Origin of the sequence: Thiomicrospira pelophila DSM 1534, from assembly GCF_000711195.1 — a bacterium.
GTDB classification, from domain to species: Bacteria; Pseudomonadota; Gammaproteobacteria; order Thiomicrospirales; family Thiomicrospiraceae; genus Thiomicrospira; species Thiomicrospira pelophila.
This window is the reverse complement of the sequence record NZ_JOMR01000001.1, coordinates 2011921-2069193: the sequence shown is the minus strand read 5'-3', so window position 1 is coordinate 2069193 and position 57273 is coordinate 2011921. Positions and strand designations below refer to the sequence as shown.

Sequence of the window (57273 nt, the reverse complement as noted above, 5' to 3'; positions counted from 1 at the left end):
GCGACCATTTGACTAATAAAGCACTTCATTTCCATGAGCTGGTCCATGTTGTCCAGTGGCGTTTGCTGGGTGCTGAAGACTTCATTGAACGCTACTTAGGTGAGCTGGATGCTTATGGTTATGATGAGGCTCTTTTGGAGAAGATGGCTTACGGGTTGCAGGCTGATTATGAAGAGAGAAAGGTTTTTAATGTTGAAAATATAGTTAAAGGAAATCTTTAATTTATGGGGTGGGCATGAATATCTTCTCATACGTTCTTAAAAATGACTCTGGATTTGCGCCTAATCCGTTTTGTGGATTTCTCACTCTTGCAACTTGTAAACCCGTGGTTCGAAGAGTAGCAAGGCCGGGTGATATATTGGTTGGCACAGGCTCAGTAAAATCAGTTGGTGCTGGGAGGCTTGTTTATGCTGGTGTTATTAGTGAGGTGGTATCCTTAGAGGAATATGGCTGTGTGCCAAGGTTTAATTGTAAGCAACCTAGCGAAGCGAATGGTGAATATGGCATTCATGGCGATAGCATATATTTTTTTGACGGTAATGATTGGGTTCAGAGTGAGAATCCACATCATTCAAGTCAGGATTTAGAATCTGACATCGGTGGACAGAATGTATTAATTTGTGAACGTTTTTGGTATTTTGGCTCTGGTGCAATTGAGATACCTCAAGGCTTACAAACTATAGTAAAAAAAGGCCCGGGGCATAAGCGAATAAGGGACGAATCGGTGGTGAGTGAGTTCCTAGATTGGGTTTCTTCATGCAAAATTGGTATTCATGGCCTACCCGAAATCGATTATAGGTGTGGTCAGTCTATAAAGGGGTGCTCGGTGTGCTAAAAAGGTTGAATAAAATTTCATCGAGGAAATGGTGCTAATTCAGAGGAAAGCTCAGTGCATTGTTAGCACGTTAAGTCTGAGGTTAGTTTAGGTTGCAAAAAACAGCTACAAATATGGACATGTGCAATATATTGTTTATATCGTGATAAGGTAATCAAAAAGAAGGTGCTTATGCAAGTTGTAAGTTATACAGACGCAAGAAAGAGTCTAAAAAGCGTATTGGATTCTGTTGTAGATAATGTGGATTTCACCATTATTACACGCCGGGATGCTGATAACGTGGTAGTAATGTCTCAAGACTATTTTGATAGTTTAATGGAAACGGTGCATCTATTGAGATCATCGGCTAATGTAGCGCACCTGAAACAATCTATTACACAGTATTGTGCAGGGAAGGTTGTGCAAAAAGGTTTGATTGATGAAGGTTGAAGTCCTATCTTGGACTAAGTGTGCTTGGGGTGATTATCCTTATGGCAAAATCAAAGAAAAAACTCTTAAACGAATCAACAAACTCATTACAGACGCAATGCGCTCACTATTGCTAAATATGCCCGATAACTAAGTCCTTAATTGCTTGCTTCTCCAAAGCCAAATCCGCTACATCTATTTAGACGGTTGTTCTCTTTTTAGACTCTTGAGTTGCGAGGCATCCATGTGTAGTGGTAAAGTGAAATTGGCCACTACACAAATCGTAGCGGTCGTGCATGTAGAAGTAAATACGGGCAATGATACCTTTTACCTCGTCACGAGGTTCGACTACTCGCTGTTTAAAGTTTACTTTAAAATTACAGCTTCCATTTGGCGAAAAATAGGATCGTTGGCAATACAGTTTTTTCGGCCACCTTCTTGCCAGCATTGGCGTTGATGACCAAGTGAGTGAGCTGGTACAACATGTTCCCACTCAATTCGTTTTCCTCGGTTTTCTTGTGCCCTAACTTGGTAATCGCAAGAGCCGAAGTCGATTTTGCCACCAGAGCGTCCAACCCATTTCCAATTGCATCCACAATAGAATTCTTGGTTATTTAAATTCTGATCGTAGTACACATATTTTTTTAGTTCATATTTGGCTTGTGAGAAACTTTGTGGAGCCGCCAGTACGCTAATATTTGAGAGTAATAATGCTATGACAACGGCACTTAAATAGTGTTTAAGGTTCATAAAATTAGTGTTATCGTGTAAATTAGCTGGGTTGATTGTCGTATATGTGGGTTTGAATTGCTATAGACGTGTCGCAAAAAATATTGATTGTTGATGATGGCGCTATATTTTTAAATACGCTTAAATGGAGTCTTACGAGAAGTATAGCTTCGATGTTAAGGTGGTATAAAGTCCTTTGGATGCACTTAGCGTTTTGAATTACGAGTCATTAGAACTTTTTTATTAGGTGGTAGATAAACAGATTTTAAATGCAAGGTAGGTGTTTATGTATTTTCCAATGTTAAGATGGAAAAAAGGTGAAGAAATTGCGATGTCTAAAGCTCCACAAGATTGGAGCAGTCGGGTTTCCCCTATTTGGATGTTTGAGGAAAGAAAAGATTATTTGTCTGAATATACTGGAATTAAGAATGTATGGTCAGGCAAATTCATTTTTGATGTCTCAAGTGATGATATAGCAGATGTTAATGTTGAGCTAACACAGGTTTTAATGGATCCCTTAGCCTCTGTTGCAGTTTCATTAAATCAATTGCCTCTTATGACTCCCTCGTTAATTCAAAGTTTTTCTAAGAAACCGGTGCTCAAGATCGGAGTAGAAAATTTTGATACTGCAATCAATTCAACCTTTCATAGCGATCAAGTTAATAAAATAAGACAAAGTACACTAAGAAACATAACTCTAATTTTAGATTTTTACGAAGTAAAAGAGCAATATATCGATTCTGCGTTAGAAATAGCTAAGTTTTGTAAGCTTTATGCATTGGACAATGTGTCATCAATTATTCTTTCATCAGGTTTTTTCCCCAAGTTGTTGGATGGAATTCTTGGACGGTATGAAGTAAAAAGGAAAGATAGAGAGTTTTATGACGAAATGGTGCGTTTAGCTCCCTTTCCTTTTTTATACAGTGACTATGCAACTATTCATCCATGGTGGCGGCAATCAGATACAATGCGTTCCGGTCACACAAATCTTAAGTATGCACATGATGATTATTGGTTGGTTCTTAGGGATCAAGGTAAAGGGGGGGATGTATCTCATGCATTAGCTAGTCTATTGGTTGCATCCCCTGAATATCGTAGTGAAAATTTTTCGTGGGCAGATAAAGTGTGGCATGATAGGTCGTTGACCCCACCGTTAACGGGCCCTGGGAATTCTTCTATGCATGTGTCGGAATTTATACATCATCATATTGCCCAAGTCCTAGCGTTTAGGTGAGGTTGATTAATGGCGTTCTGACTTGGTAGCCAGCGCCACTTTCTTTTGGCAAGTTCTTGTCTGATTTTTACTCTAAGCTCAATTTCTGAAAGATGTTCAACTAGCAGCTCTCTGAGGTGGGAGTGGTTGAGTTTAGAGACGCCTAAATGGGTGGAGTTTTTTAGAATATTTTTGGCTTCATCAACATGAAGCAAGTCGACTAATCCTTGGATTTTTCTTTTGGGATTGTTCTTGGCTTTTTGTATATTTTTAACCTGCCCAGATTGTGTTATCTCAATAATTCCCCACCACTTCGGAACCATATGTATTACTTTATTTATATGTTTTGTGGCGCAAACTAAATGTATTTTTTCAAAGGTTTCCTGATATTGGTTACCTTGGTCGAGTAGCCGCTTAAGGGTGTCATTAGGTCCTTTGATTTCAAAGCATTCCAGATAACTTCCTATTAGAACAATATCAGCTCTTACTTGACCGGTTCGTAATGGGACTTCTTCATAAATATCGGTTTCCCCAATAGATTTCCTACGAGTAAGGTGTTTGAAAAGGAGTTGTCTGATTTCTGGATCGTTCATAAAAACCATTTTAATTGCTTTTTGTATAAAAAGATAGTATATTTTATGCAATTATGCATTAAAAAATAATTTTATGAGTATAGAAAAACTACAAGAAAAAATATTGCAGGCTTTCAAAGAGCAGGGGCTTAAGAATACACTTTCTATAGCTGAAAAGCATGGTATGGTGCAGAGTACAGTATATAGAAACTTAAAAATGACGCAGGTATCTATAACGCCAAGCTTAAAAAAATTATGCAATTATGCAAAAGTTGAGTTGCCTGAGCATAGTGGCGTTAACCCACGATCTAGTAAAATTATTATGGATGCAATACAAGAAGTCTGGGATGGTTCAGATGCACATGCAAAAAAAATTCGTCGTTTATTGCTTGTTGCCCACTCGTGTAAAATGTACCTTAAATAGTCATGGAGCATTATTTTGACAGTACAAATCCCTACTAAAACAGCTATTTATAAGGCCGCAAAAGCAGAGGGCCTATCGAAGGCGCTCATTAAAAGCATGCTGCCTAGATGGTGGGACGATTCCTTACTGGAAACTTCGTCAGGATTTGCTCAATTTGTATTTTTTCTCAAAAGTAGGTTTGGACTTAAATTTGTGCACTCTGAGTTAAGTGCTGTCGAATTTCATCATACAAAATTGCAAAGAGAGTTTAAGGTTCGCACGGGTGTTGATGAAAGCCGGCTTGTTGCGGCATCCCTTCAATTGGGTGCTTATGCCCGGACCTTGGTAAAAGCTTATGATTACAATGTACGACCTCAAAATATTGATTACTTGAGGGAGAAGCTTTTCGAGAATATAAGTTTAACACTTGAAGGTACTCTTGAACTTTGTAGAGATGCAAACCTCCCAGTGCTATTTGTATCAACGATTGCTTCAGGTGCTCCTCGGCCTGCTGGAGCTGTTTTTAAATTTGGAGAACGTTTTGCAATTGTTTTATCACACAGGCATAAAATTCCCTCAATCCAGCTTTTTATTTTGTTGCATGAAATTGGACATGCTTTGCTCGGGCATATGTATGAAAAGGAGTCGATTACAGATTTTTCAATATTAAGGCTTGCAGAAACACTAAGAGATGAGGCAGATGCACAAGAAGATGAAGCGGATTTATTTGCTTTAAGAGCTTTAAGGGGCCATATTCCTTTGGATAAGATAATTTCATCAATGCCTGTGCCAAAATCTTCGGCCGAACTTGCGGTATTCGCACAAAAGGTTTCGAAAGAGTATGGTATTTCAGCTGGGCATGTGGTTTTATCCTATGGTAAAGAATACGCTGACTGGCGGGTTGCGCAGACGGCTATTAAATTTTTAGAGTCACCTAATGCTTTGGAAATTCTTGAGCAGCATAATCAAGTCCAATTAGACTTATTAAGACTCAAGCAAGATGATGAAGATTTGTTGAGCCGGGTTCTGTAGCCATGAAGCGAATTTATATCGATAACGATATTGGGTTGAAGTTAGCGCATTATGGAGTGCTACGTGGCTTAGTGGAATATTCATTAGAAAGAGGCTTTGAATTATATTGTCTACAGTCATTGAAATATATTGCACAAAGATATGTAGATAGTCGGAGTGACATTCTAGATAAGAAAGCTTTCACGGAACAGATAAATTATTTGATAGGGATCTCCAGAGAGCCTCAAATAGGGTTAGAAACAATTCAAGTATTGCAAGAGATTGAGCATTCAGATATTGATGAAGGAGAGCTCACCTTGATTGGCAGTGCAATAGATAACAACGGTTGTATTGCTACCGGTGATAAGCGTGCTATAACAGCGACACATAGTTTTGTAAAAACACATCCAGGAGTGTTGTCTGGGTTAGGGTTTCTGACTTTGGAGCAGGTCATAAATATGGCTCTAGAGCTGTTTGGTAACGATGCTTTTGATACAATAAAAAGATATTGTACTGTCGATGGAGCAATAAACCTATGTTTTAGATCAGGATGTAAAAATGAGGCTCAAACGGGGCTTGTTAGTTTTGTAAACTCAATCAAAAGCGACTGCATTCAATTTACATTCTGTAATACTGAAGATGGTAGCTTAGATTAGTTTTGTATCCCTCACCTTTCCAAGTGTTGTTTTTTTGTACCCTCATAGATAGCTTCAACTTGAAATGTTGGACATTTTCAATAAAATTAACGCAAATTGACTTCAGTATTCACAATACTGCACTTGTATCCGGCAAATAAATAATATGCTTGGAAAGCTTTATTTCGCAATTGTTTACACTAATCTTCTCCCGAATTTTCTTTAGCTCACTCGGTAGTTTCACCTGGTGGAGGTAAGCCAGTGCAAGTTCAATGTAATCTTCTCGCGAAAATGTTTCTGAACGCAATAACTCTATTAGCTTTTGCTTGCTGCGTTCAACAGATTCATCAGATCTTTCTAAAGCTAATTTATAAACTTTGTCATCAAGGCTGGGCAAATCAAGTTGGTGGTGTTTTCTTAAGTACGTAATGAATCCCCATAGACTTGCTCGTTGTCCAGAGTGAAGCCATAAGTACTGCCGGATGAGTTCAGTGTCCGGTTCATTTTTATTTTGGTAATCACCTAACTCTAGAAAGTTAACGGCGGTACCAAATCCCAATCTCGCAGTATGCGCAGTGTTTTTGCCAGATACATATTTTTTAATGATCTGTTCGTGATAACTGTCCATGTACTTGAATAAAGGACTGATCTTAGGTATGCGATCATATGCGCGATCAACACAGTCCAAGTTTCCTATCTCTAACTTTCTAGTGTGATCAAGAGGGATAAGTTCCATTTCATCTAAAAAGTAAGTAACCGTTAAATGCTTTCTTGTCTTGGCTACAGTTAAGTGGCTCGCATACTCGTCATAACTTGGAAGGCTGTTGTGTTTCTCAAACCACTGGCTCAGAAAAACGAAGATATCAAAGCTAGAAATAACCTTTCTTGATGCAATGCCAGAGTCACGCGTTTTTTCCATCCATAGTCCGTAGTCGTTATAGATTTTCGCAATCTCCGGGTGCAACGCTTTTGATGATAAATTGAGTCGCTTTCTTAAGCTCTTGTTGCAGCTACATGAGCTACAAGTATTTTTCAAAAAGCCGCCAGGCAGTATCTTTCCACAAACATTGCAGGCTTTATCTGGCTTAGTGGAACAGGATTTGCAGAAAGGTTTCTTATCAAGAGTGTAGAAAAACGGTGGCCGAGTAAAGTGGCAATGAGAGCATTTAACCCCGATTTGTTTATTGAGGCACTTGTCGCAAATGGGTTCATTTATATTGTAGGGTAATCTGCGCGATACACTCCTAGTTGTCGCACCACAACAACTGCATGCAGTTGCTGGTCGAAAATGAATTGAGCACGAATTACATACTGGCCCATTGTCGGTGATTTTTCCGATACTATACTTTTGCTTGCCACATCGTATGCAGGGCTTCCCCCTTGTCTCACAGGATTTGCAAACCGCAATTGAGTCATATTTATAAATGCGTTTAATTTCACCACAAACAGAGCACTCACGCTTTTTGAATAAATAGGCGTAACATGTACCGCAGTACTTCTTGTTTCGATGTACTCGATGGTAAGTACTGGCTTCTCTACCGCACAGGCCACATTCTGACATCATAAATACCTTTGCAGGTCTTCCCACATCTTTAGAACATCTGATTTCGACCTAGGCTTGATTATCCTTTCTGTACTAATCCTAGTGGATGAGGAGCTGTTCTCGTTGGTGGTTAGTTGATAGGCAATAACTTTTAAAGTGTCGTTGGTAAGGGGGCTTTTGCGAAATAAGGCGTTTTGTGTAACTCCAGTTTCAATAAATAACTCGATAAGTTCATCAATGCCTAACTTCATTAAACTGTTTAAACTTATGAATAAGGAGCTCGTCGACTCTGGTGATAGTTGTTCAATACCATGGCCGCTTAATCTAGCATCCATACAAATAGGGAGACCTAATTCTTCCCTAAATTTTTTGATTGTGTCTGTGCGCCTTGTCGCATATTGAAAAAGTCCCAATATGAGATGAACCGTTTCAAACAGTTCAGCTGGAGTTTTAGTATCCCAGGGCAAGGAATCATCTTCATTAATCGCATGAGAAAGGATTTCTTGAGCGGATAAGGCCTCATCTGAAGTCTGAATTGTATTTGCCGTTCTTAAATCAAATTGGCATCTCAGACAAATGCAAATATCCGTTTGATCTTGAGATGCTTTATGGGGACTGATAGGTAATCCACATTTTGGGCATTGATTAATAAGTAGCAGCTTATGCTTAGGGCAGGAATGATTCCAAGCCAAACGCCAAGACTTTCGAAAATAAGGTGTACCATCTTTTAAGCACTCCGGGCAAAATCTCATCCCGACGCTGCGCTCTCGGTTACGTGAACCTTGTGGAATAACCCATAGCCAGTTCGTATTGGGGTGAAGTTCCCGGGTAGTGAGTTGCTGAACGGTTGGGTAGAGAGTCGCATTTCGTAACCGTTCAAGGTTAAAAGGACCAAAAGAGATGCGTTGAAGTTTTTCGTCATCACAGTGCCTATCAAAGTCGGCGATCCAGGCTCTCCACTTCCCCCAAAAGTACCATGTCCAAGTCATCGGATCAGAGCCATTTTCAAGCGAGGTTCTAATTAACCATGAGCTCAGCAGCTCATCTGGCTCAATCGGTATTTGAATGGGCCAGTATGGTGTTTTCATAGATCGATATACCGAATGTTTCGTTGCCCTTTAGTCGGCTTGATATCTTTATGACTCATGATTATTGCATGTGTAATTTTTTCTTCACCTGTCTCAATGGCGCTTTTAGCGCAGGCGACTAAAAGCTTGTTTAAGTCCCCGAGATTTCCACTAGATATTTGATATAGTGTGGTCGCTAGCTCCTTAGACTTTAAGTCTGATTCATACTTTATTGGCAACAACTTTTCATAGCTGGCTAATAGCTTTAAAAAATTTGTATCTAAGTCCCATTTAGGAAGTTCAGCGACATCAAATCGGCTTGCATGCTGAGGGTCGGTGTGAAGAACCTGAACCGCATCTTTAGTGCCAACTCCAACGATGCTCAAGCCTAGTTCATTGCTTAGGTTTTTTAATGCAATCATAGATTCTCGTTGGCCGGCCGGGCCTCCTGATAAAAAGTTGTGAAGCTCATCTATTATCAGCATTCTGGTTTGAAACCGTTGCATCAAGTGAATAGCTTGTTGTCGGAGCTTCGCTTTAGGGTCTGTCGGCCTAAATGGTGCAAAAAAGTGATCTAAAATTGCAATGAAAAGAGACTTCTCGTCACTTGAGGTGGGCGCAGCAATATTGATGACCGGTTTTTTAACGACCTTAAATGATGAGTCAGGCTCTTCGATTACCTCAGTATAGTGGCGCTTTACAAATTCCAGAATAATTGTGGTTTTACCCATGTTTGGATCACCAACAATCAACAGACTTTGTGGCCTAACTTTTTTGGGTCGAGCTAGTAAATCTTCAAGAAGATTGAGAATCTTTTGGGCTCTGTCATAACCAATCCAGTGGTCTTCCTCAATAAAGAAAAGACGTTCTTTATCAGGAAGGTCAACAACTGGACGAATGCGTTCAAGTAAGTGGGGGTAATTCTGTTCAATTGTGTCAGTAGTCATCTGATGTCCTCAAAGCTTTCTATATCCTGGCTCCACAAATCATCATCAAATGATGGATTAGCTCTACTTGTCTCAGGTGATGGCGCCAATGTCTGTGTAACGGCGGTTTTCTCATGCAGTTTTTTCTGAGTGCTTATCCGTCGTGTCTTCTTGGTTCTTTTGCGAGCCTCATCGGCTTGTTGGCGCAACTCATAGATAGCATCATAAATGGCTATTTGGTTGGACGGTTTTTTATTCTGAGTATTCAGATACTCTTGAACTGCACGATATTCCCAAAGGCTGATGGGCGGGATTTCTTGTCGGCCGGTAGGTATTTTGAAATACTTTTTAAGTTTAGGTTCATAGAACCAGATATATGAAATATCCCTTGGGTCGCGCTTAAATATAAATTTACGAGGTGTTTTACCATCGTCCCCTTTAGAACCAATCCAGATTCGGAGTACATCGCTGTAATAATAAAGAGAGTCTATTGAAATACCGTTTCGTTGAATGGTGCGTTCGAACTCAGGTAGAAAATCAATTATTAAAGTATCTTCATCACTAGGCTTATCTCTAAGGCCAACTCCGGGCTCAGCTAGAGTGCCCCAGATTCCATCTTCCCATTTTTGAAGAGGTGACATACGCAGCTCAGAATGTTTTTGGTGGTGGTAGACTTTAGTAATCCAGGTCACAATCCATTTTTCAAGTTCAGCAAATGTGAGAGATGACTCTTTGTCTGAATCATACGATCCACGCTGACTGACATTTGAAAATGTGGCACCAGGTAAAGTGTGAATCTCTTTGTTTAGAGAACCAATTAAACGCTCAATATGTCCGCCAAACTGTTTACCACCAATTGGGCGGTACTCCCAGTTAATTCCATACTTAAGACACGCTCTTTGTAAGTCGGTCGTTCGGAAGTCTGCACCGTTATCTGTGTGTATAGAGTCCATCATCCCCCAGACATCCCAAGTGGCATCAATATCTAGGTCTATAAGCTTTTTGTTTTTAGGCAAAATCGACATGGTGGTACACATAGCTACCGATGTGGTGCTGGGTGCGTCAAGACTTAAGTAGTAACCCGTTATGACTCGGCTGAAAACATCAACAGCGAGTGTTATCCAAGGACGTCCTATGGGTTCGCGGTGCTCTTCATCTACTAAAATGATATCGAGCTTGGTGTGGTCGATTTGCACGTAAGCAAGAGGATAATCTGCGCCCGGGAATTCTTTTACCGCTGGTGAGAGCTTGTCTTTAATTAAATCTTTCTGACCCCGGTTCCGCATACGCTTATATAGCGATATGTCGTTAATTCGGTTTCGAATGGTGTTTGGGTGCGGGGCATCTATTCCCTTTCTTTGGCAAGTTGCCATGATGTACTGAACAACTTTAGAAATGGTTGGCTTTTGAGTGGTTAAATAGAAATTGTTGATTCCCTCCTCAATAATATCTTCGAGTGTTTTAGGAAGTCGAGACTTGTTTGGCTTCCAACCACGTTTATCTGGAATGAGGGCACTGATTGAATTAGACTCTCGATATGCTCTTAGCCAGTTGTAGATAGTGGTGTAGTGAACCCCGTGTTCATTAGCGATGGATTCTATTTCAGATCTGGATGATTTTTTAACTAACGGTTCTATGATTTCGAAACGGTTATAAGCAATCTGCCAATGTTCATCCGGTATGTCGGAGTCATCCTTTGAAAGCTTTGCTTCTAGTGCGGGATTGTCTACAGGTGACAGTTCATCAATGTTGAGAAGTTTTGCACGATTATTATCGAGGTTTTGACCGACAGCCTCTGAAAAACTGATCACATCCGTGATTATGTACTGCTGTTTGCCTTTCTGAACAATTGACCCTTTTTTAATTGTTACGCGCCTTCGATCCAAGGTTACACCGACTGTCATAACTAAATACCTCCATAATAAGTCGCTTCCGGGTTATTTACCCAGATCACTGTATTGTTAGATAACGGTTGATTCATCTCGCAAGAAATTTTCTTTTTGGCGATTAAGTTCCAAGTATGCTGAATACCAATCAATAGGTTTGTTTCGGACTTGAAGAGATAGGCCGCTAACTCGTTGACCTTGCAATGGCCGATTTTCTCCAGCGTATCAACTAACTGGTCAAGGATATCCTGATTGTACTGTCCTTTATTAAACCGCTTTAGGTAGTTAAGGTTCTCAAGATATTGGTCGTGAATACGCTTTTCATCATAGATATGGAACAGCCAACCTTGCTCTTTTGCGTAAGCTAGGCCAGCCTTAAATTTAGTTCTAAGATCAGGCCAATTTTCTTTGAGCTTTTTGTGGGGTTTGATTTCAGCAAGAATTGGCTTAGGTGTGCTCTCAGGATGGTAAAATCCACGAGAAGAAAAAATGATTAACATGTCGGGTGTATAGGTGCTTTTATTGCCTTTTTCCGTGGTATATGGAATCTCAACGGGTTGTGTAACTACGTCAAGGACAGCATCGTTAAACTCAAGCTTTCGTAGGAAATGCTTTTCAAGCTGTGATTCGAACCAAATAATCTTTTCATTTCGAAAAGGGTAGTTGCCGGATATACTGCCGTAAACTGTTAGATGTTTTCTTACTGGTTGTATGTTGTGCATTGGCTTTTATAAACCCCTGTGATTTGTTAGAGCTTATTTCTGTATGATCGAAGCTTGGTAGAACTTAATCATGTCTTTTTGTAGAGCTTAATTTTGTAAATTTAATGCTAAGGTGTTGATTGATGGTAAGAAGTGTAGCATTTATTTCTAGAAATGACAGCGGTCAAAATCCGAAACCCGGCGCGTTATCGCTTGCCCATTATGGGCTCATTTTTTTCGATGAAATGCCCGAGTTTAATCGTGATGTGTTGGAAGCCTTACGCGAACCCTTAGAAACCAAACAAGTGCATATCGCACGCGTCAAACAACACATCACTTTTCCGTGTGATACCTTATTTATTGGTGCATTCAACCCAAGCCCGAGTGGTTTTTTTGCCGACGATCCAAGGTGTAAAGACACGCCAGATCAAATCGCGCGTTATCAACGCAAAATCTCCGGCCCGATATTGGATCGTATAGATCTGCATCTGCAAGTGCCCGCTGTCGAAGTCGATCAGCTTACCGCCGCACCAGACGAAAATGCTGAAACCAGTGCCCAAGTACGTGTTCGTGTGTCGCAAGTTCGCGCGCGTCAAATCCAACGCCAGGGTTGTTTAAATGCCGAGCTTTCGGTGTCGCAACTTGAGCAACAGGTTGCTTTAAGCGATGAGGCGCAAGCTTTTTTAAAACAAGGCATAGAGCGTTTAGGGTTGTCCGCACGCAGTTATCATAAAATTTTACGCATCGCTCGCACCTTAGCGGATATGGCCTCGTCCGAATCGGTAGAAAACCAACATTTAGCCGAAGCCTTGGGCTATCGAAGCCTCGAACGTCAAGGGTTAGCTTAGTGTTTGAATCCTTATTTATTAGTGCGTTTATTGTTGGCTTACTCGGCGGGGTACATTGTTTAGGAATGTGTGGCGGCGTGGTGGGTACTTTAACTTTTAGCTTATCGCCGAAACACCAAGTTAGTCAGTGGCGCATGTTACCTTATCAACTCGCCTATAACCTCGGGCGCATCAGCAGCTATATGATCGCAGGAGCATTGATTGGGTTGTTTGCCGCTTCGCTTAGTAGCCTCGTGCCGTTTTTACCCTTTCAACAAGCCTTACAAGTTTTTGCGGGTCTGTTTATGATCGCCTTGGGTTTATATTTGGCTGGTTGGTGGCACGGTGTGATTGTGATTGAACGTGTTGGCGGTGCATTATGGCAACGCTTGCAACCCTATACCCAAAAACTAACGCCCGTAAAAACGCTACCGCAGGCCTGGTTGTATGGATTGGTTTGGGGATGGTTGCCGTGCGGTTTGGTTTATAGCGTGCTCATTATGGCGTTCAGCGCGGCGTCTATGACTCAAGGGGCTTTGGTGATGCTGGCGTTTGGCCTCGGCACCTTGCCCAACTTAATGTTAATGGGCGTGTTTGCGTTTTATTTCACCCGTCTGGCGCGCACACTTTGGGTGAAACGTTTAGCGGGTCTATCGGTGATGTTAATGGGCGGCTGGCAAATTTATTTAGGCTTGAGTTTAAATATTGCACCTTAAAAAAGGAAAACAGATGAAACATTGGATATTGCTTAGTTTATTCAGTTTGTTATTACTCGGTTGCAGTGATAATCAACCTACTGAAGTCGGTGGGCCGGGAGACTCGCGTTTACCGATTCATGTTGTACTTTCCGAACATGAAACCCACGGTCACACCATCGCGCGGCATGTCGGTAAAACCGACGCTTATTTAATGGAACGGTTACAAAAAAATAAGCGCCTCAAAACGGTTTCGACTTTTAGTTCTCTAACGATGGCTGAAGCCTCGGTCAACGCGGTATTAAATCTAAAGCGCGCTGAAGTCGCGGATTGGTGGCATGGGGATTTGGCCCGCCAAGCCTTTTTTGCCCGCGTGCCGACGCATGGCTCCTATATGACGCGCGCGATGCTAGAGCAACAAGGCGAGCGGGTACAAAGTCAGCCAGTGCCTCAACAAGCCGTGGTGCGCGTGGTGTTGGCTCGCAAAGCGGATGGCTTTTACGTGCTGACGGCGTTTCCGCAACCGGATAATTAAGCATGGATTGGCAACAACAAGACGAGTTTTTACAACGCTGGCCAGGGTTACACAGTTTGCTCGCGGCCTATATTGCAATTGAAGAAGATAGCGAAGAGGCTGGAGTTCAGGCGTTTAAACACGAAAATCCGCATCAAACCCAAGCAACACTGCAAGCGCTAAACGAGTTGCTCGAAACCCACCACCAGGCCTGGTGGTTACTGGCTGCTAATCTGGCATCGCAACAACCGGCCGACCACCAGGCCTGGTTGCAAGGTTTAGTTAAGCAACTACAGGAGGACGAATGAGTTTGTACGAAATGCTCTTAATTGTGCCCGCTATTTTGGTCGTAATCGCATTGGGAATGGTTGTGTTAGCCTTTGTGCAATATACGCCCGGCGAAATTTTCCGAACGGTTGGCTTATGGTTTAAAGCTAACGCGCTGGCCTTGGGTTTATATGCGGGTGCGTTAGTGTTGTTGGCCGTCTTCTTGGTGTAATGGATAAACCATCCGGTTTTATTTAAGGTTATTAAAAAGGGTTTCTTACATGCTTAATTTAGACGAAGCACTCAATATGGACTTTAGTCAAAAAGTGGTTGTGCAAACTGAAAGCATGGATTGGCTAGGTAGCCGGGCTGATAACGTATTGCGCAAACCCTTAGAAAGAGAATTTGCTGAATCGGGAAGAGCCACCAGCATCGTACAGTTTTTGTCTGGTTCTCATTTTCCTGCGCATCAACATGGCTTGGGTGAAGAAATATTTGTGTTAGAAGGCATTTTCTCGGATGAAAATGGCGATTATCCGGCTGGCACCTATTTACGCAACCCGCCTGGATCAATCCACTCTCCGCACTCCAAAGAAGGCTGTGTTATTTTTGTGAAATTAGAACAGTTTTCGCCAGAAGATACGGAAAAAGTGGTGTTTGATACGAATCAAGCCATCATGCAACCTGGTATTGGTAATTTAGAGGTCTTAAGTTTACATAGCTTTCAAACTGAACATACGGCACTCGTATATTGGCCACCCGGCGAACAATTCCAACCGCATCGTCATTGGGGTGGTGAAGAAATTTTGGTGATTAAAGGCGAGTTTATTGATGAGCATGGTCGCTACCCAAAAGGCACATGGATACGGAGTCCACACTTAAGTTTACATAACCCATATGTAGAAGAAGAAACCTTAATTTATGTTAAGACCGGACACCTGTAGAAGTAAAAGACTATGCTCATTTTTGACCAGTATTGTGATTGTGATGTTAAGCGGCTAGTTCAAGCCGCTTAACATCGAATCAAAGGCGGTCGGATCTAGGCCAAGTCCGGCGCAAACAAATTGCTAATGATCTCGAAACCACGGACATTTATTAGTGAACCTGGCCTGTTGGTTAGTGTTAGTTACTGTTTAATTGTGCGCGAAATGGTGTAATCTTTACCTTGCTTGACCTTGTCGTAATAGCCAAACACTTCCATGAAATTACGTTTCATATAATCCCGTAATCCATTAATGGTCACCACCACCAGTTGGCCGCCAGGAGCCATCTGTTCGTGGATATCGTGTAACATAATGCTCATCATTTCTTTGCCCACTTTGGCTGGCATGTTAGATACCACGGTGGTGAACTGGATATTTTTAGGCACGTTGCTTAAACCGTTCGACAAATAAGCTTTGGCGTTACTTAAACAATTTAGGTCGGCATTTTTGTTGGCGTATTCCACGGCCATAAAATCTTTATCGACCATATGCACTTCGCCTTGCGGTGCATTAGCCGCAATCGCCAAGCCTAATGGACCATAGCCACAGCCCAGATCTAACACAACTTCATTCGGTTGGATTTTAAGATGACGTAGCAACAGCTCGGTGCCAGCATCAATTTCGCGCGGGCTAAAAATGCCCCAAGTGCTTCGAAAGGTCAGGTTGTGACCGAATAAGTTGGTGTTAAATTCGAGATCTTGTTTTAGCTGGTCAATGCTGGCCATTTTTTTATTTTCCACTGTGTTTTGATTTATCATATTGTACCCTTTTCATTTGAGTGACACGCGCAAACATGCACAGCCTAAACCCTCGACAATTAGAAGCCGTTTTGCACATCGACACGCCGTTATTGGTGTTGGCGGGCGCGGGTAGTGGCAAGACGCGTGTTATCACCGAGAAAATTGCTCATCTGGTGCGCAAGCACGACTACAAGCCGCACAATATTTATGCCGTCACCTTTACTAATAAGGCCGCGCGTGAGATGAAAGAGCGTGTGTCCAAGTTAATGGTGGATGAGCCAATAAAAGGTCTTAACGTCTCCACCTTTCATAACTTGGGTCTGAATATCATTCGCCAGGAATACAAGGCACTGAACTACAAAGCCAATTTCTCGATTATGGATTCGACCGATACCGGTCAGATTTTGAAAGAGCTGATGCGCAAAAACGATCTTGATCCAGAAGAGTTGGATGGTGTGCAGTGGACCATTTCGGGCTGGAAAAACCAACATATCGCACCCCAAACCGCGCTAGAATTGGCCGAAAATCCATTGGAGCAAGCGCGTGCTCGGCTTTATGGTGCCTATCAAAAACAGTTGCACGCTTATAACGCAGTGGATTTTGATGATTTGATTGGCTTGCCGGTGCGTTTGTTTAACGAAAACCCAGAAATCTTAACCAAGTGGCAAAACAAAGTGCGCTATTTGTTGGTGGATGAGTATCAAGACACCAATGCGGCGCAGTATCAATTGGTCACCCAGTTGGTTGGTTTAGGTGGCAAACTCACGGTGGTAGGCGACGACGACCAATCCATCTATGCTTGGCGTGGCGCACAGCCCGAAAACCTCGCCTTATTACAACAAGACTTTCCTGGTTTGCATTTGGTCAAACTCGAGCAAAATTACCGCTCCAGTCAGCGCATTTTGAACAGCGCCAACCAATTGATTGCCAATAACCCACACGTATTCGACAAGCTTTTGTGGAGTGAGATGGGGTTAGGCGATCCAATCCGCGTGATTGGATGCGCCAACGAAAACCAAGAGGCCGAACGCGTGGTGTCGGAGATTATTGTGCATAAGTTTAAATATCGCACTAAAAACCGCGACTATGCGATTTTATATCGCGGCAACCACCAGGCTCGCTTAATTGAACGTGCGTTACGTGAACAAAACTTGCCTTATATTTTGTCGGGCGGCCAATCGTTTTTTGAACGTGCGGAAATTAAAGATGTGATGTCTTATCTTAAATTAATTGTTAATCCAGATGACGACGCGGCGTTTTTACGCATTATCAATACACCGCGCCGCGAAATTGGCGCGGGCACGTTAGAGAAGCTTGCCACCTACGCCACCAATCGGGGCATTAGCTTATTCGACGCCAGCCAAGAGTTTGGCCTCACCCAAATCTTGAAAGAAAAATCGCTCAAACGCGTGCAGTATTTTGGCGCGTTATTATTGGAGTGGGTGAAAGAGGCCGAGAATGTCGAAGGCAAAGATTTAATTCCGTTTGTTCGCAGTGTGCTGGATAAAATTGAATACGACAACTGGTTAATGGAAACCGCCAGCAGTGTCAAAACCGCCGAACGTCGTATCGAAAACGTGCGTGACTTGATTCTCTGGATTGAACGTATAGTCACTAAAGCGCATGAAGAAGATGGCGAAGAGCTCAAGCTCGCCAAAGTCGTATCGCACATGACGCTGATGGATATTTTGGAGCGCAACGAAGAAGAAGCCGATCACGATATGATCAGCTTAATGACCTTGCACGCCTCAAAAGGTTTGGAATTTCCGCATGTGTTTTTGATTGGGGTGGAAGAAGAAATGCTGCCGCACAAACAAAACCTCGAATCACCAGGCTTGGAAGAAGAACGCCGTTTAGCCTATGTTGGTATTACACGCGCCCAACGCAGTTTAACCATTACCTATGCACAAAAACGCCGCAAATACGGTGAAGACACGCCCTGTGAAGCCAGTCGATTCCTGCACGAACTTCCCGAAGACGCCTTGCACTGGGAAGGCAAACCCGGCGTTGAACTCAGCCAAGAAGAAGTCAAAGACCACGGCAATGCTCACATGGCGAATATTCGCGCGATGTTAGCGTCAAAACTGGATGATTAAACCTTTTTCACAAACTCGGTTTTAAGGCTCATTTGGCCGATGCCGTCGATTTTGCAGTCGATGTCGTGGTCGCCGTCTTTTAGACGAATGTTTTTCACTTTGGTGCCGACTTTCACCACCAGCGATGAGCCTTTCACTTTTAAATCTTTAATCACCGTGACCGTGTCGCCGTCTTGCAGAATTGTGCCATTCGCATCTTTGTACACTTTTTCGTCCGACTCTTGCGTGGCGTGTTTTGACCATTCATGCGCACACTCAGGGCAAATATACATTTCGCCATCTTCGTAGGTATATTCGGAGCCGCATTTTGGGCAATTCGGTAATTCACTCATCGTCTAACCTTTAATCTAACCGTCAAAACCCGTTATTATAGTGGGTCAACTGTAAACGAGGGAAAAACATGCAACAGACCCAACAGCAAATATTACGTCATCATGGTGGTGATGGTGAACACGCGCGTCAAATGATTAGTCAAACTTATGCCGAACGTCATGATGAAGCCTTTTGGCAGTTTTGGCAGCAACAGATGCAGGGTGTGATTAAGCCGAGTGATACCTTAATGGACTTGGGCGCGGGAACGGGTTTGTTTGTGCAAGACTTGGCGCAGCGTTATCCCGATTCGAAGGTGATTGGCATTGAGGCTGCGCCTTATATGTTAGAGGCGTTGGTGGGTTTACCGGCGAATGCGCGTATTGAGTTAGATGATTTAAATGCACCAGGCCTGGTGGTGGCTGAGAATTCGGTGGCCGCAATTATGACCAACTTAGTGGTGCATGAAGTGATTCAGCCGGTGTTGATGTTTCAAGCGGCGTATCGTTGGTTAAAACCGGGCGGTCGTTTTTGTGTGATTGACTTGGTTCGTCAGCCATTAGAGGATTACTTAACCCACCGTTATCCGCAAGCCGAAATCTCCCAAGGCCAGCTTAAACGCGAAGACCTGGAAGATGCGTTTGAGCATTTTTTAGAACATAATCGTTATCACGCCGCCGACATTATTTATATGCTCGAAGCGGTTGGTTTTAATTTAGTCGATCAAGCACCACTTAAAAATGGTCGCATGGTACGTTTGGTGGTGGAAAAACCCGCGCAGGTGGGCGCATGATTCCAGCGTTTCAATTTGCAAAAATGCCTGCCATACAATTTGGTTGGGGAATCACCGACCAAAAACTCGCTGACGCATTATTGGCGCAAACACAGCGATCGTTCATGTTAATCAGTAGCGGTTATGCCGACCAACACTTTGTTGAACCACGTTTAACCAGGTTGTTTGAGCAGCGAAGCGTGCATCGTGTAGTTGTACAAGGCGAACCCTCTGCGGACATGATTGATAACCTAGTTAAGCAAGCGCCAGAAGACATTGAACTGGTGGTGGGTTTTGGCGGTGGCAGCGTGTTGGATGCGGCCAAAGCCGTGGCTGGTTTATTGCCAGAGCGTTTTTCGGTGGTGGATTATTTAGAGGGCGTGGGCTGTGATCGAAAGCTTGAAACCGATCCGCTGCCGTTTATTGCGATACCGACCACCGCCGGAACCGGCTCCGAAACTACAAAAAACGCCGTTATTTCACGCTTAGGCGAGTTTAAAAAATCCTTTCGAGATGATCGTCTGGTCGCCCATCAGGCCTGGTTGGACCCGGCTTTTTTAACGCATTGTCCGCCGAATGTGCTTTACGCCACGGCGATGGACGCGTTTACGCAATTGCTTGAGTCTTATACCACCCTGAAAGCCAACCCCATCACGGATGCGTTGGCCTGGCAGGGTATGGAGTTGTTTAACGGTGCATTCGATTTAATTCAATCAAGCGAGGACTCGGAGCGCCAAGAAGGTTATGGGCGTTTAATGTTAGCGGCGAGCTTGTCAGGCATGACGTTAGCTAATGCGGGGTTGGGCGCGGTGCACGGTTTAGCCGGACCGATTGGTGCATTTTTTAAAGCACCGCATGGTTTGGTGTGTGCCAAATTGCTCGCACCCATTACGCGCGCAAATATTGAAGCGTTGTTGTCGAGTGATGCGGAGCACGCGCCGCAAACGCTCGCTAAATATACTGAAGTGTCGCAGTTATTACTGGGTTATGCTGACCTACCAGGCATGGTGATGGCATTGGAAAACATAGTCGACACTCATCTTCCGCAAGGTTTGGCCGAATTTGGTTTGCGTGCAGATAACGTGCAGCCAATTCTCGATCATTGTCGCAGCGGCAGCATGTTGGGTAATCCACTGGTGTTATCCGACCAAGCGTTAAAACAGGCGATGCTAGAAGCACTTTAATTTCGCGAATCACAAAGCACTCGACCTGGTTGTTAAAAATCAGGCTTGGGGATACAATCAATATAAATTTTATACAAATGGTTACCTTGATTAGTAAAGGGATAAATATGAAGTCAACGTTATTTTCGATGGCCGCGCTCGTGTTGAGCTTAACGTTTGTGCTACCGCAGCCGGCGGAAGCCAAGCGTTTTGGTGGCGGTGGCAGTTTTGGAAAACAAAAATCCATGACTATGCAACAGCGTCAAGCGCCTGCACAGAAGCAGCAAGCGGCGCAAACCCCACGTCAAGGCGCTAAAGCCGGTCAAGCGGCGACGGGTTCTGCTAAATGGTTAGGACCTTTGGCGGGTTTAGCTGCAGGCGGTTTTCTGGCTTGGATGATTTTCGGTGAAGGCTTTGAAGGGTTCCAGTTTTTCGACATTTTGTTGGTGGCGTTATTAATTATGGGTTTGATGATGTTTTTGCGCGCTCGTCAACGTCAGCAACAAACGTTGGCTTACGAACAAGGCTCAGAGCCTCAAACCCGTCAGTCGCAGCCGCCGATTTATGAGCGTGCAAATAGTGCGCCGTCGGCGAATACAGACCGCAATGCGGAACCGCTTGTGCCGGTCATTGGCTCGGGTTTAAGCGATTACGCACAACATGGTGTGGATGCACCGGCTTGGTTTGATCAGGCCAGTTTTGTAGAGGGTGCGAAACAGCATTTTATGGCGATTCAAGCGGCTTGGGATCGCGCTGATGCGACTGAAATTAAAAGCTATTGTACTCCCGAGTTATTTGCAGAATTACAAGGCTTAATGCAGCAAGTTCAAGCTGGCGAAAACCATACTGCGGTCGATACCCTTTATACAGAGGTATTGGATCAATCTTTGGAAGATGAGTATTTTGTCGTGAGCTTAGGGTTTAGTGGCTTTATTAAAGAGTCTCATGATGAGCCTGCTCACGCCTTTAATGAAATTTGGCATATTCGCCGTTTAGCCAAAGGCGAAGGCGATTGGCAAATTGCAGGGATTCAACAGCCGTTTTAAACACGCGGGATTTAGATAATAAAAAATAAATAAAACAGTCAAGAATAGAGGAAAACCTCAACTGACTTTTCTGAGGATACAAATATGATGCAATTAAAAAAAGTGTTAGCGGTCACGTTAGTGTTGGGTGCACTGGGCTTAACTGGCTGCGAAAAAGAACCCGCCAAAATCGTGAGTGCTCAATTGTTAACTGATATAGACCGAGGTTCAGGTAACTTTTCGCGTGTGCTGGAAATTTGTTTGGATCACCCGGTGGCCATTAAGTCGCCTTATTATCATACGATGCAGCTCGTTACCAATGACGGCTATGAGTTAAAAGGCAGCAGCTGGTTGCGTCATGCTGCGTCAGACCCTAACAACAACTGTCAGTTGCGTAATGTCTATTTGTATCTTGGCAAAGATGATCCGCCCGGTTCTCGTCAGTTAATCGACCAGTTTGTGCGCCCAGGCAATATTAAAGAGCTGAAGCTGGAATTGTTTGCCGAAGAGCCGCAAACCGGACGTGAAAAACCCATGTCATCGAAAACCTTCCGCAATATATAAGTTTAATTTTACGTCTAATAGCACCAGGCCTGGTGCTAATTGAAGTAACCAGGCCTGGTGATTAATTTAAGAGAATCCCTTGTCCCACTATTCAACCCTGCCTTACGCTTATGGCGTACCCAATGCTCAAGCCCGTATTAAATCCGAACCGGCTGACTTTCAAGTCGAAGAAACCATTGCTTATTCGCTCAGTGGTGAAGGCGAACATTTATGGTTATGGGTTGAAAAACAAGGCGAAAACACCGATTGGGCCGCGCAACACTTAGCCAAATGGGCGGGCATTCGATTGCGCGATATTGGCTACGCCGGGTTAAAAGACCGTCACGGTATTACGCGCCAATGGTTCAGTCTATATCTGCCTGGGCGCGAAAATCCGGATTTTGCCGCATTTCAATTTGATTCCATGCGCATCCTCAAACACACGCGTCACCAACGCAAGCTGCAAACGGGCGGCTTAAGTGGTAATCGGTTTATTCTCACTTTGCGAGACGTGAGCGGTGATCAAGCCGAAATCGAACAACGTCTAGAGCAAATTCAAACCCAAGGTGTGCCCAACTATTTTGGTGAGCAACGTTTTGGTCGAAACGAACATAATCTCGTCATGGCGCAGCGTTTTTTTGACGGCGAACTCACGCGTTTAAAACCGGCGCAACGCAGCCTCTATATCTCATCCGCGCGTTCGTTTATTTTTAACGAAATTTTAGCCGAGCGCGTACGCCAACAAGCTTGGAACCAGGCCTGGCCGGGCGATGTATTTCAGTTGGAAGGCTCGGATAAATGGTTTGTGGACGATGCGTCGAACGAATTAATCGAGCGTGTAAATGAACTTGATATTCACCCTACCGGCGCACTGGTGGGGGCAGGGGAATTAGCCACACAGCAGGCCGCACTCAAGCTCGAAACCCAAGTGCTCACCAAGTACCAGGCCTGGTACCAAGCCCTTGCGGATTTAGGTTTAAAACAAGAGCGCCGCGCTTTGCGGGTTTTGCCCAAAAAACTGAACTGGCAATGGGTCGATAATCAAACATTACAAGTCGATTTTAGCTTGGCACCGGGGCGCTACGCCACGGTGGTGATTCGAGAATTGTTCACTATTCTCACACTATAAAAAAGGTTTAATAAACTTTTGAATATATTGCTATATAATGCATCCATTATATAAAGATAAGTATTTTTACAGTTACCGACTTAACAAATAAGAGCAAAGAGGTGCCTATGTCGATTAAAAACAGAATTCTCAGCCTAGTAGTGGGGTTGTTAGCTTTTTCGGTGCTTGCTATAAGCATTGGGCTTAATGAAATGCGTGCATTTAATAATGATCTACATGCGCTGTATGACGATCGAATCGTACCTTTGCAGGATTTAAAAGGGATTGCAGATTCTTACGCAGTCAATATTGTGGATACCAACCACAAATTAAGAAATGGCAATATCAGTTGGCAAGAAGCTGAAAAAAATATTGTGAGCGCTCAAAAGGATATTAAACAGCTTTGGGATGGCTATATGGCCACAACCTTAACTGAACAAGAAGCTAAGCTCGCACAAACGGCTCAAAGTTTAATGCAGCCAGCTGACCGTGCAGTTGAAACCTTGCTTGGTTTTGTAAAAGCACGTGATATGCAGGCCTTAACTCAGTTTAGTATTAACGAACTTTATCCAGTTATCGATCCAATCTCAGAAGCTATTACCGATTTAGTGAATTTACAGTTAAAAGTTGCGGGTGAGTTAAATGAATCGGCACAATCCAACTATGAATCCACCATGATGATCGCGATTGTTGGCTCGATTCTAATATTCATACTGGCTATATTATTTTCACGCGTGACCTTATTGGCTGTAACACGACCATTAAATGAGTTAGTAAGAGTGTCTCGCCATGTGCAACAAAAAGGCGACTTTAGTGCGCGTGTTAAAGTATCCAAAATGGATGAGGTGGGCATTGCGGCTTCGGCCTTTAATGAACTACTTGAAAACATGGCTAAAGCCATTACAGATGCGAATCGTGTGGTAGGAGCCATTGCTCAATCAGACTTTAGTCAACGTGTAAATGCCCAATATGTTGGCGATCTAGATAAGTTAAAACAAGGCGTTAATGCCTCGGCTGATCAAGTTGACTTTATGATGAAAGAGTTAGCAAAAGTCATGCAAGCCATGTATAACGGTCAGTTTGATGCCAAGATGGATGAGCGTGTACCGCGCGCCTTTAGCGAACAGGTAGAAAGTGCATTAAGCAGTATTAATCAAGTGATCGTTGAGATTAATAATGTGATGCATTATATGAACCAAGGTAAATTCCAACACCGTGTTAACACTGAAGCACGAGGAGAGTTGGCTACACTTAAACAAAATATTAATAGCTCAATGAGCGCCTTACAGGCTGCGATTGAAGATATTACACGTGTGGTTGTGGCACAATCTGAAGGCGATTTAACTCAGAATATCACCAATGAATATCATGGTGATTTACGTATGTTGACCGAAGCCGTGAACACCTCAGCAGCAAAATTAACCGATGTGGTTTCTAAAGCGATTGAGGCATCTGATATCGTCCATTCTGCGGCGGACGAAGTTTCCAAGGGGGCGCTTGATTTAAGTCAGCGAGTACAAGAGCAAGCTGCGGCGTTAGAGGAAACATCGGCTACTATGGATGAGATGAATTCAGCCGTCCAAAATAATACAGAAAATGCCAAACAAGCGACCCATGTGGCCGAAAACGTGCAAAAGCAAGCGAACCAAGGTTCGCAAGTGATGCAACAAACCATTGAAGCGATGAACTCGATTCAAGAGTCGAGTCATAAGATTTCCGAGATCGTCACCTTAATTGATGGCATTGCCTTCCAAACTAACTTACTTGCCTTAAACGCGGCGGTTGAAGCGGCGCGTGCCGGTGATCATGGTCGTGGCTTTGCGGTAGTCGCTGGTGAAGTACGTGCGTTAGCGCAGAAATCGGCCGAAGCGGCTAAAGACATTTCAGCCTTAATCGGTGAAAGTGTGTCACGTATCGATCAGGGGACCAAGCTGGCCTCCGAATCAGGGGAAATGTTAAACGCCATTACTGGCTCGGTAGAAGAAGTAACGCAAATGATCTCACAAATTGCCCGCGCTTCAGCCGAGCAAGCTGAAGGTGTGAATCAAGTGCATCAGGCGATTGCTGATATTGATCAGGTTACTCAGCAAAATGCCGCTTTGGTTGAAGAAACCTCTGCCGCCTCAGAAAGCATGAGTGAACAAGCGGCTAACTTAAGTCAAGATATGGCGTTCTTTAATACAGGACATGCCAACAAAAGAATCACGTCAACTTCAAAGCCTAAAGCATTAACACAACAGTCGGAAACACCTAAAGCATTGGCTAAGCCAGCTGACAAACCTGGCAAATCAAAATCTACTAGTTCAAAGGATCAAAAATCGGCTAGAATGGAACAAAATGATGAATGGAGTGAATTCTAATGAGCGAATCACAAGCCGCAGCGGCGGAGCAAGCCACTCAAGATATCGAGCGTGAGATTGGCTTAAAAGGTGGGGATCAAGATCAGTTCCTAACTTTTATTTTAGGCGATGAAACCTACGGCATTGATATTTTACGCGTGCAAGAAATTCGTGGTTGGGAAAGTCCGACTCAATTGCCCAATATGCCTGGGTATGTCAAAGGCGTCATTAATATGCGTGGTGCGGTGGTACCGATTATTGACATGCGCGAACGTTTTAATATTAGCAAGCCAACATATGATGAAAGTACGGTGGTGATCGTGATACACGTCAATCACCGCGCAGAAGGTTCGGAAATGGAAGTGCAAAAAACCATCGGCTTGGTGGTAGATGGCGTATCCGATGTACACGATGTCAATATTGATCAGCTTCAGCACTCGCCGTCGTTTGGTGATAATAAAGCCGTCAGCGAAGAGTATGTGCGCGGTTTGGCGACCTTAGAAGAGATTATGGTGATTATCCTGAACATCGACTTACTTGCCAATCAAGGTATTTTCAACGAAGTGAAGCACTTTAAAAGACATTAAAAACGTAAATTCAAGACATACTTTTCCACCATAAAAACCGGCTTTTGCCGGTTTTTTTATCTCTCCAAAAACAACTCTAAAGACTAATTGCATAAATAATATAATCTGATCTTTATAATTGAGTAAAATCAATTGCGGATCACTATGAACATTTTATGCTTATTTCAGGGTGGCTATTCGGATACATTTGTTTCGATAAGTAATTAATAATCCCAAGTATCTCTTCAATCGTTTTTTATGGAGTCACCATGTCAATTCGTTTACGTTTAATCATAATGTCACTAATCTCATTTTTATCTCTCGCCATACTGGCGGGTCTGGGCTATATGGGTAATGATCGTTTAAAGAATACGGTCATTTATAATGATGGCCTATCTGAATTACGAGCGTTAGTGAATCTTGACAGCTCATTATTGAATATCCATAACCAATATTTATTGACATTGCAACATGACCCAAAAGACCCGGAAATCGTAAGTATGCATGATCATGAGCAAACCATGCATTTTGAACAAATGTTGGCTTATCGAGACAAGATAGAAAAGCAGCTCAAAGAGTTTTATGCACATCATCAAGCACACTATGTTGCGGAAGAAATGAAACGTTTTCAAACTAGTTTAGATACTTATCTATCCAGTGTTGAAACCGGTATTGAGCTATTTCGAAGTGGTCAATATAACCAAGCTAACTTGCATTTACTGACTAAGATGAATCCTCAGGTTCGCGAGGCTCTAATTTTAAATCAGCAAGCCCGTTCACAAACCATGACGCTTGCTAGACAAGCGCAGTTAGAAGCAGAAGATTTTGCTAATAGTCAGAGTAATTTAATGTTGCTGCTAGGCGTATTATTTTTGGCATTAATCGGCCTTATATCTTGGTTCACTACTCAGTCAATCAGAAAGGGCATTATCCAAACCGTAAACTCCGTCACGGATATTGCGCAATCCATGAAGTTTGACACTAAAGTTAAGCCAACCAAAGATGAACTCAATCAAATTTCTACCGCATTAAATGGCATGTTGAAAAGTGTTTACAACAGTATTTTGGAAGCCAATTCGGTTGTAGGTGCGATGGCAAATGGGCAATTCGATAAGCGTATTCAGGCCGATTTGAAGGGTGATTTAGCTGAACTGAAGCAAGGCGTAAATGGTTCGGTTGAAAGTGTAGAGTTTATGATGTCTGAGCTGTCTAAAATTATGCAGGCTCTGCATGAAGGTCGGTTTGATGCCAAGATGGATGAACGTGTACCGAAGGCATTCAGTCAGCAAGTCGAAGCCGCTTTGGGAAGTCTTGATAATGTTATTGATGAAGTGAATGAGATTATGAATTCGATGGCACAAGGTGCGTTTTCGCAACGAGTGAAAGTGGTTGCAAAGGGTCAGTTGGACACCCTTAAAAACAACGTGAATCAGTCAATGGACGAATTAGAGGCGGCGGTCGCCGATATTACGAAAGTTGTTATTGCTCAGTCTGAGGGCGATTTAACTCAAACTATAAAAGCAGAGTATCAAGGTCAGTTGGATGTTTTAAAACAAGCGATTAACAAATCCACTCAAAATCTAGATGAGATTGTGTCGATTGCGGTTGAAACCGCCGAGTCGGTTAGCCATGCTTCGCTAGAGGTCGCGCAAGGTTCGATGGATTTAAGTGATCGTGTGCAAAGACAGGCCGCTGCAATCGAACAAAGTTCGGCGACTATGGAGGAGTTTAGTGCTGCGGTGCAAAACAATGCGCAAAATTCCCAGGAAGCGACTGAGCTTGAGCGAGTGGTTGAGACTAAGGCAAAGCAGGCGTCTAAGGTTATGGCATCTACGATTGAAGCCATGAATGCGATTCAACAATCCAGCCATAAAATTTCGGAAATTGTAACCTTGATTGATGGTATTGCTTTTCAAACCAACTTACTAGCACTCAACGCAGCGGTAGAAGCCGCGCGAGCGGGCGAACACGGACGTGGCTTTGCTGTTGTAGCGGGTGAGGTGCGAGCGTTAGCGCAAAAATCAGCCGATGCCGCCAAGGATATTACTGGCTTAATTAACGAAAGTGTGGATCGCATAAATCAAGGCACCAAGTTAGCCTCGGAATCAGGCGAGGTCATCAATGAAATCGCGGTATCAATCGAACGCGCCACCGAAATGAGTGTTGAAATTTCAAATGCCTCCTCCGAGCAGTCAGAAGGAGTGTTGCAATTGCAAAAAGCGATTTCTGAAATTGATGAAGGAACACAACAAAACGCAGCTTTGGTTGAGCAAACCTCGGCCGCGGCAGAAAGTATGCGAGAGCAATCTCATGTATTAAGTGAACGCATGGCGTTTTTTAAGACCACCCAAACCACAAAGACAAATCAAGCACCGTCCTTACCACCAAAGCGTAAAGACAAGTCTGAAACCAAGTCTTCGTTAGCGGCTCAAGCATCAACAGAGAAAACAAAAGAATCGACCAGCAAGGATGAATGGGCCGAGTTTTAACTTAACCACCAGGCCTGGTGCCTGGGGTTAATAGAGGTGCGTTAATATAAACGCGTTCTATTTCTTTTTAGAAGCGGCTTTTTTGGCCGCTTTTTTCTTATGGGGCTTTTTCTTAGCGCCGGCTTTAACCTTACTTGCGGTTAAGCGTGCTTCCAAACCTGCAATTTTACTCACTGGAATTTTAGATTGCAGGTGGTATTGAATGCGCTCTAAAGACTTTAGCTCATGACCTTCTACTAAGCTAATCGCTACACCCACATTTTGAGCACGTCCGGTGCGACCTATGCGGTGAATATAAAGGTCACCACGCAACGGCAAATCATAGTTAATAACGTGGGTGATATTTAATAAATCCAATCCACGAGCGGCCACATCCGTGGCGACCAGGACTTTGATTTTGCCTTCCTTGAACTTGCTCACTTTTTCTAAACGCTTGGCTTGAATAAAATCCCCGTGTAATACTTGGGCATTGATCTCTTGGGTTTGAAGCCATTCGGTTAAGCTGATCGCACGCTCTTTTTTATTGCAGAACACAATCGCACTTTGGCAACTTGGATCTTCCACTATGGCTTGCAGCAGCTTTTCTTTATGGGCGCGATCATCCGCAAAATATACCCATTGTTGAACTTGCGTGGATTGTTGGTTAGCCGCATCCACTTGCACAATCGTCGGCTCGTCCAATAACCGATCGGCAAAGTTTTGAATATTATGCCCGGCGAGGGTCGCAGAAAATAACGCCGCCTGAAAATCGCCTGGTAACGCATCTAATAACGCATACACATCTGGGCCTAAGCCCATATCTAACATACGATCCGCTTCATCGATAATGACCATCTCTAGATCGTGCAGTTCGATTTCTTCTTGGTTAAGCAGGTTTAATAAACGACCAGGTGTGGCGATCAGAATTTCAAAAGAACGACCTAAATTGTCAATTTGTTTGTTTTGCGCAAAGCCACCGCTAATAAGCATTGAGCGAATATGCATGCTTTGGCTTAACTGACGTACCACGGTGCGGATTTGTAAAGCCAATTCGCGCGTTGGGGCGAGCATTAAAATACGTGGCCACCGGCTTTGTTTAGGATTATCAATTAGATGTTGTAACGCTGGCAATACGAACGCCGCCGTTTTACCGGTGCCGGTGGCCGCGCCCGCTAAGACATCCTTGCCTTGCATCATCAGTGGAATCGCCGCTTGCTGGATCGGGGTGGGGCGATGAAAGTGGAGAGACTCCAATGTTTCTAATAAACAAGGGTCTAGATCTAAATCGGCAAAAGTCATGAGGGGTTACTCTTTAATAATTCGGTAACAAGGGATGTATTGTGAGGTGTCGAGCTTCATGCGTTTTTGTTCGACTAGGAAGCTTAGCAACTCATCCAAGGCTTGCATAATATCTGGGTCGCCATGCAGTTCAAATGGCCCATGTTCGGCAATCGCTTTTAAGCCGCTGGCTTTAACGTTACCTGCAACTATGCCAGAAAATGCACGGCGTAACTGCGCCGCCAATTCGTGAATCGGCTGGTTTTTACTTAAGTTTAGCTGGCTCATAGCCTCATGGGTCGGTTCAAAAGGTTGTTGCAGTGATGGGTCAATATGCAGTAACCAATTAAAATAGTAGGCATCGCTGGTGTCTTTACGGTCTTGATGTACGATATTCATGCCTTCATGCATAATGTCAGCTACTTTTTCAGGATTGTTAATCACAATTTGCAAACGGGCCAAGGCCATTTCACCCAAGGTAGCTTTAATGAAATGTTGGATCTTGTCAAAATAAAGTCGGCTGTGCTCATCCCCCGTTAAAATTAATGGGAAAGGCAAATCGGAATTTTGTGGATGCAATAACAAACTCAAAATGTACAGCAGCTCTTCTAGCGTCCCCGGCCCGCCTGGGAAAATAATAATGCCGTGACCTAAACGCACAAAAGCTTCCAAACGTTTTTCAATATCCGGCAAAATTACCAACTCGTTTACCACCGCATTAGGCGCTTCAGCCGCGATAATGCCCGGCTCGGAGATACCTATGTAGCGGCGATTATCGTAACGCTGGTTATGGTGGCCAACCCCGGCACCTTTCATGGGCGCTTTCATCACACCTGGGCCACAACCGGTACAAATATTGATTTTATATAAACCTAAGGTATAGCCAACGTGCTTGGCATATTCATATTCGTGACGAGGAATAGCATGACCACCCCAGCACACCACTATATTGGGGCGTTCATTTGGGCGTAAGGCCCCCGCATTACGCAGAATATGAAACACGGCGTTGGTAATGCCAAACGAATCATTCAGGTTAAATAAGTCTGACTCCAGCACGTCGTTGCGTGCGTAAAGCAGATCACGCACCACCGCGAACAAGTGTTCTTTTAAACCTTCAATCAATTCACCATTAACAAATGCGCGCGCGGGTGGATGGTTTAAAATAAGCTCTAAGCCGCGCCCACGAATGGTCACCTTGATATTAAAGTTCGGATTTAGCTCTAACAATTTTAAACCGCTGTCTAAATCGCTGCCGGTATTTAACACCGCAAGCGCACATAAGCGTAAGGTTTCGTTTAAACCTTTATCGCCGGTGTCGCAAAGCTGTTCGGCCTCTTGGTGAGATAAAACTTGTAGGGTGCCATTGGGGCGAATCGAAATCTGATCCATGTTTGAGGTCATAATGAACGTACTTTTTGTGTATCTTTATATGAATCAGCTTATTATGCGGCTTAAGCCGCTTGCGAGCAACTTAAAATAATTCGGCCAATGCATTGAAAAACCAAGCTCTACGCCTTATATACAGCTTAATAAATAACGCAATCTGATGAGATGGAAGCGAAAATGGAATATAAAGATTATTATCAAATTTTAGGTATAGAGCGTGGCGCGAGCGAAGCGGATATTAAAAAAGCCTATCGTAAGTTAGCGGGAAAATATCATCCTGACAAACCCACCGGTGACGAAGCCAAGTTTAAAGATTTAAGCGAAGCCTACGAGGTTTTAAGCGATAAAGAAAAACGGGCGATGTACGATCAATTTGGTTCAAACTACCAAAACGGTCAACACTTTGATCCACCACCCGGATTTGAAGGCATGTTTGGCGGTGGACAAGCCGGCGGATTTAGTGACTTTTTTGAATCCTTATTTCGCGGCCAAGGTGGTTTTGGCGGTGGCGGTTTCGGTGGTGGCTTTGGTGGTCAACGGTACCAACAAAAAGGCGACGACCAGGTGGTTAAAATTCTCGTGAGTTTAGAAGATGCGGTAAATGGCAACGAACGCACCTTAAACTTACAAGTGCCGCAGGCCGATGCGCGTGGGCAAGTGGTGACCCGTCAGAAACAAATCAAAGTCAAAATTCCGGCGGGCATCAAACAAGGCCAGCGTATTCGTCTGAGTGGTCAAGGCGGTGCTGGGTTTGGTGGCGGGCCGAATGGCGATTTGTATTTAGAAATCGACCTGCAATCGCATCCACTTTATAAGGTGAAAGACGACGATGTGTTACTGGATTTACCCCTCACCCCTTGGGAAGCGGCCTTGGGCACCAAGGTGCAAGTACCGACTCTAAAAGGCAAGGTCAACTTATCAATTCCGGCCGGCACTCAGTCGGGTAGCAAGTTGCGTATAAAAGGGCGCGGTTTAGGCAAAACCCCGGGAGATCAATATGTCGTCGTGCAAATCTATACGCCAGCGGCACAAACCGAAGACGCGAAAGCCTTCTATCAACAAATGGCGGAAAAAATGCCATTTAACCCAAGAACGCATTTTTAAATAAAAAGACCATTCCAATCAACCACCATGCCTGGTGGGTTGTAAAAGTCACTTGTTATTCTGAGTGAAGCGAAGAATTTTTATCAAAAAATTAATGAATTTAGGCATAAAAAAACCCCGCGTTTGACGGCGGGGTTTTAGGTTTTAATCTTAACTGTCTAGGACAGCGTTAGATTAGAACTTGTGGCTTAGAGCAACAGTAATTGCTGTTGTAGCCGCGTTACCAATAGCTGTGTCGGCATTTTTACCAGAGCGCGCACCTTCTGCAAGCATCGCGTATTCTGCTGCTAAGGTAGTTTTCTTACCAAGTGCATAGTTAACACCAACACCGATGTTCATTGCAGAATCGTCGCCGTTTGCATCTGCTACATCATAGGTAATCATGGCAATTTTAGCTTTAGGCTGTAATGCACCCATTTTATATGCCGCACCTAAAGTCATAGAGTTACCAACGTCTTTTTCTGCGTTATACATGAAAGAGGCTAAAAGACCTGCTTCATTGTACTGAACAGTTGCACGAGTTACTGCATAATCACCACCCAAGGCTGTCGTTTGACCAGCTGCAGCAAAGATGCCAGACTTCTTAGATCCGTAAGTCACGTTCATTGATGTGCCGTTTGTTAAGGCTTGATCATCACCAGCACTAGCAAGGTTATCTTGACCAGATGCTGCAACTGCAAATTTAATGCCACCAAAATCTGGAGACATATAAGCAAGAACTTCGTCTAGACGATCTTCACCTTCAAAACCACCGTTGAAAGTTGAGCGGTTGTTACCAGTGTAAGCAGCATTAGCGAATGCATCAGAAGGTTGGATCATACGTAAAGGCGTGTCATGGCGACCCATAACAACCGTACCGAAACCACCTGCAACACCAACATACGAATTACGTGAAGCCATGTTGCTACCACTTACAGTTGGGTCAACAGTAAATTCAAACTTATAAACGGCTTTTAGACCGTTACCTAGGTCTTCAGAGCCTTTAACACCAACACGTGAGTTACGGCTATCCATGTTTTGGCCGCTTGTGCCACCATCTACAGATGCGATATCGATGCCAACGTTAGCTTGACCGTATACGGTTGGAGCTTCAGCCATAGCAACAGGGGCTGCAACGGCAGATGCGATAGCGATAGCTAGAATATTCTTTTTCATGCTGTCTTCCTAATTAGTTAGTTATTGAGTTTTAGTTTTAAAACTGTCCGCTTTAGAGCGAACTTGGAAGCTACTCTACTGTATAAATTTTAGAGCGTGCAACTATGTGTGATTTAAAAACCACAAAAACCAATGTTGTTGTTTTTTTACAACATCGGCTTTGGACGGGCCTTAAACGCATGTGATGTTTTTTAAAGCAAAATAGCGGTGGGTTTAGCTTGATGGGGTTGGTGGATAATATGTTGATTTGGTAGGAGGTTTTTTAAGTCGGTTAGGTTATCTAGGTCGCTGTCGGCTTGAATATCGTTGAGCAGGATCGCGGCGAGTTTGAGGCCGCGTTGTTGAATCGCCTCGACCGTTAAAAGGGCATGGTTAATGCAGCCTAGTCGATTGCCGACTACTAAGATGATGGGAAGTTGGAGTTGCGCGGCTAAATCCGCATTTAAGGCGTTATCACACAAGGGCGATAAAAACCCGCCTGCGCCTTCGACCAATAAAAACTGAGAAGCGGGGGCTTGGCAGGTTTGTTTTAGATCTTCTAGACCAATCGTTTGATTGGCTTGGCGAATCGCGCGGGCCGGTGAAATAGGGGCTTCAAATTGATAAGGGCAAATGGTTTGTAGCGAATCATGGGTTTGGCTGGCTTGTTGAAGGCGGTAGGCGTCTACACTGAGCAATGAGCCGTCCGGTTGTTTAATACAACCGGAGGCAATCGGTTTGCGGGGCGCGACCGTGTGACCTTGCTGAATCAGTCCCATCGCTATACAGCAGGCGATGTGGCTTTTGCCAATTTCGGTGTCGGTGCCGGTAATAAAATAACCACCAGGCCTGGTTGTATTAGACATAACTTGCTAGTTGGGTTTGTTAATTTTCAGTTAAGCGCGCTTTGGCTTCTTGGTATTTTTCGAGGGTTTTATTCACCACTTCAGTGGGCAGTTCTGGGCCGGGGGCGGTTTTATTCCAATCTAGGGTTTCTAGATAATCCCGAATATATTGTTTGTCGAAACTAGGCGGATTTTGGCCTGGCGAGTAACTAGAAGCCGGCCAGAAACGTGAGCTGTCAGGCGTGAGGGCTTCGTCGATTAAATAAATGTTTCCATTATGATCTTCGCCAAATTCAAATTTGGTGTCGGCAATAATAATGCCACGCTCAAGCGCAAACTCAGCGGCTTGTTTATAAAGTTGTAAACTAAAGTCGCGCACTTGGTTGGCTTTGGTTTCGCCAATCAGTTGACTCATCTCGTCGAAGCTAATGTTAACGTCGTGATCGCCCACTTCGGCTTTGCTTGATGGCGTAAAGATGGGCTCAGGTAGTTGTTGGGCTTGCACCAGGCCTGGTGGTAAGGCGATGCCGCACACACTTTGGTGTTGTTTGTATTCTTGCCAGCCGGAACCGACTAAATAGCCGCGCACGATCGCTTCGACCGGCAGGGGTTTGAATTTGCGCACAATCACCCCGCGCCCATCGAGCTGTTGGAGTTCGTCGGGTGTTAGGTAATCGGCCAGCATTAAGTCGTTGGCGATATGGTTGGGGAGAATGTTTTGGGTGCGTTTGAACCAAAACTGGGCGGTTTCGCTCAGAATGCGTCCTTTGCCCGGAATGGGTGTGGGTAAAATCACATCAAACGCGGAGACGCGGTCAGTGGTGACAATGAGTAGATGCTCAGTGTCTAGGTCGTAAATATCGCGCACTTTCCCACGGTTAAGCAGTTTTAAACTGGTCAGGTTGGATTCATACAACGCATTCATGACAAGTTCTCCGATTCATCTTCAATCTTTTTGGTTTTATTTTCGATCTTTTTAGGCATGGCGGCCCATCTTGGGCCGACGCGGTCTTCGGATGGGAATTTGAGCGAGCCAAAACGCAATACTAAGATAGAGGCCGCAACCAGTACAATGGTTAAGCCCACAGCGAGCATTTCATATTCGGTGAGATCTTTCATTTCTAGAATTAAGTAACGCGCCATCGCAATAATCGCAATATATAAAGGTAAGCGGATCGGTAATTTACCCGAGTCGAGGTAAATAGCTACCATGGCTAAGACTTCTAAGTAAAGAAATAATAAGAGCAAGTCGCCAAGTGTTACCTGGCCTTGGGTGATCATGAACTTCACTTCGGTGTAACCCGCAAAAATGGTGGCGAGGGCGATGATCGTTAGGCCGATGATTTCAAAAATACCGATACCACGGCGGATAATGCTGGTGGTACGTGTGTGTTGAATTTCCATTTTGAACCTCTTAAGTTTATGGGGCTTTTGGCCGCATTATATTGTTTTTGGCAAAGCTTGAGGTGAAATTTATTCGGATGCTGGTAAAATGCTTCGAATTCAATTTTATTAAAGATGAGGAAATGTTATGGCTAAGCAAGCAAATTGGATCGCACCGTCTATTTTATCAGCGGATTTTGCACAGTTGGGCAAAGATGTAAAAGATGTATTGGCTGCGGGTGCGGACGTGGTGCACTTTGATGTAATGGATAACCACTATGTGCCGAACTTAACGATTGGCCCGTTGGTGTGTGAATCGTTAAAGAAGTTTATGGTGCGCGAAGATATTAAAGCCCCGATTGATGTGCATTTAATGGTGAAGCCGGTCGATCGTTTGATTGGCGATTTCGCCAGCGCGGGCGCAGACATTATTACCTTCCACCCAGAAGCGTCTGAGCATATCGACCGTACATTGCAATTAATCAAAGCAGAAGGTTGTAAAGCAGGCCTGGTGTTTAACCCGGGTACGCCTTTAAGTTATTTGGATCATGTGATGGATAAGATTGACATGATTTTGATTATGTCGGTTAACCCTGGTTTTGGTGGTCAAGCGTTTATTCCGCGTGCATTAGACAAGTTGCGTGAAGCTCGCAAGTTAATTGATGCGAGTGGTCAAGAGATCCGTTTAGAAATTGACGGTGGCGTAAAAGCTGAAAACATCGCTGAAGTCGCGGCCGCAGGTTGTGATACGTTTGTATCAGGTTCCGGTATTTTCGGTAAAGAAAACGCGAGTGACGCCAACCGTTACGACAGCATTATTAAGCAAATGCGTGAAGAATTGGCTAAGGCTTAATAGCAAACCACTGAGCCCCAGAAGCGCGAAGGTTTTTGAGAGGCATTTAATTAAATGTTTTCTTCGTGCTTGCGTGGCTTTGGGTAATAACAAGAGAGTTTAAATGACACAGAAAATAAAGCCGGGATTTGTTCTATTGGATTTGGACGGTACGTTAATTGATAGCGTGCCGGACTTGGCTTATTGCGTTGACGAAATGATGAAGCAGCTCGATATGCCGGTGCGTGGTGAAAATGCGGTGCGTGACTGGGTCGGGAATGGTGTGGAACGTTTAGTACGTCGCGCCTTAATCAATGCGGTCGATGGTGAGCCGGATGAGGCCTTGTTTGAAAAGGCCTATCCGATTTTCTTGGCGTTATATAAAGACAATACCTCAAAACGCAGTTGTGTTTATGATGGTGTGAAACAAGGTATTGAGTGGATGCTGGCGAACGGTTACCGTTTAAGTTGTGTGACGAATAAAGCCGAGGCCTTTACGATCCCGTTGTTAAAAGATAAGGGCTTGTTTGACTACTTTGAGTTTATCGTGAGTGGTGATACTTGCGAACAGAAGAAGCCTCATCCCATGCCATTGTTGCATGCGGCCAAGTTGATGAATGTTTCTCCCGAAAACGCGTTGATGTTGGGCGATTCTAAAAGTGATGTAAAAGCGGCGCGTGCAGCGGGCTTTCACATTTTTTGTATGACATACGGTTATAACCACGGTGAAGACATTCGCGATTACGAGCCGGATGTGGTGATGGATTCGATGGTCGAATTAGCGAATTACTTAGAGGCGAAATAATCGGTATGAGCGCACAAACCCAATCCCATTTTGATGATCTCGCCAAACAGGGCTATAGCCATGCGCCGGTGATGCGCACCTTGTTGGCGGATTTTGAAACACCTTTGTCGGTTTACTATAAATTGGCAAATGCCCCATATTCTTATTTATTTGAATCGGTGCAGGGCGGGGATAAATGGGGGCGTTATTCGATTATTGGTTTGCCTTCGGATACGCATATTCGGGTGGACGGTCAACAAGTGCGAGTGTTGCGCGCAGGTGAAGTGGTTGAACATCAAGTGGCGGCAGATCCTTTGGCTTGGTTAGAAGCTTATCAAGCCCAGTTTAAAGTGCTAGACAGTGCGGAACTACCCAAGTTTTGCGGTGGTTTAGTGGGCTACTTTGGTTATGACACGGTACGTTATGTCGAGCCTCGTTTAGCTCAAAGCCAACCAGCGCGCGATGAAATTGGCACGCCTGACATTTTGTTAATGGTATCGCGTGAATTGGTGGTGTTTGATAATTTGAGTGGCCAAGTGCATGTGATTATTCAGGCCGACTTGTCCAAACCTAACGCGTTTAAACAAGCACAGATGCGCATTGATGAGCTGGAGCAGCAGTTAGGTCAGTCATTTGAAAAACCGGATAGTTTTGCGGCGGATAGCCAAGTGGATGAAGCCGATTTCAAATCTAGTTTTGGTGAGCAGGCGTTCAAAGACGCGGTGGATAAGGTAAAAGAATACATCTTATCGGGTGATGCCATGCAGGTGGTGTTGTCTCAACAGATGTCGATTGAGTTTAAACAGTCGTCGTTGGACTTGTATCGGGCTTTGCGTTATTTAAATCCATCACCTTATATGTTCTATTTAAATCTCGACGATTTTCAAATTGTGGGTTCTTCACCGGAAATTTTGGTGCGCTTGGAAGACGATTTAGTCACAGTACGCCCAATAGCCGGTACACGTCGGCGTGGTACAGATGTCGAGAAGGATCGTGCACTTGAACAAGATTTATTAAATGATCCGAAAGAAGTCGCCGAACATTTGATGTTGATTGATTTAGGGCGTAATGATGTTGGCCGCATTGCCGAAGTCGGTAGCGTCAAGCTCACTGAGAAAATGATTGTCGAGCGTTATTCGCATGTGATGCATATTGTGTCGAATGTGGATGGCACGTTGAAGCCTGGCTTGTCACCGCTTGAAGTTTTGCGCGCCACATTCCCAGCGGGTACGGTGTCGGGGGCTCCTAAAATTCGTGCAATGCAAATTATTGATGAACTTGAGCCGGTCAAACGTGGGGTATATGCTGGTGCAGTCGGTTATTTAGGCTGGCATGGCAATATGGATACGGCGATCGCGATTCGTACGGCGGTAGTTAAGAATGACCGTTTGTATGTGCAGGCCGGTGCGGGCATTGTCGCCGATTCGGTGCCGCAAAGTGAGTGGGACGAAACCATGAACAAGGGCCGTGCCGTGTTTCGTGCCGCTGAATTTGTCAGTCAAGGTTTACGCACTGACAATCCTTCCTCTTCACACCGATAACTATAGGTAGAAGTTTTATGTTGCTGATGATTGATAACTACGATTCGTTTACCTATAACCTGGTGCAATACTTTGGTGAGTTGGGTCAAGAGGTGTTGGTGCATCGTAATGATCAAATTTCGATTGAACAGGTTGAAACCCTAAAGCCAGATTACTTAGTGATTTCTCCCGGCCCTTGTACGCCCAATGAAGCGGGTATCTCGGTGGCGGCGATTAAGCATTTCGCAGGCAAAGTGCCGATTTTAGGTGTGTGTTTAGGTCATCAAGCGATTGGCCAGGCGTTTGGCGGCCAGATTATTCGTGCTAAACAGGTGATGCATGGTAAAACCTCACCGGTTTATCATCACAATGCTGGCGTATTTAGCGACTTGCCCAACCCAGTTGAAACCACGCGCTATCATTCGTTGGTGATTGAGCAGGCAAGTTTGCCGGATTGTTTAGAGGTGACCGCTTGGACGCAAGATGAGCAAGGCGAAATGGATGAAATTATGGGGGTGCGTCATAAATCATTAATGATTGAAGGCGTACAATTCCACCCAGAATCGATTTTGACTGAGCAAGGACATCAAATGTTACAGAATTTTTTAAATCAAGCACGGGGTGAGCTATGACACTTTCGGAAGCTCTAACTCGGTTATTAAAACGTGAAAACTTGAATGGTTCCGAAATGCAGTCGGTGATGCAAACCTTGATGTCCGGCGAGGCGACCGATGCGCAAATTGGTGGCTTGTTGATGGCGTTGCGCATGAAGGGCGAAACCATTGAAGAGATAGCCGCCGCCGCCCAAGTAATGCGAAATTTATCGACTCGTGTGGAGTTAGATGACCGTAGTCATTTGGTTGATACCTGCGGCACCGGCGGCGATGGCGCGAACATTTTTAATGTTTCCACGGCGACCGCATTTGTCGCTTCTGCCGCGGGTGCGCGCGTAGCAAAACACGGCAACCGTTCGGTATCAAGCAAGTCCGGTAGTGCCGATGTGTTAGAAGCAGCTGGTGTAAATTTAAACTTAAGTGTGAATCAGGTGGCGGCTTGCGTCGAACAGGTTGGGGTAGGCTTTATGTTTGCGCCAGCACATCATGGCGCAATGAAGCATGTGGTAGCCGCACGTAAAGAATTGGGTGTGCGTACGATTTTTAACGTGCTAGGTCCGCTTACCAATCCAGCGCAAGCGCCTTATCAAGTCTTGGGTGTGTATGATCGCGATTTGTTAGTGCCATTTGCCGAAGTGTTAAAGCAGTTGGGCTCGGAGCACGTCATGGTAGTGCATGCGGAAGATGGCTTGGATGAGATTTCAGTGACTTGTCCAACGCATGTGGCTGAGCTTAAAAACGGCCAGATTCGGGAGTGGACGATTGATCCTCAAGAATATGACATGGATCATGTCAGTTTAGAAGGCCTGGCGGTAGACTCGGCGCAACAAAGTTTGAATATTATTCGGGCGGCGTTTAACAATTCAGACGGCGCGGCGAAAGATATTATTTGTTTAAATGCGGGGGCGGCCTTGTATGTAGCCGGCATTTCAAACAGTTTTGCTGAAGGTGTATTGCTTGCTCGTGGCGCGATTGCACAAGGCCTGGCACAGCAAAAACTTGATCAATTTATACAATTTACACAGGCCATTTAATGAGCAGACCGACCATTTTAAACAAGATTATTGAACGTAAATTTGCTGAAATCAGCGCACAATGGCCAAGCGTCAGTTTAGATCAAATGAAAGACCTTGCCGTACAAGCCGATGCACCGCGTGGTTTTGTTAAGGCAATGCAAGCTAAGCTGGCAACAGGACAACCTGCGGTCATTGCCGAAATTAAAAAGGCATCACCCAGTAAAGGTTTATTGCGTGACCCATTTGACCCGGTGACGATTGCTAAAAGTTATGAAAAGCACGGTGCCGCTTGTTTATCAATTTTGACTGATGTCGATTTTTTTCAGGGTTCGCGTGAGTATTTAGAGCAAGCGCGTGCCGCGGTGTCCTTACCAGTGATACGCAAAGATTTTATGGTGGAGCCTTATCAGGTTTACGAAGCTCGTGCGATGGGGGCGGATTGTGTTTTGCTAATCGTCGCCGCCCTGGATAACGAAAAAATGGCCGAGCTCGCTGAGCTGGCGCAGAGTTTGGGTATGGATGTATTAATTGAAGTACATGATGCTGAAGAACTGGAGCGTGCACTTAAAATTGATTTGCCGATGATTGGAATTAATAACCGCGATTTACATAACTTCGAAGTCAGCTTGCAGACCACGTTGGATTTATTGGATGTCATCCCACAAGATCGGATTGTCGTTACCGAAAGTGGTATTTTCACACCACAGGATGTGCAGTTAATGCGCGATCATAAGGTGAATAGCTTTTTGATCGGCGAAGCCTTCATGCGCGCGCATGATCCGGGTGAAGCTTTAGCTAACTTATTTAAATAATTAGAACAACAACCAGGCCTGGTGGTTTGAATTTTCAAGCACCAGGCCTGGTTGTTTTGGTTAGAACAAGGAGTGCTGATAATGGATAAAGTCGCAAGCGTAAAATGGTTGGATAATATGAGTTTTGTCGGGCAAACCGAATCCGGTCATGCTGTCGTCATGGATGGCCCTCCCGCCATTGGTGGTCATAACCTTGGACCGCGCCCAATGGAGATGGTGTTGTTAGGTTTAGGTGGTTGCACAGCGGTGGATGTCATTATGATGTTGCAGAAAGGTAAGCAAGATGTAAGGGATTGTCGCATTGAAGTCAGTGCCGAGCGTGCTGAAACCGTACCCAAAGTTTATACCAAAATTCATGTGCAATATATTGTCGAAGGCAAAGGTTTGGCGGAAGCGAAAGTGGCACGTGCGGTGAGTTTATCGTCTGAAAAGTATTGTTCGGTATCGAAAATGCTCGAAGCCTCTGTCGAAATGACGCATGGTTTTGAAATTGTTGAAGTGGATTAAATCGCCGCTTGCAATTTTTAATTTTGTGGGCATAATCGCCTCTCTTTTTTTTTAAATTTAACACAGGAAGGTGGGCCATACATGCCTGAAAATATTCTAAAAACCGGTAACGAGCATTTTGAGATCATTGAAAAAACCACCGTGATTGAGTCAGATTGGCCGACCCATGATCAAGCTGTGGAAGATTTAACCCAAGATCATTTTATTGTGCGTGACGGTAAGGAATATGCAGGTACCCATCTGATTATCGACCTGTGGGGCGCAAAACGTTTAGATGAGTTGGAGCTAATGGAAAGCACATTACGCTCGGCCGTTGAAGCGGCGGGGGCGACTTTGTTGCATATCCATTTGCATCACTTTACCCCAAATGGCGGCATTTCTGGTGTGGCGGTGTTAGCCGAGTCACACATTAGTGTGCACAGTTGGCCAGAGCGTGATTTTGCCGCATTTGATGTGTTTATGTGTGGTGATGCCCAGCCTGAAAAAGCGATTGATGTTCTCAAACAGGCGTTTTCGCCCACCCAAGTGAATGTTGATACCATTTTGCGTGGTGAAGTTTAAGTGACTCAAGCCAAGCCGCGTTATCTCGAAACCCTGCACCAGGCCTGGGGTCAATCCTTTGTGATGGACGAGGTGTTGTTTGAAGCCAAAACCGAACATCAGCATTTAGTGATTTTTCAGAATGCGCAATGGGGGCGGGTGATGGCGTTAGACGGCATGATTCAAACCACCGAGCGTGATGAATTTATTTATCACGAGATGTTGACACATGTTCCGATGTTTACGCATCCAGAACCCAAGTCAGTATTGATTATCGGCGGCGGTGATGGCGGGATTTTACGTGAGGTATTAAAACACTCAAGTGTCACAAGTGTGACTCAGGTAGAGATCGATGCTCAAGTGGTTGAGATGTGTAAAACCTACTTCCCTAAGCATTCGGATGGCGCGTTTGACGATGCACGTTTGAATCTGGTGATCGGTGATGGCGTGGCGTTTGTTAACGACACTGATTTGTCGTTTGATGTGATTATTTCCGATTCCACCGATCCGGTCGGGCCGGGCGAAGTGTTATTTACTTCACGTTTTTACACAGGCATTAAGCGCTGTTTAAATTCGGGTGGCGTGTTTGTGGCACAAAATGGTGTGAGCTTTTTGCAAACTGATGAAGTATTAACGTCTGAACAACGCTTGTCACCCTTGTTTGAAAAGGTCGGATTTTATAGTGCGGCGGTGCCGACTTATGTGGGCGGAATTATGACTTTTGCTTGGGCTTCTCAGGATTTAAAACCAAACGGACTCGATTTGAATTCGCTACAAGCCCGCTATCAGCAAGCAGGTTTTAAAACTCGCTATTATAATCCAGGCTTGCACCAGGCCTGCTTTGCTTTGCCGCAATACTTATTAGATGCGCTTTAGATTATTGTTATACAAACTGATCGCTTAAGGTCGCCTCGCCAGATGGTTGGGTAGATAGTACGTGCGATACCGCGTTGCTAATCCCTTGGCTTAAAGCCTGTAAATTGTCGGCTGAAATATTATAAGCCGGCATGGTATAAACCAGGCGACCAAAGGGTCTTAACCACACGCCGTTTTCAATTGCAGCTTGTTGGATCGCGTAACTTAAATCATCGCGTGTTAATTCGATCACCCCAATACCCCCTAACACTCGTATATCTCTGACTTCTTGGTAATGCTTCAAGGGTTCGAAAGCTTGGGTTAAGTGTGTGCTGATTAGCTTGACTTGGTTTTGCCAATCCTGGCTTAACAGTAGCTCCAAGCTGGCGAGTGCGATGCGGCAGGCGAGCGGGTTGCCCATAAAGGTTGGGCCATGCATCAAAAGTCCGGGGTTTTGTTGGCTAATGGTGTCACTTATCTCCTGTGTACAAAGCATGGCGGCCAATGTCATATAGCCGCCAGTTAGAGCTTTGCCAATACACATAATATCTGGCGAAATGTGAGCCCACTCACATGCAAATAATTTGCCAGTACGGCCGAACCCTGTGGCAATTTCATCTGCAATTAACAATACCTCATATTGATCGCACAATTCACGCGCACGTTTGATGTATTCTGGGCGATAAAACCGCATACCTCCGGCACCTTGAACCAATGGTTCCAAAATAAAAGCCGCGAGTTCTGTGTGATGTTGCTCAAATAAAGATTCGAGTGCTTGAATGTCGTGATTGTCTTCAACCACCAGGCCTGGTTGTGGAGCTGGCGCAAAGTAGTTGGGCATAAGGTTGTTACTGAATAGATGATGCATGCCTTCAATCGGGTCGCACACCGACATGGCGCCAAACGTGTCACCGTGATAAGCGTGTTGCAAAGCCAGGAATCGATTCTTCTCAGGGCGCTGTTTACTTTTCCAGTATTGCAATGCGACTTTAAGCGCAACTTCGACTGACACTGAGCCGGAATCTGCAAAGAATATTTTTTCTAAACCAGCCGGGCTAATCTCAATTAATTTTCTTGCCAACTGGATGGCTGGCTGGTGAGTGAAGCCACCAAACATAATGTGAGATAAGGTTTGAATTTGATCAATTGCGGCCTGGTTAATGGCCGGATGATTATAGCCATGAATACTCGACCACCAAGACGACATAGCATCAAGCAGTTTGCGGCCATCTTGAAGTGTAATCAGGCTACCTTCTGCAGAAGCGACCTCAAGTTGCAAATGACTGGAAGGTAGTTTGTTATAAGGATGCCAAATATGTTGTTGATCAAAATTCGATGATTGCATAGCCCGTCTTGTTAAGTCTGAAAACCGTAAAGAATCGCATACCGATGTTAGAAAATCAAATAAGGTGGGTTTGTATTACGTAACGAAATGTAAGTTTAATGTTTAAATCTGGTTGACAGGCTCTTTTTTATCGGTAAAATACGCCGCACATTTGGAGGGTTTCCCGAGCGGCCAAAGGGGGCAGACTGTAAATCTGCTGGCTCAGCCTTCGGTGGTTCGAATCCACCACCCTCCACCAAATTCGCGGGTGTCGTATAGTGGTTATTACCTCGGCCTTCCAAGCCGATGACGTGAGTTCGATTCTCATCACCCGCTCCATTGTCTAATGCTCTCATAGCTCAGTCGGTAGAGCGCTTCCATGGTAAGGAAGAGGTCTCCAGTTCGATTCTGGATGAGAGCTCCATTTTACGGCTGGTTAGCCCAGTCTAATGTAATTATGCTAAACGGGGTTTCGTCATGGCAAAAGCTAAGTTTGAACGTAACAAGCCACATGTAAACGTAGGCACGATTGGTCACGTTGACCATGGTAAAACTACATTGACAGCGGCGCTAACCATTGTGCAAGGTAAGAAATTTGGTGGTGAGTCACGCGCTTACGACCAGATCGATAACGCGCCAGAAGAAAAAGCACGTGGTATCACCATCTCAACAGCGCACGTTGAATATGAATCAGAAACACGTCACTACGCACACGTAGATTGCCCAGGTCACGCCGACTATGTAAAAAACATGATCACAGGTGCGGCTCAGATGGATGGCGCGATTCTAGTATGTTCAGCCGCTGACGGCCCCATGCCACAAACACGTGAGCACATCTTGTTATCACGTCAAGTAGGTGTGCCGTACATCGTTGTGTTCCTAAACAAAGCGGATATGGTAGATGACGAAGAATTGATGGAACTAGTAGAAATGGAAGTTCGTGAACTTCTATCAGACTACGACTTCCCAGGTGATGACACACCAGTAATCAAAGGTTCAGCCCTAAAAGCAATCGAAGGCGACACATCAGAAATTGGTGAGCCAGCGATCGAAAAACTAGTAGCGGCCTTAGATGAATACATCCCTACACCACAGCGTGACACAGATAAGCCATTCCTAATGCCGGTAGAAGACGTATTCTCTATCCAGGGTCGTGGTACGGTTGTAACCGGTCGTGTTGAAACAGGTATTGTAAAAGTAGGTGAAGAAATCGAAATCGTTGGTATTCGTGATACACAAAAAACCACGGTTACCGGTGTTGAAATGTTCCGTAAGTTGCTAGACCAAGGTGAAGCCGGTGACAACGTAGGTGTATTGCTACGTGGTACCAAGCGTGAAGACGTAGAACGTGGTCAAGTACTAAGTCACCCAGGCAAAATCACACCACACACCCAGTTCGAAGGTGAAGTGTATGTGTTATCAAAAGAAGAAGGTGGTCGTCATACTCCATTCTTCAATGGTTACCGTCCACAGTTCTACTTCCGTACAACGGATATTACTGGTGCATGTGAACTACCATCAGGTGTAGAAATGGTTATGCCAGGTGACAACATCCAGATGACAATCACTTTGATCAACCCAATCGCGATGGACGAAGGTTTACGTTTCGCTATCCGTGAAGGTGGTCGTACAGTTGGTGCGGGTGTGGTTTCTAAGATCTTGAAATAATCAAGATCTTGCAAAAAACAAAGGGGGCTGGTATAGTCCCCTTTTTTAACTCACAGGGGTGTAGCTCCAATTGGTAGAGCCGCGGATTCCAAATCCGAAGGTTGGGAGTTCGAGTCTCTCCACCCCTGCCATATTCTTAACGGTCTACGTCATAGGATGTGGATCGTTTTTTTAATTATATCGACATAGTATGAATAAGAAATCAGAAGTACAAGAATCAAGAAATGTAATGGATACGATCAAGATGTTCCTATCTATTGCGATTTTGTTGAGTTCTATTGTGGCTTACTATACGTTTGCCGAGTGGCATGCGGTTGTGCGAATTTTAGTGGTGTTGTTTGGTGTAACCCTTGCAGGTTATGTGCTTTACAAAACTGAATTAGGCGCTAGTTGGTTTAAATATTTAGTTCATACCAAAAAGGAAGTTCGCCAAGTTGTTTGGCCTACCCGAAAAGAAACGGTGCAGACAACATTAATTGTTGTTATTGCCGTTATTCTGGTTGGGATTTTTCTCTGGTTAATTGATATGTTTTTCTTGTGGGCGGTTAAATTGCTGACAGGACAGGGAGGCTAACGTGGCGAAAAGATGGTATGTAGTACACGCTTATTCTGGTTATGAGAATAAAGTTAAGGCGGCTTTAGTTGAGTATATAGAGCGCGCTGAATTAACGAATGATTTTGGACGTATTTTGGTGCCTTCAGAAGAAGTAGTTGAAATTCGTGATGGCAAAAAGCGCACCAGTGAGCGCAAGTTTTTTCCTGGTTACGTTTTAGTAGAAATGGAAATGAACGAGGCTAGTTGGCATCTAGTTAAAAGTGTTCCTCAGGTGATGGGTTTTATTGGTGGTACGAGTGATCGTCCTGCGCCTATTACGCAAAAGGAAGTTGACCGAATTTTACAACGTGTAGAAGAAAACGTTGATAAGCCACGTCCAAAAGTAATTTACGAGCCGGGAGAAATGGTTCGAGTCACGGATGGTCCATTTACCGACTTCGAGGCGGTAGTGGAAGGCGTAGATTATGACAAAAATAGACTACAAGTATCAGTGTTAATATTTGGGCGTTCAACTCCGGTTGAGTTGGAGTTTGCTCAAGTCGTTAAGAGCTGATTTTTTTAACGGGGAGCCTTACGGCGCTATTACCCACAAGGAGTAGAAAATGGCCAAGAAAATTGCAGCCTATATTAAATTGCAAATCCCTGCAGGGAATGCAAATCCAAGTCCACCCGTTGGTCCAGCTTTAGGTCAGCGCGGCGTAAATATTATGGAATTCTGTAAAGCATTTAATGCGCAAACGCAAAATGTTGAAAAAGGATTGCCTCTGCCTGTCGTTATCACTGTTTATAGTGATAAGAGCTTTACTTTTATTACCAAGACCCCACCAGCTGCCATCTTATTGAAAAAAGCAGCAGGTATCCAGAAGGGTAGCGCAATTCCAAACCTTAATAAGGTTGGTAAAGTGACGCGTGCTCAGTTGGAAGAAATCGCTACGACCAAAATGGCTGATTTAAATGCCAATGATTTGGAAACAGCAGTCAAGATTATTGCGGGCTCAGCTCGTAGTATGGGTCTAACGGTCGAGGAGTAATAGAAGATGGCAAAGCTAACGAAAAAACAGAAAATGGTTGCTGAGCGTCTAAATAAAGACTCGTCATATGACATTATTGCAGCCTTAGATTTGGTTAAAGAGTTTGCAGGTTCAACTAAATTTGATGAAACAGTTGATGTAGCTGTTAAGTTGGGTGTTGATCCACGTAAATCTGATCAAGTTGTGCGTGGCGCAACAGTTCTTCCTAATGGCTTAGGTAAAACAATTCGTGTAGCTGTGTTTACTGGTGAAGCGAATCAGGCCGCTGCAAAAGAAGCCGGTGCTGATTTTGTTGGTATGGAAGAGCTTGCTGATGAAATTAAGAAAGGCATGATGGATTTTGACGTGGTTATTGCAAGTCCAGACGCAATGCGTGTTGTGGGTATGTTGGGCCAGGTTCTTGGTCCGCGTGGCTTAATGCCTAACCCAAAAACCGGCACAGTTACACCAGATGTTGTTGGTGCGATCAATAATGCAAAAGCTGGTCAGGTTCGTTACCGCGTTGACAAGGCTGGTATTATCCATGCACCAATTGGTAAGGCCTCGTTTGATGCCCAAAAGCTAAAAGAAAACCTTGCTGCATTGTTAGAAGACTTAAATAAAGCTAAGCCTTCTGCGGCAAAAGGTGTGTTTATGAAAAAAGTAACTGTATCTAGCACGATGGGACCAGGTGTTCCAGTAGATCAGTCAACGATTTAATCTATCTGAAAGGATGGATTTGCGAATTGGGTCTCCAAAATTGTGAGTGCCCATCGCAGACCGTAGGTGGCGACTTAATGAGTGGCCTTAATTTCATCTGAGACCTACGTAGATGAGTGGTTTGATCAGGGAGCTGGTTAAACTGTTAGGAGGTTAGAATGGCACTTAAACTCGAAGATAAAAAGCTAGTCGTTGAAGAAGTCTCTGCCATAGTAGAGAAGTCTGTATCGATTGTAGTAGCTGAATATCGTGGGTTGACTGTGGAGCAGATGACTGATCTTCGCTCTAAGGCACGTGATGCTGATGTAGTTATCCGTGTTGTTAAAAATACTTTGGCACGCAAAGCTTTACAAGGTTCACCTTTTGAAGATATGCAGTCTGATTTGGTAGGTCCAGTTGTACTGGTTTTCTCTACAAATGAATTGTCAGCTGCGGCTCGTATTGCTAAAGATTTTAAAAAGAGTAATGAAGCATTGGTTATTAAGTCGCTATCAATTGGTTCTGGCGTTATGGACGCTAGCCAGCTTGATGCAATTGCTGCACTACCGACTTACGAAGAAGCATTGGGCAAGTTAATGTATGTAATGAAAGCACCTGTCGAGAAATTGGCACGTACACTTGCAGCATACAAAGAAGCCAAAGAAGCGGCGTAATTTCTTTAGTAATTACGACACGCAAATTCAATTTTAGGAGATTATCAAATGGCCGTATCACAGAATGATATTTTAGAAGCAGTTGCTAACATGACTGTAATGGAAGTTGTTGAATTGATTTCAGCAATGGAAGAGAAGTTTGGTGTTTCAGCTGCCGCTATGGTTTCAGCTGGTCCAGCTGCAGACGCAGGCGCAGGCGCTGAAGCACAAACTGAATTCAATGTAATCCTAACAAGCGCTGGTAGCAACAAAGTTGGTGCTATCAAAGCGGTTCGTGGTATTACAGGTCTTGGCTTGAAAGAAGCTAAAGAAGCAGTTGAATCAGCACCTACTGTACTTAAAGAAGGTGTATCGAAAGAAGAAGCTGAAGAAATTAAGAAGCAAGTTGAAGAAGCTGGTGCACAGGCTGAAATCAAGTAATTTCTCGCTTTTAACTGCGTAAAAAGCAGTATGAAATGGCTGGTACTTAGGTGCCGGCCTTTTCTTGTTTAAGGTAGTGTGTAAAAGTGTGATATTCAGTGAGGACTGATACTACAGTTTTATACATTTAAATAGATTTCTCTATTTATCAATTATGACTTGTTCTTTTGCAGAGGTACTCAATGACGACTTACTCGTTAACCGAAAAGAAACGCATCCGTAAAGACTTCTCAACACAACCTTCGATGTTGGATGTCCCATATTTATTATCGCTTCAGAAAGGGTCATATCATGACTTTATCCAGAAGGATAAGAAACCTTTAGAGCGCGCCAGCATTGGTTTGCACTCTGCTTTCAGTTCAGTCTTCCCAATTAAAGGCGTTGCGGGTACAGCCGACTTGGATTATGTCAGCTATCACCTTGGTCAGCCTGAATTTGATGTTAAAGAATGCAAGCAGCGCGGCGTAACTTATGCCGCACCACTTCGCGTAAAAATGCGTTTGGTCATGTACGACAAGGATGCTCCAGTTGGAAATCGCCCTGTTAAAGACATTAAAGAACAAGAAGTATATTTAGGTGATATGCCTTTGATGACCGATAACGGTACATTCGTTATTAATGGTACTGAGCGTGTAATTGTGACTCAATTGCATCGTTCTCCCGGCGTCATTTTTGATAATGATAAAGGTAAGTCTCATTCTTCAGGCAAAATCTTATTTAATGCCAGAATTATTCCTTACCGTGGTTCTTGGTTAGATTTCGAGTTTGATCATAATGATTGTTTATTTACTCGTATCGATCGTCGTCGTAAATTACCAATTTCAATTCTATTGCGTGCGATGGGTTACGACAACGAACAGATTTTAGAGATGTTCTTCGATACATCCAAAATTAAAATGTCAAAAGGCAAATATTCACTTGCATTTGATCCAGAGCAGTTTAAAGGTCAAATGGCGACTTTTGATATAGCTGCCAAAGGTGAGGTGTTTGCCGCAGAAGGCACTCGCATTACCGCGCGTACTATCAAAAAAATGGCTGAAGCGGGTGTTTCTTCTATAGATGTGCCTGTTGAATTTTTACTCGGCAAAGTGATGGCCAAAAATGTTGTCGATACCTCTTCAGGTGAGTTGATCGCAGCCGCAAACTCGATTATCACGCAAGATATTCTCGATAAGATTAATGAACTAAGTAAGCTACAGTTTGAAGTGCTCTATATTGATGAGTTACTTCACGGTTCATACATGTCAGATACGTTGAATCTTGATTCAACTTCTACTCAGCTAGAAGCACAGATTGAAATTTACCGTATGATGCGTCCAGGTGAGCCGCCAACAAAAGACTCTTCCGAGGCATTATTCAATAGCTTGTTTTTCCAAGAAGATCGTTATGATTTATCTTCAGTAGGTCGAATGAAGTTAAACCGTCGTTTAGGTCGTCAAGATAACGAAGGTAAACTTGTTCTTGAGCGTGAAGATATTGTTGATGTTATTCGTGAATTGATTAATATTCGAAATGGTCAAAGTACAGTTGATGATATTGATACTTTGGGTAACCGTCGTATTCGTGCTGTAGGCGAAATGGCTGAAAATGCATTTAGAGTTGGCTTGGTTCGTGTTGAGCGTGCTGTTAAAGAACGACTCAACCAGGCAGAGTCTGATGGTTTAATGCCTCAGGATTTGATTAATGCTAAGCCAGTGTCTGCTGCAATTAAAGAATTTTTTGGCTCGAGCCAGTTGTCTCAGTTTATGGATCAAGTCAATCCGCTTTCGGAAGTTACGCATAAGCGTCGTGTTTCAGCGTTAGGCCCAGGTGGCTTGACGCGTGAACGTGCTGGTTTTGAAGTTCGTGACGTGCATCCTACTCACTATGGTCGTGTTTGCCCGATTGAAACTCCTGAAGGGCCAAACATTGGTTTGATTAACTCGTTAGCTGTTTATGCAAAAACCAACGAGTATGGTTTCTTAGAAACTCCTTACCGTAAAGTTGTAGATGGCAAGGTCACCGATGATGTGGTTTATATTTCTGCGATTGATGAAGCGCAATATGTAATCGCTCAGGCTAGTGCGAAACTGGATAAAAACGGCAAGTTTGTTGAAGACTTGATTTCTGCACGTCATCAGAATGAATTTACGTTATCTATGTCTAAAGACATTAACTTAATGGATGTTTCACCCAAGCAAATCGTATCTGTAGCAGCGGCATTGATTCCATTTCTTGAACACGATGATGCTAACCGTGCATTGATGGGTTCAAACATGCAGCGTCAGGCGGTTCCTACTCTGCGTGCAGATAAACCTTTAGTTGGTACTGGTATTGAGAAAACAGTAGCAATCGACTCGGGTGTAACTGTAGTGGCAGATCGCGGTGGTGAGGTTGTTTCATCGGATGCCTCTAGAATCGTTGTGCGTGTCCATGATGACGAGATTGTTGAGGGAGAAACTGGTGTTGATATTTATAATCTAATTAAATATCAGCGTTCTAACCAGAACACTTGTATTAACCAAAAGCCAATTGTAAGCGCAGGTGACGTAGTTTCACGTGGTGATGTTTTGGCAGATGGTCCTTCAACGGATTTAGGTGAACTTGCCTTGGGTCAGAACATGCGTGTCGCGTTCATGCCTTGGAATGGCTACAACTTCGAAGACTCGATTTTAGTATCTGAACGTGTTGTTAAAGAAGACCGTTATACAACTATTCATATTGAAGAGTTTACCTGTTTAGCACGTGATACGAAGCTTGGGCCAGAAGAGATCACGTCTGACATTCCTAATGTTGGGGAGTCGGCTTTGTCTCGCCTAGATGAGAGCGGTATCGTTTATATCGGTGCCGAAGTTAAGCAAGGCGATGTTTTGGTAGGGAAGGTGACACCTAAGGGTGAAACACAGTTAACACCTGAAGAGAAGTTGCTGCGAGCCATCTTTGGTGAAAAAGCATCGGATGTAAAAGATACATCCTTACGTGTGTCCAAAGGTATAGAAGGTACAGTTATTGACGTCCAAGTCTTCACTCGTGAAGGTATGAAGAAAGATGCGCGTGCACAGGCTATCCAAGAAGAAGAATTGGATAAGGTTCGTAAGGATATTGATGAGCAGTACAAAATTCTTGAACTAGATACATTAAACCGTATTAAGAACTTGCTATCAGGCTTAAAGTTGAAAGATGGTACGAAATTAACAGCTGAGTATCTTGATAGTCTCGAGGCTAAGAAATGGCTGGGTCTCAATGTTGATGATGAGGATGCACTACGTCAACTTGAAACAGCAGAAGAACAGCTGAAAGCAAAGCGTAAAGAACTTAATGAAGCCTTTGAAGAGAAGCGTAAAAAACTTACGCAAGGTGATGATTTAGCGCCGGGCGTTTCTAAGATGGTTAAGGTGTATGTTGCTATTAAACGTCGCATCCAACCTGGTGATAAAATGGCCGGTCGTCATGGTAACAAAGGTGTTATCTCTCGAATTTGTCCAGTGGAAGATATGCCATTTGACGAAACAGGCCGCCCTGTCGATATTTGCTTAAACCCACTGGGTGTACCGTCACGTATGAACGTTGGTCAAATTTTAGAAACTCACTTAGGCCTAGCGGCTTGGGGATTAGGTGAAAAAATTGATTCAATGATGAAGCGTGATGCAGATATCAAGGATGTACGTGAGTTCTTACACAAGATTTATAACGAAAGCCAAGGGCAGTCGGTTGACTTTAAAGCGTTTAGTGATGATGAAATTATTGTTCTTGCTAAAAACTTGAGTAAGGGCGTGCCTATGGCTTCGCCAGTATTCGATGGCGCCGATGAAGGTCAGATTAAATCATTGTTACGCCTAGCGGAGTTACCTGAATCAGGACAAATGCGACTATTTGACGGACGTACAGGTGACGAGTTTGATAGAACTGTAACCGTAGGTTATATGTACATGTTGAAGTTAAATCACTTGGTTGATGACAAAATGCATGCTCGTTCTACTGGTCCATATAGTTTAGTTACTCAGCAACCATTGGGTGGTAAAGCTCAATTTGGTGGTCAGCGCTTTGGTGAGATGGAGGTGTGGGCATTGGAAGCCTATGGCGCAGCCTTTACACTTCAAGAAATGTTGACAGTGAAGTCTGATGACTTAAATGGTCGTACTCGCATGTATAAAAACATCGTAGATGGTAATGAATACATGGAACCAGGCATGCCAGAATCCTTTAGCGTATTGCGTAAAGAGATTCGTGCATTAGGTATTGATATTGAGTTGGAGCAAGATTAATGAAAGACTTACTCGGTTTTCTAAAAAAACAAAACGTTTCTAGTGAATTTGATGCCATTAAGGTATCTCTTGCTTCTCCTGAAAAGATTCGTTCTTGGTCATATGGTGAAGTAAAAAAACCAGAAACCATTAACTACCGTACTTTTAAGCCTGAACGTGATGGCTTATTTTGCGCCAAGATTTTTGGTCCAATTCGTGACTATGAATGTTTGTGTGGTAAGTACAAGCGATTAAAGCATCGTGGTGTCATCTGTGAAAAGTGTGGTGTTGAAGTAACTCAGTCTAAAGTGCGTCGTGAGCGTATGGGTCATATTGACTTGGCCACACCGGTTGCTCACATTTGGTTCTTGAAGTCTCTTCCGTCACGTATTGGTTTGATGCTGGATATGACATTAAAAGAAATCGAAGCTGTTTTATACTTCGAAGCTTTTATGGTAGTTGATCCAGGTCTAACTCCCTTAGAGCCTTGGCAGCTACTGACGGAAGAAGAGTATTTAGATGCATTAGAAGAGCATGGTGATGAATTTGAAGCACAAATGGGTGCCGAAGCTATTAAACGCATGCTTAAGTCTATTGATCTAGCAGAAGAAGCTGCACGTTTAAGAGGTGAGGTTGAAACGACCACTTCTGAAACAAAGCAAAAGAAAGTTAGTAAGCGTCTAAAGCTAATTGAATCCTTCTTGTCGTCTGGAAATAATCCAGAATGGATGGTATTGGAAGTTCTTCCAGTATTGCCTCCTGAACTTAGACCATTAGTTCCACTTGATGGTGGGCGTTTTGCAACTTCGGATCTTAACGACTTATATCGCCGAGTAATTAACCGTAATAACCGTCTTAAGCGCTTATTAGATTTGATGGCACCAGATATTATTGTTCGTAACGAAAAACGTATGCTTCAAGAAGCCGTAGATTCGTTGTTGGATAATGGTCGTCGTGGCCGTGCTGTAACTGGCACCAACAAGCGCCAGTTAAAGTCTTTGGCTGATATGATCAAAGGTAAGCAGGGTCGTTTCCGTCAGAACCTACTTGGTAAGCGTGTTGATTATTCTGGACGTTCGGTCATTGTTGTAGGGCCTACTTTGAGATTGCACCAGTGTGGTTTACCTAAAAAGATGGCGTTAGAGTTATTTAAACCATTCATTTTTAGTAAGTTGCAAAAACGTGGTGCTGCACCAACAATTAAAGCCGCTAAAAAAATGGTTGAGCAAGGCTTGCCTGAAGTATGGGATGTGTTGGATGAAGTCATTCGTGAGCATCCTGTATTATTGAACCGCGCTCCAACACTTCACCGTCTTGGTATTCAGGCATTCGAACCTGTGTTGATTGAAGGCAAAGCTATTAATTTGCATCCTTTGGTTTGTTCTGCCTTTAACGCTGACTTCGATGGTGACCAGATGGCCGTGCATGTTCCATTGTCGCTTGAAGCACAGCTTGAAGCTCGCACATTAATGATGTCGACCAACAACCTGCTGTCACCAGCCAATGGTGAGCCAATTATTGTGCCATCACAAGACGTTGTACTTGGCTTATATTACATTACGCGTGAGCGCATCAATTCGATTGGAGAAGGCAAAGCTTTTTCAAACTGGCAGGAAGTGGTAAGAGCACAGGAAGCTAAAGTTGTCCATTTGCACACTAAGATCAAACTCAAAGTTGAAGAGACAATTGTTGAAGATGATAAAGAGCATGTAAGTACTCGCATTGTCGATACAACTGTTGGTCGTGCTTTGTTATGCAGAATTTTGCCAAAAGGTTTATCGTTTGATCTTTTGAACACTAATTTGACAAAGAAGAACATCAGTAAGGTCTTAAATACCTGTTACCGCGTACTTGGTCCAAAAGAAACAGTTATTTTTGCTGACCAATTGATGTACGCTGGTTTTAAGTGGTCAACGATGGCTGGTTTATCTTTCTGTTCAGATGATATGTTGATTCCTGATGAAAAAGCGGGAATTCTTGAGCGTGCTGAAGATCAAGTTAAAGAAATTCAGTCGCAGTATTCACAGGGTCTGGTTACTGAGGGTGAGCGCTATAACAAAGTTGTTGATATTTGGTCGCACACAAATGAACTTGTAACAAAAGCCATGATGGAAGAGTTGCAATATGACATGGTTACAACCACTGAAGGTGAAGAGGTTAAACAAAGTTCGTTTAACTCAATCTATATGATGGCTGACTCTGGTGCTCGTGGTTCGGTCGCGCAGATGCGTCAGCTTGGTGGTATGCGTGGCTTGATGGCAAAACCTGATGGTTCCATCATTGAAACCCCCATTACAGCCAACTTCCGTGAAGGTCTAAACGTTTTACAGTACTTTATTTCTACACATGGTGCTCGTAAAGGTTTGGCAGATACGGCATTGAAGACGGCTAACTCTGGTTATTTGACACGTCGTTTAGTAGATGTCGCTCAAGATGTGGTTGTGACAGAAAATGACTGCGGTACAGATAGCGGAGTTGAAATGACCGCGCATGTTGAGGGTGGTGATGTAATTGAATCCCTACGCGAGCGTATTCTCGGACGTGTTTTAAGTGATGATGTACTTGATGCTAAGGGTGGATGTATAGTTGCAGCCGGTACTCTGCTAGACGAAAGCTTAGTGGCTCTCATTGATACGCATGGTATTGATCGCGTGAAAGTTAGATCCACTATTACGTGTGAAACAAAATTTGGTGTGTGTCAAAAATGTTATGGCCGAGACTTGGCACGTGGTCACCTAGTTAACATGGGTGAAGCTGTGGGTGTAATGGCTGCTCAGTCGATTGGTGAGCCTGGTACTCAGTTGACAATGCGTACTTTCCATATTGGGGGTACTGCTTCGCAGACAGCGGCGCAAAGCCAGGTTGAAGTTAAGTACGAAGGTACCGTTAAGTTCCATAATCTTAAAACAGTTAAAAACTCTGAAGATAAGGTAATGGTTACAACGCGCTCTGGTGAGGTCACTATTTTAGATGATGCAGGCCGTGAGAAAGAACGTTATAAAGTGCCTTATGGCGCCATTCTAGAGGTTACTGAGGGTCAGAAGCTAACCTCTGGTCAGAGTATTGCAAGTTGGGATCCGCATACTCACCCAGTTATCACTGAAGTAAGCGGTCAAATTGAGTTCGGAAACTTTGAAGGTACAGTTGAAGAGCGTGTTGATGAATTAACAGGCCTGGTAACTCGCGTTGTAAAAGGTGCTAAAGAACGCTCAAGCTCGGTTAAAGATGCTCGTCCTTTCATACGTTTATTAGATGATAAGGGAGAGAGTACTTGTTTTGCAGGGACACAGACCCCAGCAGTCTATTACTTACCAGAGAACTCGATTGTACTTGTGCAATCAGGTGTTCAGGTTGTATCAGGTGACGTTTTAGCGCGTATTCCGCAAGCGTCTTCAAAAACAAAAGATATTACCGGTGGTCTACCGCGTGTTGCTGACTTATTTGAAGCACGACAGCCAAAAGAACCAGCAATCATGGCAGAAGTAAGTGGCGTAATTTCGTTTGGTAAAGAAACCAAAGGGAAGCAGCGCTTAATTATTACGCAAGATTCTAGCGAACAGTATGAAACCCTAATTCCGAAATGGCGTACGGTTAATGTGTTCGAAGGTGAGCGTGTTGAGCGTGGTGATATTATTGTAGAAGGTAATTCGAACGCACACGACATTCTTCGTCTATTGGGTGTAGAGCGCCTTGCAGAATATATTGTTGATGAAGTTCAGGATGTTTATAGGTTGCAGGGCGTGCG

Annotated in this window: 59 protein-coding genes and 4 tRNA genes (2 of these 63 cut by a window edge); 46 read left to right on the top strand and 17 right to left on the bottom strand. The window is 43.9% G+C overall.

All coding sequences use genetic code 11. From position 1 onward, the window contains the following. The 4 genes from N746_RS0110085 to N746_RS10860 form a co-directional block, all read left to right on the top strand. Positions 1-221, top strand: partial view of a hypothetical protein gene (locus N746_RS0110085; protein WP_038125952.1) — the 3' end only. Its footprint begins 256 nt before the window's first position; the window shows 221 of its 477 coding nt (coding positions 257-477); its start codon lies beyond the left edge, outside the window; the stop codon is at positions 219-221. A 14-nt stretch (positions 222-235) separates the two neighbouring features. Then, positions 236-835, top strand: a complete 600-nt coding sequence (locus N746_RS10735; protein ID WP_051678624.1) for an Nmad2 family putative nucleotide modification protein — start codon at positions 236-238, stop codon at positions 833-835. A 171-nt stretch (positions 836-1006) separates the two neighbouring features. Further along, complete coding sequence (locus N746_RS0110075) at positions 1007-1264, top strand: type II toxin-antitoxin system Phd/YefM family antitoxin (protein WP_029936259.1); 258 nt, start codon at positions 1007-1009, stop codon at positions 1262-1264. Continuing rightward, positions 1254-1397: a type II toxin-antitoxin system RelE/ParE family toxin gene (locus tag N746_RS10860; RefSeq protein WP_156018330.1), complete on the top strand. Its 144-nt coding sequence runs from the start codon at positions 1254-1256 to the stop codon at positions 1395-1397. The genes N746_RS0110075 and N746_RS10860 overlap by 11 nt, the downstream gene beginning before the upstream one ends. A 45-nt stretch (positions 1398-1442) precedes the next feature. On the opposite strand, the gene N746_RS10980 is transcribed toward N746_RS10860, so the two are convergent. Continuing rightward, positions 1443-1691 (bottom strand): endonuclease, encoded by a 249-nt coding sequence (locus N746_RS10980; protein WP_281169741.1) that lies wholly within the window; start codon positions 1689-1691, stop codon positions 1443-1445. Continuing rightward, positions 1610-1993, bottom strand: a complete 384-nt coding sequence (locus tag N746_RS10785) for an endonuclease (RefSeq protein ID WP_245603365.1) — start codon at positions 1991-1993, stop codon at positions 1610-1612. The genes N746_RS10980 and N746_RS10785 overlap by 82 nt, the downstream gene beginning before the upstream one ends. A gap of 265 nt (positions 1994-2258) precedes the next feature. On the opposite strand from N746_RS10785, the gene N746_RS0110060 reads away from it, so the two are divergent. Beyond that, positions 2259-3206, top strand: coding sequence for a beta family protein (locus N746_RS0110060; protein WP_029936256.1), 948 nt, complete (start codon positions 2259-2261; stop codon positions 3204-3206). Here N746_RS0110060 and N746_RS0110055 read toward each other — a convergent pair. Further along, the gene (locus N746_RS0110055; RefSeq protein WP_162173037.1) at positions 3176-3778 is read right to left on the bottom strand and encodes a sce7726 family protein; all 603 of its coding nucleotides are present in this window, start codon (positions 3776-3778) and stop codon (positions 3176-3178) included. The two genes, N746_RS0110060 and N746_RS0110055, sit on opposite strands and share 31 nt — an antisense overlap. A gap of 73 nt (positions 3779-3851) precedes the next feature. Here N746_RS0110055 and N746_RS0110050 point away from each other — a divergent pair, with 73 nt between their 5' ends. Genes N746_RS0110050 through N746_RS0110040 form a run of 3 tightly spaced genes read left to right on the top strand, consistent with a single transcriptional unit; the run spans position 3852 to position 5827 of the window. Then, positions 3852-4181: a hypothetical protein gene (locus N746_RS0110050; RefSeq protein ID WP_029936253.1), complete on the top strand. Its 330-nt coding sequence runs from the start codon at positions 3852-3854 to the stop codon at positions 4179-4181. A 15-nt stretch (positions 4182-4196) separates the two neighbouring features. After that, positions 4197-5192: an ImmA/IrrE family metallo-endopeptidase gene (locus tag N746_RS0110045; RefSeq protein WP_029936251.1), complete on the top strand. Its 996-nt coding sequence runs from the start codon at positions 4197-4199 to the stop codon at positions 5190-5192. 2 nt (positions 5193-5194) lie between these two features. Beyond that, positions 5195-5827 (top strand): hypothetical protein, encoded by a 633-nt coding sequence (locus N746_RS0110040; RefSeq protein ID WP_029936249.1) that lies wholly within the window; start codon positions 5195-5197, stop codon positions 5825-5827. Between the two features lie 109 nt (positions 5828-5936). On the opposite strand, the gene N746_RS0110035 is transcribed toward N746_RS0110040, so the two are convergent. The 5 genes from N746_RS0110035 to N746_RS0110010 all read right to left on the bottom strand — a co-directional run bounded on the left by N746_RS0110035 (position 5937) and on the right by N746_RS0110010 (position 11950). Continuing rightward, positions 5937-6725, bottom strand: a complete 789-nt coding sequence (locus N746_RS0110035; protein ID WP_029936247.1) for a hypothetical protein — start codon at positions 6723-6725, stop codon at positions 5937-5939. A gap of 641 nt (positions 6726-7366) precedes the next feature. Then, positions 7367-8437 (bottom strand): TniQ family protein, encoded by a 1071-nt coding sequence (locus tag N746_RS0110025; RefSeq protein WP_029936244.1) that lies wholly within the window; start codon positions 8435-8437, stop codon positions 7367-7369. Next, complete coding sequence (locus tag N746_RS0110020; protein ID WP_029936243.1) at positions 8434-9363, bottom strand: TniB family NTP-binding protein; 930 nt, start codon at positions 9361-9363, stop codon at positions 8434-8436. The genes N746_RS0110025 and N746_RS0110020 overlap by 4 nt, the downstream gene beginning before the upstream one ends. After that, positions 9360-11246: a Mu transposase C-terminal domain-containing protein gene (locus N746_RS0110015; protein WP_029936241.1), complete on the bottom strand. Its 1887-nt coding sequence runs from the start codon at positions 11244-11246 to the stop codon at positions 9360-9362. The genes N746_RS0110020 and N746_RS0110015 overlap by 4 nt, the downstream gene beginning before the upstream one ends. Positions 11247-11248: 2 nt before the next feature. Then, entirely contained in the window at positions 11249-11950 is a 702-nt protein-coding gene (locus N746_RS0110010; protein ID WP_029936239.1) for a heteromeric transposase endonuclease subunit TnsA, read from the bottom strand. Between the two features lie 122 nt (positions 11951-12072). Between N746_RS0110010 and N746_RS0110005 the strand changes: the two genes are divergently transcribed. The 6 genes from N746_RS0110005 to N746_RS0109980 are packed head-to-tail and all read left to right on the top strand — an operon-like array spanning position 12073 to position 15176. Then, positions 12073-12777 (top strand): ATP-binding protein, encoded by a 705-nt coding sequence (locus N746_RS0110005; protein ID WP_051678622.1) that lies wholly within the window; start codon positions 12073-12075, stop codon positions 12775-12777. Continuing rightward, positions 12777-13472, top strand: coding sequence for a sulfite exporter TauE/SafE family protein (locus N746_RS0110000; RefSeq protein ID WP_029936234.1), 696 nt, complete (start codon positions 12777-12779; stop codon positions 13470-13472). The genes N746_RS0110005 and N746_RS0110000 overlap by 1 nt, the downstream gene beginning before the upstream one ends. Before the next feature lie 13 nt (positions 13473-13485). Next, the gene (locus tag N746_RS10480; RefSeq protein ID WP_029936232.1) at positions 13486-13986 is read left to right on the top strand and encodes an RNase A-like domain-containing protein; all 501 of its coding nucleotides are present in this window, start codon (positions 13486-13488) and stop codon (positions 13984-13986) included. A 2-nt stretch (positions 13987-13988) separates the two neighbouring features. After that, complete coding sequence (locus N746_RS10475) at positions 13989-14273, top strand: hypothetical protein (RefSeq protein ID WP_038125950.1); 285 nt, start codon at positions 13989-13991, stop codon at positions 14271-14273. Next, positions 14270-14464 (top strand): hypothetical protein, encoded by a 195-nt coding sequence (locus N746_RS0109985; protein WP_029936230.1) that lies wholly within the window; start codon positions 14270-14272, stop codon positions 14462-14464. Before N746_RS10475 ends, N746_RS0109985 begins: the two co-directional genes overlap by 4 nt. Positions 14465-14513: 49 nt before the next feature. After that, entirely contained in the window at positions 14514-15176 is a 663-nt protein-coding gene (locus N746_RS0109980; protein WP_029936227.1) for a cupin domain-containing protein, read from the top strand. A 182-nt stretch (positions 15177-15358) separates the two neighbouring features. Here N746_RS0109980 and N746_RS0109975 read toward each other — a convergent pair whose 3' ends face one another. Continuing rightward, entirely contained in the window at positions 15359-15940 is a 582-nt protein-coding gene (locus N746_RS0109975; RefSeq protein ID WP_029936225.1) for a class I SAM-dependent methyltransferase, read from the bottom strand. Between the two features lie 68 nt (positions 15941-16008). On the opposite strand from N746_RS0109975, the gene N746_RS0109970 reads away from it, so the two are divergent. Next, positions 16009-18051 (top strand): UvrD-helicase domain-containing protein, encoded by a 2043-nt coding sequence (locus tag N746_RS0109970; RefSeq protein ID WP_029936223.1) that lies wholly within the window; start codon positions 16009-16011, stop codon positions 18049-18051. On the opposite strand, the gene N746_RS0109965 is transcribed toward N746_RS0109970, so the two are convergent. Beyond that, a complete protein-coding gene (locus tag N746_RS0109965) occupies positions 18048-18383 on the bottom strand; it encodes a zinc ribbon domain-containing protein YjdM (RefSeq protein ID WP_029936221.1) in 336 nt (111 codons plus the stop codon). The genes N746_RS0109970 and N746_RS0109965 overlap by 4 nt on opposite strands. A 68-nt stretch (positions 18384-18451) precedes the next feature. Here N746_RS0109965 and N746_RS0109960 point away from each other — a divergent pair, with 68 nt between their 5' ends. From N746_RS0109960 to N746_RS0109925, 8 genes are all read left to right on the top strand, one after another. Next, a complete protein-coding gene (locus N746_RS0109960) occupies positions 18452-19153 on the top strand; it encodes a class I SAM-dependent methyltransferase (RefSeq protein ID WP_029936219.1) in 702 nt (233 codons plus the stop codon). Then, positions 19150-20316 carry an iron-containing alcohol dehydrogenase gene (locus N746_RS0109955; protein ID WP_029936217.1) on the top strand — a complete coding sequence of 389 codons (1167 nt, stop codon included), beginning with the start codon at positions 19150-19152 and terminating at the stop codon, positions 20314-20316. The genes N746_RS0109960 and N746_RS0109955 overlap by 4 nt, the downstream gene beginning before the upstream one ends. 107 nt (positions 20317-20423) lie before the next feature. After that, positions 20424-21341: a Tim44 domain-containing protein gene (locus N746_RS0109950; protein WP_029936215.1), complete on the top strand. Its 918-nt coding sequence runs from the start codon at positions 20424-20426 to the stop codon at positions 21339-21341. Between the two features lie 84 nt (positions 21342-21425). Next, positions 21426-21884: a hypothetical protein gene (locus N746_RS0109945; protein ID WP_029936213.1), complete on the top strand. Its 459-nt coding sequence runs from the start codon at positions 21426-21428 to the stop codon at positions 21882-21884. A 79-nt stretch (positions 21885-21963) separates the two neighbouring features. Then, positions 21964-22992, top strand: a complete 1029-nt coding sequence (gene truD, locus N746_RS0109940) for a tRNA pseudouridine(13) synthase TruD (protein ID WP_029936211.1) — start codon at positions 21964-21966, stop codon at positions 22990-22992. A 107-nt stretch (positions 22993-23099) separates the two neighbouring features. Beyond that, positions 23100-25331: a HAMP domain-containing methyl-accepting chemotaxis protein gene (locus N746_RS0109935; protein WP_029936209.1), complete on the top strand. Its 2232-nt coding sequence runs from the start codon at positions 23100-23102 to the stop codon at positions 25329-25331. Continuing rightward, positions 25331-25897, top strand: coding sequence for a chemotaxis protein CheW (locus N746_RS0109930; RefSeq protein WP_081836019.1), 567 nt, complete (start codon positions 25331-25333; stop codon positions 25895-25897). Before N746_RS0109935 ends, N746_RS0109930 begins: the two co-directional genes overlap by 1 nt. Positions 25898-26145: 248 nt before the next feature. Beyond that, on the top strand, positions 26146-28365 hold the full coding sequence (locus tag N746_RS0109925; protein ID WP_029936204.1) for a HAMP domain-containing methyl-accepting chemotaxis protein: 2220 nt from the start codon (positions 26146-26148) through the stop codon (positions 28363-28365). 57 nt (positions 28366-28422) lie between these two features. Here the strand turns inward: N746_RS0109925 and N746_RS0109920 are convergent, their stop codons facing one another. Next, positions 28423-29643, bottom strand: coding sequence for a DEAD/DEAH box helicase (locus tag N746_RS0109920; RefSeq protein WP_029936202.1), 1221 nt, complete (start codon positions 29641-29643; stop codon positions 28423-28425). 6 nt (positions 29644-29649) lie between these two features. Continuing rightward, a complete protein-coding gene (gene ppnN / locus N746_RS0109915) occupies positions 29650-31023 on the bottom strand; it encodes a nucleotide 5'-monophosphate nucleosidase PpnN (RefSeq protein WP_029936201.1) in 1374 nt (457 codons plus the stop codon). A 162-nt stretch (positions 31024-31185) separates the two neighbouring features. Between ppnN and N746_RS0109910 the strand changes: the two genes are divergently transcribed. Next, positions 31186-32112: a DnaJ C-terminal domain-containing protein gene (locus N746_RS0109910; RefSeq protein ID WP_029936198.1), complete on the top strand. Its 927-nt coding sequence runs from the start codon at positions 31186-31188 to the stop codon at positions 32110-32112. Between the two features lie 174 nt (positions 32113-32286). Here the strand turns inward: N746_RS0109910 and N746_RS0109905 are convergent, their stop codons facing one another. The 4 genes from N746_RS0109905 to N746_RS0109890 all read right to left on the bottom strand — a co-directional run bounded on the left by N746_RS0109905 (position 32287) and on the right by N746_RS0109890 (position 35495). Further along, entirely contained in the window at positions 32287-33267 is a 981-nt protein-coding gene (locus N746_RS0109905; RefSeq protein ID WP_029936197.1) for a porin, read from the bottom strand. A 191-nt stretch (positions 33268-33458) separates the two neighbouring features. Beyond that, positions 33459-34112: a dethiobiotin synthase gene (bioD, locus tag N746_RS0109900; RefSeq protein WP_029936195.1), complete on the bottom strand. Its 654-nt coding sequence runs from the start codon at positions 34110-34112 to the stop codon at positions 33459-33461. A gap of 19 nt (positions 34113-34131) precedes the next feature. Next, positions 34132-35016, bottom strand: a complete 885-nt coding sequence (locus N746_RS0109895; protein ID WP_029936193.1) for a phosphoribosylaminoimidazolesuccinocarboxamide synthase — start codon at positions 35014-35016, stop codon at positions 34132-34134. Next, entirely contained in the window at positions 35013-35495 is a 483-nt protein-coding gene (locus tag N746_RS0109890; RefSeq protein WP_051678621.1) for a phosphate-starvation-inducible protein PsiE, read from the bottom strand. The genes N746_RS0109895 and N746_RS0109890 overlap by 4 nt, the downstream gene beginning before the upstream one ends. Before the next feature lie 127 nt (positions 35496-35622). Between N746_RS0109890 and rpe the strand changes: the two genes are divergently transcribed. The 9 genes from rpe (at position 35623) to speE (ending at position 42975) form a co-directional block, all read left to right on the top strand. After that, a complete protein-coding gene (gene rpe, locus N746_RS0109885) occupies positions 35623-36327 on the top strand; it encodes a ribulose-phosphate 3-epimerase (RefSeq protein WP_029936190.1) in 705 nt (234 codons plus the stop codon). 103 nt (positions 36328-36430) lie between these two features. Continuing rightward, the gene (locus N746_RS0109880) at positions 36431-37111 is read left to right on the top strand and encodes a phosphoglycolate phosphatase (protein WP_029936188.1); all 681 of its coding nucleotides are present in this window, start codon (positions 36431-36433) and stop codon (positions 37109-37111) included. A gap of 5 nt (positions 37112-37116) precedes the next feature. Beyond that, positions 37117-38631, top strand: a complete 1515-nt coding sequence (gene trpE, locus N746_RS0109875; RefSeq protein ID WP_029936187.1) for an anthranilate synthase component I — start codon at positions 37117-37119, stop codon at positions 38629-38631. A 17-nt stretch (positions 38632-38648) separates the two neighbouring features. After that, positions 38649-39242: an anthranilate synthase component II gene (locus N746_RS0109870; protein ID WP_029936186.1), complete on the top strand. Its 594-nt coding sequence runs from the start codon at positions 38649-38651 to the stop codon at positions 39240-39242. Beyond that, positions 39239-40258 carry an anthranilate phosphoribosyltransferase gene (gene trpD, locus N746_RS0109865; RefSeq protein ID WP_029936184.1) on the top strand — a complete coding sequence of 340 codons (1020 nt, stop codon included), beginning with the start codon at positions 39239-39241 and terminating at the stop codon, positions 40256-40258. The genes N746_RS0109870 and trpD overlap by 4 nt, the downstream gene beginning before the upstream one ends. Further along, positions 40258-41052: an indole-3-glycerol phosphate synthase TrpC gene (trpC, locus tag N746_RS0109860; RefSeq protein ID WP_029936182.1), complete on the top strand. Its 795-nt coding sequence runs from the start codon at positions 40258-40260 to the stop codon at positions 41050-41052. Before trpD ends, trpC begins: the two co-directional genes overlap by 1 nt. A gap of 81 nt (positions 41053-41133) precedes the next feature. After that, positions 41134-41559: an OsmC family protein gene (locus N746_RS0109855; RefSeq protein WP_029936180.1), complete on the top strand. Its 426-nt coding sequence runs from the start codon at positions 41134-41136 to the stop codon at positions 41557-41559. Between the two features lie 81 nt (positions 41560-41640). After that, a complete protein-coding gene (gene speD, locus N746_RS0109850) occupies positions 41641-42120 on the top strand; it encodes an adenosylmethionine decarboxylase (protein ID WP_029936178.1) in 480 nt (159 codons plus the stop codon). Then, on the top strand, positions 42121-42975 hold the full coding sequence (speE, locus tag N746_RS0109845) for a polyamine aminopropyltransferase (protein ID WP_029936176.1): 855 nt from the start codon (positions 42121-42123) through the stop codon (positions 42973-42975). It abuts the gene before it with no gap. Between the two features lie 7 nt (positions 42976-42982). Here the strand turns inward: speE and bioA are convergent, their stop codons facing one another. After that, positions 42983-44299 (bottom strand): adenosylmethionine--8-amino-7-oxononanoate transaminase, encoded by a 1317-nt coding sequence (gene bioA / locus N746_RS0109840; protein WP_051678620.1) that lies wholly within the window; start codon positions 44297-44299, stop codon positions 42983-42985. A 153-nt stretch (positions 44300-44452) separates the two neighbouring features. Between bioA and N746_RS0109835 the strand changes: the two genes are divergently transcribed. The 13 genes from N746_RS0109835 to rpoC form a co-directional block, all read left to right on the top strand. After that, a tRNA-Tyr gene (locus N746_RS0109835) sits at positions 44453-44537 on the top strand. Positions 44538-44542: 5 nt separating this feature from the next. Continuing rightward, positions 44543-44617: transfer RNA gene (locus tag N746_RS0109830), tRNA-Gly, on the top strand. A gap of 9 nt (positions 44618-44626) precedes the next feature. Continuing rightward, a tRNA-Thr gene (locus N746_RS0109825) sits at positions 44627-44702 on the top strand. A 53-nt stretch (positions 44703-44755) separates the two neighbouring features. After that, positions 44756-45946, top strand: coding sequence for an elongation factor Tu (gene tuf / locus N746_RS0109820; protein WP_029936150.1), 1191 nt, complete (start codon positions 44756-44758; stop codon positions 45944-45946). Positions 45947-46000: 54 nt separating this feature from the next. Beyond that, positions 46001-46077, top strand: a tRNA-Trp gene (locus tag N746_RS0109815). A gap of 59 nt (positions 46078-46136) precedes the next feature. Further along, positions 46137-46520 (top strand): preprotein translocase subunit SecE, encoded by a 384-nt coding sequence (gene secE, locus N746_RS0109810; protein ID WP_029936172.1) that lies wholly within the window; start codon positions 46137-46139, stop codon positions 46518-46520. Position 46521: 1 nt separating this feature from the next. Next, on the top strand, positions 46522-47055 hold the full coding sequence (nusG, locus tag N746_RS0109805) for a transcription termination/antitermination protein NusG (RefSeq protein WP_029936171.1): 534 nt from the start codon (positions 46522-46524) through the stop codon (positions 47053-47055). A gap of 49 nt (positions 47056-47104) precedes the next feature. After that, complete coding sequence (gene rplK, locus N746_RS0109800; protein ID WP_029936169.1) at positions 47105-47533, top strand: 50S ribosomal protein L11; 429 nt, start codon at positions 47105-47107, stop codon at positions 47531-47533. 6 nt (positions 47534-47539) lie between these two features. Further along, the gene (rplA, locus tag N746_RS0109795) at positions 47540-48232 is read left to right on the top strand and encodes a 50S ribosomal protein L1 (RefSeq protein ID WP_029936167.1); all 693 of its coding nucleotides are present in this window, start codon (positions 47540-47542) and stop codon (positions 48230-48232) included. A 158-nt stretch (positions 48233-48390) separates the two neighbouring features. Next, a complete protein-coding gene (gene rplJ / locus N746_RS0109790; RefSeq protein WP_029936165.1) occupies positions 48391-48885 on the top strand; it encodes a 50S ribosomal protein L10 in 495 nt (164 codons plus the stop codon). A 48-nt stretch (positions 48886-48933) separates the two neighbouring features. After that, positions 48934-49305 carry a 50S ribosomal protein L7/L12 gene (rplL, locus tag N746_RS0109785; RefSeq protein ID WP_029936163.1) on the top strand — a complete coding sequence of 124 codons (372 nt, stop codon included), beginning with the start codon at positions 48934-48936 and terminating at the stop codon, positions 49303-49305. Between the two features lie 182 nt (positions 49306-49487). Further along, positions 49488-53549 carry a DNA-directed RNA polymerase subunit beta gene (rpoB, locus tag N746_RS0109780; protein WP_029936161.1) on the top strand — a complete coding sequence of 1354 codons (4062 nt, stop codon included), beginning with the start codon at positions 49488-49490 and terminating at the stop codon, positions 53547-53549. Continuing rightward, positions 53549-57273: the 5' portion of a DNA-directed RNA polymerase subunit beta' gene (rpoC, locus tag N746_RS0109775; protein ID WP_029936159.1), read on the top strand. The gene runs 511 nt beyond the window's last position; the window shows 3725 of its 4236 coding nt (coding positions 1-3725); its start codon is at positions 53549-53551; its stop codon lies off the right edge, out of view. The genes rpoB and rpoC overlap by 1 nt, the downstream gene beginning before the upstream one ends.

Excerpts from the sequence above, each read along its gene's own strand:
- N746_RS10735 (WP_051678624.1), top strand. The coding sequence starts at position 236 with ATGAATATCTTCTCATACGTTCTTAAAAATGACTCTGGATTTGCGCCT.
- N746_RS0110075 (WP_029936259.1), top strand. The coding sequence starts at position 1,007 with ATGCAAGTTGTAAGTTATACAGACGCAAGAAAGAGTCTAAAAAGCGTA.
- N746_RS10860 (WP_156018330.1), top strand. The coding sequence starts at position 1,254 with ATGAAGGTTGAAGTCCTATCTTGGACTAAGTGTGCTTGGGGTGATTAT.
- N746_RS10980 (WP_281169741.1), bottom strand. The coding sequence starts at position 1,691 with ATGCTGGCAAGAAGGTGGCCGAAAAAACTGTATTGCCAACGATCCTAT.
- N746_RS10785 (WP_245603365.1), bottom strand. The coding sequence starts at position 1,993 with ATGAACCTTAAACACTATTTAAGTGCCGTTGTCATAGCATTATTACTC.
- N746_RS0110060 (WP_029936256.1), top strand. The coding sequence starts at position 2,259 with ATGTATTTTCCAATGTTAAGATGGAAAAAAGGTGAAGAAATTGCGATG.
- N746_RS0110055 (WP_162173037.1), bottom strand. The coding sequence starts at position 3,778 with ATGAACGATCCAGAAATCAGACAACTCCTTTTCAAACACCTTACTCGT.
- N746_RS0110050 (WP_029936253.1), top strand. The coding sequence starts at position 3,852 with ATGAGTATAGAAAAACTACAAGAAAAAATATTGCAGGCTTTCAAAGAG.
- N746_RS0110040 (WP_029936249.1), top strand. The coding sequence starts at position 5,195 with ATGAAGCGAATTTATATCGATAACGATATTGGGTTGAAGTTAGCGCAT.
- N746_RS0110035 (WP_029936247.1), bottom strand. The coding sequence starts at position 6,725 with ATGGAAAAAACGCGTGACTCTGGCATTGCATCAAGAAAGGTTATTTCT.
- N746_RS0110025 (WP_029936244.1), bottom strand. The coding sequence starts at position 8,437 with ATGAAAACACCATACTGGCCCATTCAAATACCGATTGAGCCAGATGAG.
- N746_RS0110020 (WP_029936243.1), bottom strand. The coding sequence starts at position 9,363 with ATGACTACTGACACAATTGAACAGAATTACCCCCACTTACTTGAACGC.
- N746_RS0110015 (WP_029936241.1), bottom strand. The coding sequence starts at position 11,246 with ATGACAGTCGGTGTAACCTTGGATCGAAGGCGCGTAACAATTAAAAAA.
- N746_RS0110010 (WP_029936239.1), bottom strand. The coding sequence starts at position 11,950 with ATGCACAACATACAACCAGTAAGAAAACATCTAACAGTTTACGGCAGT.
- N746_RS0110005 (WP_051678622.1), top strand. The coding sequence starts at position 12,073 with ATGGTAAGAAGTGTAGCATTTATTTCTAGAAATGACAGCGGTCAAAAT.
- N746_RS10480 (WP_029936232.1), top strand. The coding sequence starts at position 13,486 with ATGAAACATTGGATATTGCTTAGTTTATTCAGTTTGTTATTACTCGGT.
- N746_RS10475 (WP_038125950.1), top strand. The coding sequence starts at position 13,989 with ATGGATTGGCAACAACAAGACGAGTTTTTACAACGCTGGCCAGGGTTA.
- N746_RS0109985 (WP_029936230.1), top strand. The coding sequence starts at position 14,270 with ATGAGTTTGTACGAAATGCTCTTAATTGTGCCCGCTATTTTGGTCGTA.
- N746_RS0109980 (WP_029936227.1), top strand. The coding sequence starts at position 14,514 with ATGCTTAATTTAGACGAAGCACTCAATATGGACTTTAGTCAAAAAGTG.
- N746_RS0109975 (WP_029936225.1), bottom strand. The coding sequence starts at position 15,940 with ATGGCCAGCATTGACCAGCTAAAACAAGATCTCGAATTTAACACCAAC.
- N746_RS0109970 (WP_029936223.1), top strand. The coding sequence starts at position 16,009 with ATGCACAGCCTAAACCCTCGACAATTAGAAGCCGTTTTGCACATCGAC.
- N746_RS0109965 (WP_029936221.1), bottom strand. The coding sequence starts at position 18,383 with ATGAGTGAATTACCGAATTGCCCAAAATGCGGCTCCGAATATACCTAC.
- N746_RS0109960 (WP_029936219.1), top strand. The coding sequence starts at position 18,452 with ATGCAACAGACCCAACAGCAAATATTACGTCATCATGGTGGTGATGGT.
- N746_RS0109955 (WP_029936217.1), top strand. The coding sequence starts at position 19,150 with ATGATTCCAGCGTTTCAATTTGCAAAAATGCCTGCCATACAATTTGGT.
- N746_RS0109950 (WP_029936215.1), top strand. The coding sequence starts at position 20,424 with ATGAAGTCAACGTTATTTTCGATGGCCGCGCTCGTGTTGAGCTTAACG.
- N746_RS0109945 (WP_029936213.1), top strand. The coding sequence starts at position 21,426 with ATGATGCAATTAAAAAAAGTGTTAGCGGTCACGTTAGTGTTGGGTGCA.
- N746_RS0109935 (WP_029936209.1), top strand. The coding sequence starts at position 23,100 with ATGTCGATTAAAAACAGAATTCTCAGCCTAGTAGTGGGGTTGTTAGCT.
- N746_RS0109930 (WP_081836019.1), top strand. The coding sequence starts at position 25,331 with ATGAGCGAATCACAAGCCGCAGCGGCGGAGCAAGCCACTCAAGATATC.
- N746_RS0109925 (WP_029936204.1), top strand. The coding sequence starts at position 26,146 with ATGTCAATTCGTTTACGTTTAATCATAATGTCACTAATCTCATTTTTA.
- N746_RS0109920 (WP_029936202.1), bottom strand. The coding sequence starts at position 29,643 with ATGACTTTTGCCGATTTAGATCTAGACCCTTGTTTATTAGAAACATTG.
- ppnN (WP_029936201.1), bottom strand. The coding sequence starts at position 31,023 with ATGACCTCAAACATGGATCAGATTTCGATTCGCCCCAATGGCACCCTA.
- N746_RS0109910 (WP_029936198.1), top strand. The coding sequence starts at position 31,186 with ATGGAATATAAAGATTATTATCAAATTTTAGGTATAGAGCGTGGCGCG.
- N746_RS0109905 (WP_029936197.1), bottom strand. The coding sequence starts at position 33,267 with ATGAAAAAGAATATTCTAGCTATCGCTATCGCATCTGCCGTTGCAGCC.
- bioD (WP_029936195.1), bottom strand. The coding sequence starts at position 34,112 with ATGTCTAATACAACCAGGCCTGGTGGTTATTTTATTACCGGCACCGAC.
- N746_RS0109895 (WP_029936193.1), bottom strand. The coding sequence starts at position 35,016 with ATGAATGCGTTGTATGAATCCAACCTGACCAGTTTAAAACTGCTTAAC.
- N746_RS0109890 (WP_051678621.1), bottom strand. The coding sequence starts at position 35,495 with ATGGAAATTCAACACACACGTACCACCAGCATTATCCGCCGTGGTATC.
- rpe (WP_029936190.1), top strand. The coding sequence starts at position 35,623 with ATGGCTAAGCAAGCAAATTGGATCGCACCGTCTATTTTATCAGCGGAT.
- N746_RS0109880 (WP_029936188.1), top strand. The coding sequence starts at position 36,431 with ATGACACAGAAAATAAAGCCGGGATTTGTTCTATTGGATTTGGACGGT.
- trpE (WP_029936187.1), top strand. The coding sequence starts at position 37,117 with ATGAGCGCACAAACCCAATCCCATTTTGATGATCTCGCCAAACAGGGC.
- N746_RS0109870 (WP_029936186.1), top strand. The coding sequence starts at position 38,649 with ATGTTGCTGATGATTGATAACTACGATTCGTTTACCTATAACCTGGTG.
- trpD (WP_029936184.1), top strand. The coding sequence starts at position 39,239 with ATGACACTTTCGGAAGCTCTAACTCGGTTATTAAAACGTGAAAACTTG.
- trpC (WP_029936182.1), top strand. The coding sequence starts at position 40,258 with ATGAGCAGACCGACCATTTTAAACAAGATTATTGAACGTAAATTTGCT.
- N746_RS0109855 (WP_029936180.1), top strand. The coding sequence starts at position 41,134 with ATGGATAAAGTCGCAAGCGTAAAATGGTTGGATAATATGAGTTTTGTC.
- speD (WP_029936178.1), top strand. The coding sequence starts at position 41,641 with ATGCCTGAAAATATTCTAAAAACCGGTAACGAGCATTTTGAGATCATT.
- bioA (WP_051678620.1), bottom strand. The coding sequence starts at position 44,299 with ATGCAATCATCGAATTTTGATCAACAACATATTTGGCATCCTTATAAC.
- tuf (WP_029936150.1), top strand. The coding sequence starts at position 44,756 with ATGGCAAAAGCTAAGTTTGAACGTAACAAGCCACATGTAAACGTAGGC.
- secE (WP_029936172.1), top strand. The coding sequence starts at position 46,137 with ATGAATAAGAAATCAGAAGTACAAGAATCAAGAAATGTAATGGATACG.
- rplK (WP_029936169.1), top strand. The coding sequence starts at position 47,105 with ATGGCCAAGAAAATTGCAGCCTATATTAAATTGCAAATCCCTGCAGGG.
- rplA (WP_029936167.1), top strand. The coding sequence starts at position 47,540 with ATGGCAAAGCTAACGAAAAAACAGAAAATGGTTGCTGAGCGTCTAAAT.
- rplJ (WP_029936165.1), top strand. The coding sequence starts at position 48,391 with ATGGCACTTAAACTCGAAGATAAAAAGCTAGTCGTTGAAGAAGTCTCT.
- rplL (WP_029936163.1), top strand. The coding sequence starts at position 48,934 with ATGGCCGTATCACAGAATGATATTTTAGAAGCAGTTGCTAACATGACT.
- rpoB (WP_029936161.1), top strand. The coding sequence starts at position 49,488 with ATGACGACTTACTCGTTAACCGAAAAGAAACGCATCCGTAAAGACTTC.